Here is a 51,663-nt window from a genome sequence, read left to right as displayed (position 1 = left end):
GTCGGCGACGAGGCAGTGCTTCTCGTGTGAATGGTTGTACATGCAATGGTCGCCGCGCTCCCAGACCACCAGCGACTTATCAGTACTGGCAGCCAGATCGTGAACCTTCCTGGCGTTCTCAAGGAGGAAGACCTGGTCGGGAACGCTGTGCAGCTGCAGCAGCGGACTGGTGAGACGATCGAGTCGATTGGAGAGATCGAACCGGCGCACGATCGCGGCCGCGGCCGCTGGGTCACTGGCGCCGGTCAGCGCTTCGATCTTCTCGGAAAAGCGCGGGAAGCGCTCCACGAGCTCGATGGGAGACACTGTGCCACCGTTCACGCACGCGGCGGCGATGCGCTCGTCGTGAATGGCCGCCATGGCGGCGACGCAGCCGCCCATGCTGTTGCCCCAAACGCCGTATGTCGGCTGTAGGGCTGGAATGCCATGGAGGCGGTCGATGATGGCGCTCACCGCCTCGTAGGCGCGGTCATCCATGTAGAGGTTGTTGAAGAGGCGCGCTTCGCCCTGCCCTGGAAGATCGACCAGAAAGACAGCCACGCCGCGCTTAACCAGATATTCGGCTCCTAGGTGATATTCTTCGCGCCACCCATCGAACCCGCCGAACTGGATGACGACCGGAGCGGCCTCATTCCCTGCCGGCGCCATCAGCCAGCCGCTGAGTTTGGCGCTCCCCCACTCGACCTCTATCTTGCTGATAGGTGGCGTGCTGAGCGCGGCGCCCTCCGCAAAGGCCTCGACCATTCGACGGTAGAGCGCGCGTTTGTTCGGCGTGTCGGTTGGAATAGCGACCTGTGCAAAGCGAAGGCAGGCGCTGCCAAAGAAGAAATAGCTGCGCGCCGTGTCGAGCCTGCCGGCTGCCTTCGCCTCGCGCGCCAGAGCAAGGTTGCGTTCTGCGAGCCAGACACCAGCCTCGATCCAAGATACGCCAGATTGCGCAAGTTCGTGGAGGCGCAGCGCGTCGGCATACTCCATGCCGTTGCCGAGCAGGCGCGACAGCGGCATCGCTCGACGATAGCTATCGAGTTCCTTCTGCCAGACTTCGGTCGCGGCGTGTGGCGGTTCGGGTGGAGCTAGGCCGATATCATCGAGCGGGGGTAGCGTTTCGGTCATTGCGATCCACCGATCTGGCGCAGAACGATCACGCTGCAACAGCGGTGCGGCCGACACTACGGCCCGACCGAATAGCGTGCTCGAACTCTCCGACGAGTGCGCCAGCATCGGCGGGATTTACGGCGCTGCCCCAGACGAACAAATCGGGACGGACAAGCGCCGAGGTACAACCCGTTGACTCCAGCCATTTAACGAAGACGCCGTCGAGGTCCTCAACCTCGGCGCCGCTGCCTTCCGCACCGACACAAACCGAAAATCCGCCGACTTCGTTCAGGAACGCCTTCTGCGCCGGTGTTAGCTCAGGTTCTTGGCGGCTGATGAGAACCCAGCCACGCCCGACAACATCGTCGAAGAGTCCCTCCTTGCCATTGTACCGTACGCGCCCCTGACGCCCCGGGCCCCCAGCGGTCGGGTCCTCTGCGCGCGAGAAGGCGGTGGGGCCCGGCGGGATAGTGAGCGGAGGAGCGACGGACGGGTCCTTCAGCGCGGCGCGCAAGGCCGCGTCGCGATGCTCGGCAATCGCAGGGTCGGTGATGACGCAGCCGGCGCCGATCTCGCGCGACAGGTCCATCCAGCCGGTGAAGTTCGGCTTGCGGTCGTCCATATAGGACTCGAGCAGCACAGGCGCCGCAATCTGCTTCATCACGAGGTCGAGCCGCCAGGTCAGCGCCGAAACGTCGCGAATGCCGTTGCACATGCCCTCACCGGTAAAGGGCCACAGCCGGTGAGCCGCATCTCCGGCGAGGAAGATTCGGCCACGCTGCCATTCATGCGCGATGCGCTCGCGGAAACGGTAGACGGGCCGCCTCAACAGCTCGACATCGTCCGGAGTGACCCAGGGCTTGAGAAGCTCCCAAACCCGAGCCTCATCAAAGTCCTCGGGTTTCTCGCCAGGCAGCAATGTGAACTCCCAGCGCCGGTGCCGCTTTCCGAGCTGAAAGAGGCAGCCTGGGCGCGTTGGGTCGGCAAACTGGCCATTATCAAACTCGAAGCTCAGTTCGCGTTTTTGCCGCGTGTCGATAACCAACTGATCGACGTCTTCACGGCCGGCCCATTCTTCGATGCCCAAGGTTTGTCGCACGAAGCTGTTGGCGCCATCGGCTCCAATCAGATACCGTCCTCGGACCGTGAACTCCCCGCCCCCATCGCGAAGCGTAACGTCCACGCCTTCTTCATCCTGACTGATCGCGATCGCTTCGCAGCCCATCCTGGTGGTGACCATGCCGGTCGCGTTCACTTGCCGGCTGATCGCATTCTCGAGCTCATTCTGGTAAAAGCGCCAGTGCGAACTCCATCCGTGGGGCCCGATTGTGCTCCAATCCAGATGGAGCAGCAATTCGCCGCCGAAGGCTGCGCTCCGCATGTCGTAATGCTTCCAGGCTACGGCATCTTCAAGAAAGTCGTCCACCGCGCCGATACGCTGCAACGTGCGGACAATCTCGTCATCGACATGGCCCGCGCGAGACAGACCATATAGTTGAGGGAATTTTTCGAAGGCCGCGACCTTGTAGCCAGCCTGACCTAATTGCGCGCACGCCATCTGGCCGACGGGGCCGTTACCGATCACGATAACGTCGTAAGTCTCACCGTGCCTGGACATCGTTCTCTCCTGAACCTGTACTTATTTGCGAGCTTTCAGCGCGCTTCGGCTAATCCGAGGCTGCCGGGGCCGAGGGCTCGCCGTCGTAAATCGCTTCGCGGGATGCCTGATAGGAAAGTGCAAAGCCGATAGGGCGCTCAAGTTCTTCAGCTAGATGAGCAATGAGGCCACCCGTGCGCGCCAAAATCGGGACGCCCTTCAACGCCGAAATCGGGAAGTCGACGCCTAACAACACCGCCGGTATCGCGGCCGAGACGTTCAATCGCAGTTCCTTGCCGACAACCGTCGGAATTATCCGCTCGACCGCCTCCGCGATTTCGACGAAGCGCATATTGGCGCCGCTCTCGCTGGCGACCGAGAACAGCGCGGCCACGCGAGGATCTCGCTCCTTGTGCAAGGGATGGCCGTAGCCGGGGATCGCCTTGCGCGCATCCCGCAATCCTTGAATGAGGTCGCGCGCGGCGCTCTCTATGTCGCCGCCTGGGGCGGTTGCACGCTCATCAATTTCCTTGAAGAGACGCCCCGCGGTCTCCGACGCCCCAAGGATCACCGAGCCACATCCCAATATCCCCGCCGCGACCGCACCTTGAAGGGCATCCGGCGCGGCCGATAGAGTCATGCGACTGGCCTGAACGCTTGGAACGAGACCATGCTCGGCAATGGCGACCAGCGTGGCGTCCAGCACCGTCAGCGCTGCTGCATCGGGCCGCCGCCCGGTGAGCAGCAGAAAGAAGTAATCCGAGAAGGAAATCTTCCCGATCAGTTCCGCGGCCAAGTTGTACCCACGGACGGTGATGCTATCTTCGTCCGAAGTACTTATTGCGGTCTTCGGTATCGTTTCCTTGCCAATTTTCATATTGGTAGTCCTGGAATATATGGATTTCAGGATAAAGAGAGCGCCTCTAGATTTGGCGTTAGACGTCGATCCTTTGAGATAACTTGCGCCGCACCGGCGCAACGATGTCGTCATTGGCTTCATTAAGCACCGGCGGCGGGGTTACCGTCAGCGAGCGCTCGCCATCGAAGCTGACCGGCGAGCGCACTGTTCTCCACAGGCCCATCGTCGGGTGTGGCGCTTCGATGGTAAGCTGAAGATGCTTTGCCTGCGGGTCTTCCAGCGCCTCGCTCGTGTCATACATTGGCGCATAGGGAACATCTCTCGCTTCGAGGCGAGAGCACCATTCAGCTCGTGTGCGGGTCTTGAACGCCGCGCCAAGGATGTCGATCAGTTCGTCCTGATGAGCGATGCGCCCCTCGCGATTGCAAAAGCGAGGGTCTTTGAAGAGGTCCGGAGCCTCGATCGCGTCCGCTAGTCCCTCCCAGAATTTTTCCGGCGAGGACATGTGCAGCGCGATCCACTTCCCGTCGTTGCACTCCAGCACATAGGATTGCGACACGCGGGGACGGCTGAATGGGCCCATCACCTCGCCTTCCGAGAAGTAGTGGGTGAAGGCGTCGAGGTTGAAATGACTCATCGCCTCGAGCATCGACACTTCGACGAGTCGGCCGACGCCCGTCCCTCCCCGCTCGATCAGCGCGCCCATGATGCCGTAGGCCGCGTAGAATCCGGTGAGCGAGTCCGCCAGCGCCGGGCCCACGACCCGCGGATTGGCCGGGTTCACCAACAGGTTCAGATAGCCGCTCGCGGCCTGCGCGACAGTGTCGTAGGCCGGTCGACCAGCCGCTGGCCCGGTTTGGCCGAACCCGCTGATCGCGGCATAGACGAGGCGCGGATTGAGGGCATGCAGCCGGTTCCAACCCACGCCCAGCCGTTCGGCTGCGCCGGGGCGAAAGTTCTGAATATAGACGTCTGCCGACGCCACTAACTCGTCGAAGACAGCAAGATCTTCGGGCAGCTTTGTGTTGAGCGTAATACTGCGCTTGTTGCGGTTATAGGTTTGAAAGTGAGGGCTATACAGCCCACCTCTAAAAGCCCTGAAGGGATCACCCGTTTTCGGCTGCTCGATCTTGATAACGGTAGCGCCGAGGTCAGCTAACAGCATACCGGCCGCCGGACCGGTGATGAACGTCCCCTGTTCGAGGACAGTAATCCCCTCTAACACTCTAACCATTTCGACATGTCCTTGATTGCCGGTGGTTCGCCAGGCATGGGCGCCGGAGGATCCTCGACCGGCCTAGCCACTCTTTTGGTTCCGCCAACGTCTTGGCTCGCTCCCTTTCACCCCGCACGTCATGGCCGGTCATGGGATCGGGCGTGCTTCACTTCCACATAGTGACGGCTAGGTTGCGGCGAAAATGATGATTGCGCATCGTCACGATCGCTGACATCGATGATTGCCGGAGAACGCGCTTGGAACTCAGACATATTCGCTATTTCGTGGCCGTTGCAGAGTCGCTGAACTTCACCCGCGCCGCAGAGCGCGTTCACGTCACGCAATCGACGCTTTCGCACCAAATCAGCGCTCTGGAGCTGGAACTCGGAAAGACCCTTTTCGATCGTTCCAGTAAAAAGGTGTCGCTCACCGCCGCAGGCGAAGAGTTTCTCACTTACGCCGTTAGAGCACTCCAAGCGCTTGATCAGGGGGTCGGCGCATTAAAGGAGAGGGAGGGCGAACTGTCGGGTACGGTTCGGGTCGGCACCACTCACACCTTCAATCTCAATTTCATACCCGCCTGCGCGGCCGAGTTCATGCTGCGCAACCCCACCGTCAAAATGGTCGTGCGTGAGTTGTCCGCAGACGCGATCGACACTGGCATCGCCAATGGAGAGATAGATCTTGGCATTGCGTATCAGCCCGTCGTTTCAGACGATCTAATCTTTGAAGCCCTGTACAGCGAAGAGATGGTGCTGGCCGTAAGCGACACTCATGCACTTGCTAAACGCAAACGCGTCAGGATGGCGGAGCTTCATCATCAAAGGCTGGCATTGCTGCCTGGTGAATTCTCAACGCGGACCATGCTCGACGAATGCTTCAAGATAAGCGGTGCGGAACCTATAATCGTGGCCGAGATGAATACCGTTGCGCCTATGCTGGGGCTGGCGAGCCGCACCGAGATTGGAACGATCGTGGCCCGTGACGTCGTTCCGGAAAATGCAGGTCTAACCGCCATACCGCTAGAAGCACCAACACCCATACGCACGCCGGGCATCCTATGGAGCCAGGTTGGAAAGCAAACACCTCAGGTACGCTCGTTCGCATCCATCGTCAGGCAGCTTGCCAGTCGACGAAACACCGGGATGATACCCGCTTAGGTTGGCGTAGGGACTATAACGGACAGCGCCCCCACAGCACGATCAGCGACAAGTGTTCGATCGAGTTCATGAACGGCGTCGAGCCATATGGCCCGCCCGGCGCCTAACCGGCGAGAAATCCCCGCCCGACCTGGTCCAAGGTCGGCGGAGGCCCCATGCGAACTCAGCCCTCCGCCCGACATATTAGCAAGTCCGAACGCTCGGCGCGGTCCACGCCTGGCCGATCCGGCGTTCGCGCCAAGTCCGTCAAGCCCCGGACTCTCCGCTACAACCTCAACCGCCCGCATACGGCGTCGTGGGTCTCACACCCTGGTGGTGTGTGAACGGCCCCTAGAAACGGTGGCGAGCGGCATGATCCGGACCGCTAACCAAGATCCATCATCTATCGACATCATCGATTGTTACCATGTGCAATCATCATTTCCGCCCGTCCTTCAATTGCGACATTACCAATGTTGAGGTGTCCAGAGCTTTAGGGGCTGGCTTGGCGAAATGCACATTTCGCGCCGGCAATCCCTGAGAGCGACGGATCGCAAGACGCCCAAAGAGGCGTCCAAGAGGCCGGTCTAAGTAGCCTCAAGAGGGTGACTTTAGGGAGGATCAATAATGATTGCTAATACTGTCGATCGGCCAAAGATCCGTGGACATTACTTGCTTCTAGGCGCCAGCGGTCTGGCTATGATGTTGTTGTCCTCTCCGGCGCTGTCGCAAACCGCGACAGGGGCGTCCCCGACGCCGTCGGGCCTCCAGGCGCCTGCCGCATCCGCAGCGCCGCAAGCGTCGAACCCGGGAGGCGCAGTTGCAGCCCAAGCGCCAGAGACAACTGGACTTCAGGAGATCGTCGTCACGGCGCAACGGCGCTCGGAGTCGCTTCAGCGCGCGGCTGTTGCTGTGAATGTGCTCTCCAGCGCGGCGATCACCAATGCGGGCGTGACCAAGGCGGCTGATCTCCAGAACATCGTGCCGGCGCTACAGGTCTCCAACAATGGCGGCTCCAACAGCAGCTTCTTTCTGCGCGGCGTCGGCACCTACTCGAACAATTCCTATTCCGACCCGGCGATCGCTTTCAACTATGACGGCGTCTATGTGGGGCGCCCGGCCGCCACATCCGGCGTCTTTTACGACCTTGAGCGGGTCGAAGTCCTAAAAGGCCCGCAAGGCACGCTGTATGGCCGAAACGCGACGGGCGGCGCCGTGAACGTCATTGTCACGAAGCCCAAGCTCGCTGAGAACTCGGGCTATATCGACGCGGGCTACGGAAACTATGACGCGTTCACCGCGCAAGGCGCGGTCAATATCGCGACGTCAGAAAACTCCGCGTTGCGCATTTCCGGCATCGGGATTTCGCGCAAAGGCTATTTGTCCGACGGCACGAGCGACGACAAAGGTTTCGCCTTCCGTGGACAATTTCTTGCCGATGTCACGCCGGATCTCACCATCCGGCTGAGCGCCGACTACTACCATCAGAGCGGTCGCGGCGGGGGCGCCAACTTCACCGAGAGGACGGTCTATACTTCACCAACGCGGACCTATGTTCTCCAGCCGTCCGGCCTTGGCCCGGAAGTGGGGCTACTCGATCCGCGTAGCGGACTGTTCAAGTCACAGACATTCGCGGACCTCTCCGGCAGCTTTCAGCTCCCACTCCAGGCTCGCCCCTACGTCGACAACACGTCCTGGGGCGTGATGTCGGAGATCAACTGGACGACGGCGCTTGGCACCCTGACGATCCAGCCGGCCTACCGGCAGTTCGACCAGAACAACCTGTCGGACGCCCTCGCGGTGCTAGTGGGCAACAAGGAGACCGACAAACAAGCCAGCGTCGAAGCGCGCTTCAGCAGCGACACGACCGGTCGCCTAACGTGGATGGTCGGCGGCTACTTCTATCACGAGAGCGTGGATTCAGACTTCAAGGTCCAGCAGGAGGTCCTCGACTCGTTCCAGAATTACACACAAAAGACGCGCTCTTTGGCAGGCTTCGGCCGTGCAACATACAAAATCACCGACACGCTGCGCTTCGTTGCGGGCGGTCGGTACACCAGCGATCACAAGACCTTCAACGGTGTAGCGGACGTCCTGCAGGACATCTGCACCTATGCCGGCGGGCGCCCGTGCATCGGCGCGCCGGTGCTGGCCTATGGCGCGAGCTCGCAAGACATCATACGGCAGATGGGGCTCATTAGTGTCGCGCCCGGCGTCTATATTTCGCCGACGCCGGCTGCCGCCCGGACAGTTTATGTGAACGGCAATGTCCCGCTCGATCAAGCGAGAACCGACAACCAGTTCACCTACCACCTCGGCGCGGAATGGGACGCTGGTCCGAGGTCGCTCGTCTACGCAACCTTTGAAACAGGGTTCCGCTCAGGTGGCTTTGCTTTCTCGTTGAACCGCCCAACCTTCGGGCCTGAGAAGATCGACGCCTTCACGCTGGGAACCAAGAACAGGTTCTTCGATAATAAGCTCCAGCTGAACGCCGAGGCGTTCTACTGGCGCTATCAGGATCAACAGGTTTCCCACCTGGGTCAGGACCCCAATGTCGGTCTAGCCTACTTCACGGAAAATGTCGGCAAATCGATAAATAAGGGTATGGAGGTGGAGTTCATCTATCTCCCGGTACAGAACACTCGCCTCTCTGCCGATGTTCAGTATCTCGACGCGAAGTACAAGGACTTCGTCTATACCCAACCCACGATGGCTGCAGGCGCACCCACCAACTTCCCGTTGGTCGGCTGCCCCGTTACGACGCCCGCGGCTATTACCCCGACATCTAACTATACGATCGACTGCTCGGGTCAGAGGGCGCAGCAGTCGCCGGAATGGACCATCAACCTTGGCGTTGAACAAACGGTGTCGGTGGGTGACTTCAATTTGGTCGGCGACCTCAATGGTCGATATCAATCAAGAACTGTGACAGGTTTTGAATATGTCGGGTCGCAGATTGTTGGCGGATACTGGATCGCAAACGCCAACCTCACTTTGAAGAAGCCGGATAGTCGTTGGTCTTTGACTGGATTTATCAACAATATTGGCGATAAGCGCGCCGGCACGTTCACTTTCCTATCAAGCATTACCAATCTCATGGCGCAGGTAACAACGGCGCCCAGGACTTATGGCCTGCGCGCAAGCGTGAAATTCTGATGACAAACAGCTAACGCGCACGAGGGCGGCATGTCATTCGCTACGGAAGAGAACATTACGGATATAGCGACGGCGCGCTGGGCGACCTGTCACGACCCGCGCCTGCGCGAACTGATGACGACTCTCGTCAAGCACGCGCATGCCTTCATACGCGAGGTTGAGCCGACGCACGAGGAGTGGCTGGCCGCGACGGAATATCTGGCGGCCGTCGGCCAGATCAGCGACGAGAAGCGCAAGGAGTTCATCCTTCTCTCGGATGTCCTTGGCATCAGCATGCTCGTGGTTATGCAGAACGGCCGCAAGCCCAGCGGTGCGACGCCCGACACCGTGTTGGGGCCGTTCCACATCGAGGAGTCGCCCATCCTCGAGCAGGGCGCCGACATGGCCGGCGAACTGCCGGGGGAACCCGTCTATTTGAGCGGAACCGTCCGCGATCACGACGGCAACCCTGTCGCCGGCGCCGAGCTCGACATCTGGCAAGCGGACCAGGAGGGCGCCTATGAGGCCCAGATCCCCGACTGCGGGCCACGGTTGCGCGCGCTCCAATATACGGACAGCGAAGGCCGCTACGGCTTCTGGACGATCGCGCCTAAAGGCTATGCCATCCCGATGGATGGCCCTGTCGGCGCGCTGATCTCGCAAACCGACATCTCCTATTTCAGGCCGGCCCATATCCACTTCCTGCTCACCGCGCCTGGCTTCCAGCCGGTGGTGACGCACCTCTTCAGGGAAGGCGCCGAGTATATCGACAACGACGTCGTGTTTGGAGCCAAGCGGGAGTTGGTCGTGCCGTTCCGCGCGCAGCCTGCCGGCACTGTCATCAGCGGGCAGAAGATCGAGAGGGACTTCCTGACGGTCGACTATGACTTCGTGCTGGTGAGAGCGCAAAATCTGGTCGAAGAGTCGCTGCCGGCCGATGTAGCTGGCTGATTGATGGCGTCCGGGCCCAACAGTCTGTTCGATAAGCTATGGGACGCGCACGTCGTGCGCCCTGAAGCGGGCGATGCGCCGGCGATCGTCTACATAGATCTGCATCTCCTCAATGAAGTGACGTCGCCGCAGGCCTTCACCGCGATCGAAGAACGCGGCCTGCCCGTACTGCGTCCGGAACGGACGCTTGCGACGATCGATCATTCGACACCCACTCGCTTTCCCGACGACGCAGGACGCCGCGCCTATGTCAGCCGGGCTGCGGCGGATCAGGTCGCCGCACTTGCAGAGAATGCGCAGCATCATGGCATCCGATTTTTTGGCTGGGATGACCCCCGCCGCGGCATTGTCCATGTCGTCGCACCGGAGCTGGGCGCCACGCAGCCGGGCATGACCATCGTTTGTGGGGACAGCCATACCTCCACCCATGGAGCGTTTGGCGCGCTGGCGTTCGGGATCGGCACATCGGAGGTGACGGCCGTGCTCGCGACGCAGTGCCTGTTGCAGCGCAAGCCGCGGTCGCTGCGCGTGTCGGTCGATGGGGCGCTCTCCGTCGGCGTGTCCGCCAAGGACGTCGCGCTCGCCATCGTCAGACGGCTCGGCGTCGGGGGCGGCAGCGGCTACGCCGTGGAATATGCCGGCCAGACCATTCGCGCGCTGTCGATGGAAGAGCGCATGACGGTGTGCAACATGTCCATTGAGGCGGGGGCCCGCGCAGGCATGATCGCGCCCGACGAGACGACCTTGAAATGGATTGCGGGACGCCCTTTGGCGCCGTCCGACACGGAATGGGACCGTGCCGCAGAGGCATGGAACGCCCTCGCAAGCGAGCGTGATGCGGCGTTCGACCAAGAGGTCTCGATCGATGCGTCGACGATCGCGCCCACCGTTACGTGGGGGGTGACCCCAGATACGGGTATTCCGGTGGACGGCATCGTCCCGGCCCCTTCATCGGCAGAGGCGGCTCGCGCGCTCGCTTATATGGGTTTCGAGCCCGGACGGCCGATCATGGGGCATCCCATCGATATGGTGTTCCTGGGGAGTTGCACGAACGCGCGGCTCCCCGATCTCAGGGTCGCGGCGGAAATCCTTAAAGGCCGCCACATTGCCAAGGGCGTGAGAATGCTCGTCGTGCCGGGATCGGAGCAGGTGCGGCGCGAGGCCGAGGCAGAAGGGCTCGACAGGGTTTTTGTTGAAGCAGGGGCCGAGTGGCGCATGGCGGGTTGCTCGATGTGTCTGGGGATGAACGGCGACAACCCGGCTCCAGGCAAACTCGTTGTCTCGACATCCAACCGTAACTTCATCGGTCGGCAGGGTCCTGGCGTGCGTTCGGTTCTGGCGAGCCCCGCGACTGCGGCGGCCTGCGCGATCGCCGGCGCGATCGCCGATCCGCGTCGCCCGCGGGAGACGGCGCTTGGCTGAAACCGACTTCGAACCCTTTCGGGTGCTTCGGTCTCGCACCGTTGCGATTGCGCAGGACGATATCGACACCGACCAAATCCTTCCCGCGCGGTTTATGGAAACAAGGAGCAAGGCGGGCCTCGGTCGATCGCTTTTCTACGATTGGCGCCACTTCTCCAGCGGTGACATCAATCCCGATCACCTCCTCAACCGGATCCACCCATCATCCCATCGCATTCTGGTCGTCGGCCGAAATTTTGGCTCCGGCTCGTCGCGGGAGCACGCCCCCTGGGCGCTTGTCGACTTCGGCTTCCAAGCGCTCATCGGCCTGTCGTTCGCCGACATCTTCGCCAACAATGCGGTGCAGAACGGGCTGCTGACGATCGTCGTCCCGAAAGGTCTTCATCAGCACATCGTCGATGCTGGCGAGCTTTCGATCACCATCGATCTTGAGGCGCAGACGATCACTTTGCCGGGAGAGGGCGCTGGTCATCCCTTTAAGGTCGAACCCTTTGCTCGGCGCTGCCTACTGGAGGGACTAAGTTCAACGAGCTGGCTTGTGCGCCATATGGATGCGATCGAGCGTTTTGAGAATCAGAGAACACATGACGCGCGTGGTGACTAAGGGCGGCCTTGCCGCCCCAGAATAACGACCGGTGGGGAGGTTCACGCGGCTGCGCGGATAAAAGTCGGAGTGATCGTCGGGATCGGCGAGCAGGGTCAGGCGCTTGAGGCGGTGGGAGGCGCAGGGCCATGTGGATCGCGAAATCTGGAGGAAGGCCGGAGCGGCGGGCCTGCTGTGCGTGGCCATTCCCGAGGCTTTCGGCGGCCTGGGGGCGGACTTGTAGTCCGGGGTGGCCAGCTGGAGTTGACGGTCTAACGCTAAAAGGTCTCCGCATCCTTGGCCGTGAGGGCTAAGAGCGGTGGAGACCGATGTGACGCCCATATCCTTGGCGTCGTATCGGGCCGCCATGGAGGCGCTCGGCCTAAGGCAACGCCATCGGCCAGGCGGCATGCGCGAGAACAACCGGGCTGAGAACTCGCATCTCTCCATCCGACGGCGAGAGCGAAAACAACAGAAGTTCAAGTTCCAGGGCTCAGCCCAGCGCTTCCTCTCCCGTCATGGACCGATCTACAACACCTTCAATCCGCGGCCTCATCCGATCTCCCGGCCCGGGCTCCGAACGCTCCGGGCCAAGGCCAAGCTCGCCTGGGCGGCCGCAACGATCGCGGCTAATCGCCCTCGCCTAGCGCCTTCCAACGGCTCGAAGCGGTTAAGTTGTCGGTTCCGCTGCGGCGGCGGGACCGGGAGATCAAGAACGACCTCAACGCCAAGAGCTTCCTCGAAGCTCGGGACGTCACCGCCTGAAAGCTTGGCGCCGTCTTCTGGGGCGGCGCCGGACACTGCCGGCATATCGCCTGACAACGGACGGCGACCGACTCTTGAAGATGGCCCGCTTCAATCCGGTGCGCGCTGACATCGTCATCGTGCAGCCGGGACTGACGAAGGCCGGGCGGACGAACGCACAGTCGCCCGTCCTTTGGTCGGGGCGGACTCTAGTTATTTCTGGAGGAGTTTCAGGGGGGCACGTCAAAACCAGACAGGGCCTAGGCTCACGGCCGATAGCTTTGGCGGAGCGCGCCGAGGGCGTTGCCTCGGCGTCGCTTTTTTCTCTCGCGATCAATCCTCATCGGGCTGCGCCCACCGATATGGTCGCGCTCGGCACGCCAATTTCGCCTGATGTCCCGGCCGAGCAACGATGACGCCCTGCCCTTCCGGTCCTTCGAGGAGCCTTTGCTGGTCGCCGAGACCCCGAGGAATATGATCGAGCACGCCAGATGACTACGTTCGGTCGGCGGCCCGCCTCCAGCTTTTGAGGCGCTGGCTAAGCTGCATTGCCCCGGATAGGCCCGCGCGGCGCGAGCCGGCTAACATGCCATGAACACCGCAGTTGGTTTTAGTACCGGCTTCGTGGCTCGGCCCGTTGTAGCTTGGCCGACTCGAACGCCCGCGCCCTCGGACGGATGCCGAGGACGTACGGGATCGAGCTTAGGCGACAGCCGCCCTGTCTTCGGCTAAAGCGCGTCGCGTGACTCCATCGGCGCTTCATCGCTGGCCCTTGATGCGCGCTGCGTTCCTTGCGTTGGCGTTGATGGCTGTCGCTTTGAAGGTGCTGGTGCCGGCCGGCTTCATGACAGCGCCGCGAGCGACGAACGGCCTGCCGTTCGCCGTGGTCATTTGCACGGGGCAAGGCGCAATGGTCGTCGAACCCGGCGCCCTAATGAGCCACGACAAAAAGGCCCCGTCTGAAAAGCCGTCTCACAACCCGCCCTGCCCATTCGCGGGACATGGCGCGGCCACGGTCGCGCCGAGCATGGTCGCGGTCCAGGCGATCACGTTCGCCCTCTACGTCGAGCCGGTGGCCCGTCCCTTGCTGGGCCTGGCGCCGGGGCGTGGACTTTCCGCGCCGCCGCTTCCCGCCCGAGGTCCTCCGAGCCTGCTGATCTGACGCCCTGGCGCCCTGGCCCCGGGCGCAAGGCCCTGCGCGCCGCGCCGGGTCTGTCTTGCCGATCAGTTCAGCTCACGGCGCCGATGCGCGCCGAAGGATCTCACATGAAGTCTCTCCTGCTCGCCACGAGCGCCCTCGTCGGCGCCGTACTTCCCGTCATCGCGCGCGCCGACGTCGTCCTCGACGCGGACCAGAACAAGGTCGAAGGCGTCGTCGTTACCGGCCGCCAGTTCAACCTCCAGACCCAAATCGCCGGCCGTCTTGGCCTCTCCGAACGCGAAACCCCCGCCGCCATCGAAGTGCTGACCCAACAGGATATCCAGACCCAGGGCCTGCGTAACGCCATCGAGGCCCTTAACGCCGCGCCTGGCGTCGTGTCGGGCAATCTGCCGGGCTCGGTCGGCTCGGTCTCGATGCGCGGCTTCCAGCGCGCGGTGAACTATCTCTATGACGGCGTGCGCATGCCCAACTCCGACGCGGGCGTGCGCAACTGGGACGCCTGGGCCTTCGAGCGCATCGAGGTGATCAAGGGGCCGGCTTCCGTCACATCCGGTGAAGGCGCCCTGGCCGGCGCGATCAACTTCGTACCGCGCCGGCCGGTGCTTGGCCAACGCTCCGGCGAAGCCTTCGCTAGCGCCGGCAGCCGCGACAGCTATCGCCTGGCCGCCGACCTCAACGCTCCGATCGGCGACAAGGCCGCCGTGCGCGGCGATGTGGCCTGGTCGCGCTCGGGCGGCTGGATCGACGACACCGATAGCCGCACCTTCGCCGCCAATCTCGCGGTTACGCTGGCTCCCACCGATCATCTCTCGGTGACGCTGTCGGCGGACTACTATGAGGATCGCTTCTCAACCGCCTACTATGGCACGCCGATGGCGCCGGCCGCTGCGGCTCGCGATCCCTCCGACATCGTCTCGGGCTCGGCCGGCCTGGTCCTCGATAAGGCGCTGCGCCGCAAGAACTATGACACCACCGATGGCCTGATGGACTCCCAGTCGGTGTGGCTGCGGGCCCGCGCCGCGTACAAGCTGAGCGATGCGTGGACGCTGGTCAGCGACACCAGCTGGTACGACGCCGATCGGCTGTGGCGCGACAGCGACGACTACAGCTTCAACAGCGCCAGCGGCCGCTTCGACCGCGCCACGACCAAGATCAGTCACGACCACCAGTTCTGGAGCCAGCGCCTACACGCGGCCTATGACGGCCAGCTGGCGGGCCGGCGAAACCGCTTCACCGTGGGCGCGGAGCTGGGCGGCACCGACTTCTTCACGGTCCGCAGGTTCGGAACGACGACCTCGGTCGACCCTTACGCGCCGGTCCGGGGCCTGTTCCCCGCCGACACGCCCGCCAATTTCTCGACCCGTCAGAACGTCTGGGCCGATGTCGACTCCAAGGCGCTGTTCGTCGAGGACGCCTACAATCTGACACCGGACCTCTTGCTGGTCGGCGGCGCGCGGCTCGATAAGTTCTCGCTCGATCGCAAGATCCTCAACGCCACCACCGGCGCGGTGACCCGCTATGGCCAGGACTACAGCCCCGTCTCCTGGCGTCTGGGCGCGGTCTACAGCGTCCTGCCCAAGACCCAGGTCTATGGCCAGTACACGCGCGCGGCGACGCCGGTCAGCGGCGTCCTGTTCCTCAGCGCCACCAATGCGACCTTCAAGGTCAGCATGGGCGACTCCTACGAGATCGGGATCAAGGGGCTGACCTTTGACGACCGGCTGCAGATCACCGCCTCGGCCTACCACATCCGTCAGGACGACATCCTGACCCGCAGCCCCACCAACCCGGCCGTGACGGTGCAGGGCGGCAGCCAGACCTCGAAGGGCGTCGAAGTGTCGGCCGAATGGGCGGTCAGCGACGAATTGAAGGCCAAGCTTTCGGCGACCGTGCTCGACGCCGAGTTCGACACGCTGATCGAGGCCGGCGGGGCCAACCGCGCGGGCAACCGGCCGGCCAACGTTCCCGAAAAGCTCGCCGATCTCCTGGTGACCTACGCTCCGCGCGCCCTGCCGCTGACCTTCACCGGCGCGGTGCGCTACAGCGGCGACTTCTTCACCTCCAACGCGAACACGGTGAAGGTCGACGCCCACACGCTGCTGGACGCCTCGGTCAGCTGGGCCGCGCCGTTCGGCACGCTCAGCCTGCGCGGCCGCAACCTGACCAACAAGCTCTACGCCGACTGGTCGGGCTACTCGTCCTATCTCGTCTTTCTGGGCGAGCCGCGCAGCGTCGAGCTGTCGCTCCTGCGCAAGTTCTAAGCCGAACCACCCGCCGGTCCTTCAAGGGCCGGCGGGTCTTCCCAGGCTGTCAGCGTCAGGACCCGCAACACCGTGACCCTTCACGCCCGATCCCTGCTTCGTCGGATCCATCTTTGGCTAGGCCTTGTCCTAGGCCTGCCTTTCGCCGTGCTGGCCGTGACCGGCTCGGCGCTCGTGTTCTACATCGAGCTGGACGCCTGGCTGCATCCGGGCATTCGCGTCGAGACCAGCGCGCTCGCGCCAGACTGGACCTCGCCCGTGTGGGACCAGGCGCTCGCCACCGCCCAGGCACGGTGGCCGGACGCGACGGGCAAGTGGTCGTTCGAGGTCACCGGCAAGCCCGGCGCCATTCCGGCCCGCTACTACGCGCCGACCGAGGGACACGCAGCAGGGCACGGCCACGCCGATCCGCTGATGGTCTGGTTCACGCCCGATGGTCGTCAGGTCCTACGCCAGGCGCGCTGGGGCGACTACCTGATGACCTTCTTCTACGATGTGCACCGCAACGTCCTCGCCGGCGATCTAGGCAACGTCATCGTCGGCTGGACCGGCGTGGCGACCCTGTTCCTGCTGGCCACGGGCCTTTTCACATGGTGGCCGCGGGGCAGCTGGCGAAAGGCCCTGGCCTATAAGCGCGCGGCCTCGCCGACGCGCAGGCTCTACGATCTCCACAAGCTGGTCGGCCTAGCCAGTCTAGTGCTTTTGCTGATCCTTTCGACCACCGGCGCGCTTCTGGCGTTGCCGGCCGAGAAAAATTGGCTGCTGTCCAAGCTTGTCGCTCCCGTGGTCGCGGTCCCCGCGCCCGTCTCCACGGTCAGCGCCGGGCGCCAGGTCTCAATCGCTCAGGCTCTGGCGGCGGCCCATCGGGCGCTGCCTGATGGTCGCATCGCCTGGATCGATGTTCCGGGGCCCGGCGATGGCGTGTTCCGGTTCCGAGCTCAGGTCCGGGGCGATCAGACCCGCCGCTTTCCCTACAGCTTTGTCTTCGTCGATCAGTACTCCGGCGCGGTCCTGGCGGTCCACGACGCTCGCCAGGGCACGGCCTCCACTACCGTCAACACTTGGATCCGGCCGCTGCACGACGGCTCGGTCGCGGGTCTTTCGACCCGTGTCCTGGCCGTGATCGCCGGTCTAACGCCCCTCGCCCTATTCATCACCGGCCTTCTTCGCTGGCTTCGGCGCCGGCCCGCCAAATGCCGTCCAGCCTGACGCCTCGCCATCAGCGCTCATTTCCGGAAAATCCCATGCCCGTCTTGATCAACCGTCGCGCCGCGCTCCTGGCCGCAACGTCAATCTCCTTGATCGCCGCCGCCAACGCCGCTCGAGCCGACGAACCGTCCAGGCCAGCAGACGCCTCGGCCCCCAGTACGACCACGAGCGGCCAAAGCTGGGTCAGCGAGGTCCTGGTCACCGGCGCTCCGCAGGGCTACGCCGCGCCCACGGCCGCATCGGCCACCCGCACCGACACGCCGCTGATCCAGGTCCCGCAATCGGTACAGGTGCTGACCCGCACCCTCATACAGGAGCAGGACCGCCGCACCCTGGCCGACGCCCTGGTCAACGTCTCGGGCGTCACGCCCACCAAGTCCGAGGAGATCCTGTTCACCTCGCCGCTGGTGCGGGGCTTCGCTTCGGAAATCTATGTCGACGGCCTGCCGCTCTTTGGCCAGACCCAGGCGGCCAATGATCCCGACAGCCTGGTTGGCGTCGAGCGGATCGAGGTCCTCAAGGGACCAAGCTCGACGCTTTATGGCGGTGGACTGGGCTCGCCGCTCGGCGGGCTGATCAACATCGCGTCCACCCGGCCAACAGACACCTTCGGCGGCTACGTCGCCCTGCGCGGCGGCAGCTTCTCGACCTTCAACCCCTATGGCGAGGTGAACCTGCCGCTGGCGAGCGGCGTCAACGCCCGGATCGCGGCCGAGTACCAGAGCAACGAGAGCTGGGTGGACCAGCTGAAGGGCAAGCGATGGTCGGTGCAGCCGAGCCTCTCCATCGCCCTCGATCCCAGGACAGACCTCTTCCTGCAACTGCAGGCCAGCCATCGCGACCAGCTGGAGTATTCCGGCTTGCCGGCTGTCCAGGCCCTGGCGGGCGGACTCGACCGCAACGCATTTCCCGGCGCGCCGGTCGGCCAGCCCCGCACGGCGATCGACAAGCGTCTGGCCACCGTCGAGCTGCGTCACGCCTTCAGCGATGACCTGCGCCTGACGCTCAGCGGGCGTTACTACAAGAGTCACAATCCCGAATACGGGACCTTCGTCTATCCGGACCTTGGCGGACCCGATCCGGCCACACCCACCGTCTATCCGATCTTCGCCCTCAACATGCTGAGCAAGGCGGCCGAAGGCGCGCTCGACGCCAACCTGATGGCCAAGGCCGACCTGTTGGGCGGGCGCCACACACTCCTTTTCGGCGCCAGCTACGACCACACCGACTTCTATTCCAACATGGGCTTTGCCGGCGTGCCTCTCGGTGCGATCGACCTAGCCGACCCGCGCTACACGCTGGCGTTCGGCGGCGAGGTCCCCGCCAGCCTGACCCAGACCGACACCTACGAGACGATCGCGGGCTATGTTCAGGACCAGGCCGACTATGGGCGGCTGCACCTGACCGGGTCGCTTCGCTACACCCGGCTGGAGTTCCACGAACGCGAACAGACGACCGACGCGTCCTATAACCACGTCTCGCCCCGGATCGGCGCGACCTTCGACCTCGCGCCGGGCGTGGCGCTCTATGCCGGCTACGCGACGGCCTTCAAGGCGCCGTTCGGCTTCATCGGCATGAAGACGCCCAAGCCCGAGACCTCGACCAACTACGAGGGCGGAGTGAAGTTCGCCCTCAAGGACATTGGCCTGTCGGGCACGCTCGCCGCCTTCCAGCAGACACGCAACAACGTCGCCACGGCCGATCCGGAGAATCTCTTCATGTCGGTGCAGACCGGCCAGCAAAGGGCGCGCGGCGTCGAGGCCGACTTCGTCTGGGAGCCCATACCGGCCTTCTCGCTGCTGGCCAACTACGCCCACACGCAGGCCAAGGTGACCCGGGACAACACCATTCCGGTCGGTGACGTCTTGCCCCGCGTCCCCAAGAATAGCGGCCGGATCGCCGCCCGCTACCGGGTGCTGGACGGCCGCGCCCAGGGCCTGTCGTTTGGCGCGGGCGTGACCGCGTTCGGCGCCCGCCAGACGACCCTGCCCAACGCTGTCTGGGTTCCCGGCTATGCGGCGATCGACGCCCAGGCGGCCTACGACATCGGCAGGTTCACGATCCAGGTCTCTACCGTGAACCTGGGCGGGCGCAAGGCCTACGACACCTTCCAGTACTTCTCGTTCCCGGTCGTGATGCCCCCCCAGCCACGCTCGGCCAACGTCACCCTGAAAGCCCGCTTCTAGAGGAGGCCACCATGACCGATATCGATCGTCGCGCCGCCCTGTTGACGCTCCTGTCTCCGCTGATGGTGGGCGCCGCCCAAGCCCAAACGGCGTCCTCTTCGCCAAAGGCGCCCGACATGGGCCATGACATGGACATGACGGGCTGCGACCCGAACATCCAGTGGATGGGCGACGAAGAAATCGCCATGCTGATGTATCCCGGCATGACCGTAATGGACCTGATCGGGCCGCAATCCTGGTTCGGCGCCCTGATGGGCGCCAAGGTCCACCTCATCGCCAAGACGCTCGATCCGGTGACCAGCGATGTGGGGGTGACGATCGTTCCGAACGCTACCTTCGAGACCTGCCCAAAGGACCTCACTGTCCTGTTCGCGCCGGGCGGCTCGGACGGCATGCTGGCGGCGGCCGCCGACCCCGCGACGCTGGCTTTCATGGCCGACCGAGGCTTTGCGGCAGGTCCACCCGACAGGCGCGCGCGACAATCTCATGCCGGCGGCGGAATTCCTTGCGCCCTGGTCGCGGCCGAAGATGCGCTTGGAGCGAAAGGCCCGCTGCGCTGGGGTGCAACGGGCCGATTGATCAGACCTTGCAGAGGTCCTTCTTGGCCATCCGGCCCTTGGCGTCGCGGCACTTGCCCTTGGCGTCGACCTTGTAGCCGCTCGGCGCCGTCGCGGCCGGGGCTGGAGTCGCGGCCGGCGGGGTCTTGGCCGTCACGGCCGCGGGCTTGACCGCCGGGGTCGAGGAAGCGCCCTTGCAGACTTCCGCCTTGGCGAAGCGCCCCTTGGCGTCGTGACAGCGGCCATTGGCGTCGAGCTTTTGGGCGTTGGCGGCCGGCGCGGCGATGGCCAGCAGGGCCAAGGCGGCGATCATCATGGTTGCGTGACGCATGGTTTCTCTCCCTTAGGGAGAGGCAGCTTCGCCCGAGAATGTGACAGAGGCAAGATCGCCGGTCAGCCGCCGAACGCGCGGTTGAGCTCCAGCGCCAGACGAACACCAGCCCGCTTGAGCTGGAGCCCCGCCGTCGCGGCCGCCTTGTCCCCATAGCCCGCCGGCAGGCTGACCGGCGCGGTGTCGTTGGCGCAGCCGGGTTTTGACCCGACGGCGTAGGCGACTGTCCTGGCCAGTTCGAAGCTCTCCATCGCCCAGGCCCTGGCGTCGCCCCTCTCCCACGCCCGCCGATCGGCAGGCGTGATCTGGGCGCTGAGTGTGGCGGCGATGGTCTTGGCGTCGGGGCCCAAGGCGTCGACAACAACACCATCCCAGTAGCCATGCAGGTTCACGGTGCGCGGGCCGCCCAGCGCCAGCGGCACGCAATTGCCGCCCTTGTCCTGGTTGTCGGCCGCATGCAGCGGCTGATGCAGATCGCCCACGAAATGGAGAACGAACTTGAAGGCCAAAAGCCGCTCGGCTGGATCGGTCTTGGGATCGGCGAGTTCGCGCTCGAAGGCCTCCAGCCGGCCGACCACGCAGTCCTTGGCCGGCCCCGCGCTGGCCGGCGTAGCGCTGGGAGGAAAACCAAAGCACGCCTGGGCGAGATCGGGATGGTCAAGCTCGACATCGACGAAGTGCCACTGGCTGGTCTCGCGGTGATCGCGCCTCCAAGCGTCGGCCCACGAGGCGCGCGCGCCAAGATCCTTGTCGGTGAGCGCGTCGGGATCGCTGGCCAAAAGCGCATCGACGGCGGCCGCGGCCTTGGGCGTTAGATAGTTCCGAGCGATCTCGGCGACCACGGCGTGACCGGTCCGGCCCCAAGCCAGGGCTGGAGCCGGCGCCGCCAGGGTCAAGATCGCCAAAAGGACGGGGCTTGGACGCATAACCAAACAGCTCCAGAGTTCCGGAGCGGTATAGACGCATCATGGGTCCAGAGCGACGCCATTCGCTAGAGCCCCTCCGCATTGCCGGTCGAGCGGCCGAATAACTTCCTGTCAGCACAGCCGAATCCCGCGTTGACACAACCATAAAGCGTTATACGATGAATATCGCGCCACCGGGGTGCGCGCCTTCCAGTCGCCAAGCTTTCTGTGCCCGTTCGAGTCCGGCATCGCACCCGTGCGCCGACGCCAAGAGGGGGAAGAAGTTTGACCGATCCAGCCACGAAGGCCTCGCCGCCGGCGCAGGCCCCTTGGATTTTGCCAGGCGCGCCACTGCTCCTGGCCGCGATCGTCCTGATCGCCGCGCCGCACCTCCAGCCCAGAGCGGCGGGTTATGTATTTTTGCTCATCGCGGCGTTGCTCGCCGCCAGCCTTGGCCTGGTCGGCTGGCTCGTCAACGGACGACCGATCGGCGCCTTTATCGATAACCGCAACCGTCTTAGCCTTTCCAAGCTGCAGGCCGGCGCCTGGACCGTCATCGTCATCGCCGCCTTCGCCACGGCCGCGGCCTACAACGCCGCCGCCACGACGGATCACCAGTCGGTCTCGGCGCTCAACATCATCATTCCCGGCGAACTCCTGCTGGCCATGGGCATTTCGGCGACCTCGCTGGTCGCCGCTCCGGCCCTCCTCAGCCTCAAGTCGAAGGAAACCGCCACGGCCCAGACGGTCGACGCCCTACCGCCTGGCTCCAAGGCCAACGGCAAGGTCGTCACCCACGACGACGCATCCGAGGCCTCTTGGTCCAATCTGGTCACCGGCGACGAGGTCGGCAACGCCCAGAGCCCGGACCTGGGCAAGATCCAGCAGGTGCTCATCACCCTGGTCTTGCTGGGCTGCTATGCGGCCTATGTGGCAACCAGCTTCAACGAGAGCCACGGCGTCATCGCCAGACTGCCGGTGATCGACAAGTCCTTCGTCTGGCTGCTGGGCCTTAGCCACGCGTCCTATCTGGCCTATAAGGCCGCGCCTCATACCGCGACGGGCGACCAATGAGCCCGGCCAAGCCTCCCGCCAAGCCGCCTCGCGCGCCAGGACGCGCCGAGCCGTCGACGCCCAAACCCGCTCCGACCGCCGCGACAAAGGCGATCCACACCGCCTGGCCCCTCGCCGTGATCGGCGCCCTGGCCATGGCCTCGGGCAATCCGCTGACGCCGACGACGGCCGGCGGCGACACGACCCTGGCAAGTCCGCCGCCAGCCCGCGAAGCCGCGGCCATGCCCGCGGCGACCTTGTCGTCCGACCGGGTTTCCGCCCACTTCATCGATGTCGACCAGGCCTCCTCGGCCCTTCTCGAATTCCCTTGCGGGGCCGTGCTGATTGACGCCGGCGCGCGCGACCAGACGTCCGTCGACCATCTCGTCGGCTATCTGGACGCCTTCTTCGCGCGGCGACCCGACCTTCACCGGCGGATCAATACGGTTTTCGTCACCCACACCCATGTCGACCACAATCGCGGCCTGGAGGCGGTCGCCGAGCGCTTCGACATCGGCGGATATGTCTATAACGGCCACCTGACGGGGTCGGGCCGTGTGGGCGCCAAATGGATGGCCGACCACGCGCGCCAGACGAAGATCCCGACCGATAGTCTGAGCGAATCCCAGATTTCGTCGAGCCAGGGCTACACCGACGGCGTCGTCGACGCCGTGGCCTGCCCCAGGGTCGACCCGACCATCAATGTCCTGTCGGCCGCCTATCCCGAAAATCCGGGATGGGATGAAGGCGAATACGACAACGAGAACAATCAGAGCCTGGTCGTGAGGGTGGCTTACGGCAAGACCTCGTTCCTTTTCACAGGCGATCTTGAAGAGCCGGCCATCGACACCCTGGTCGAGAAGTATCGCGCTTCGGGCGCCTTGCGCTCGAGCGTCTATGTCGTGGGCCACCACGGCTCCGCGAACGGCACGACACGGGGGCTGCTAGACGCGGTGCGGCCGGACATCGCCGTGATGTCCATGGGACGACCAGACGTTCATGTGCCGTGGACGGCGTGGGCCTACGGCCATCCCCGTCGCGATGTCGTGGAGTTGCTGGACCAGTCGATCACGCGCCCCCGCGATCGCATCGAGGATGTCCAGGTCGCCGACGGTGTCAAACGCTTCAGTCCCTACACCATTCGGCATGCGGTCTACGCTACCGGGTGGGACGGGCCGATCACCATCGCCGGCGATGCTTCGGGGGTCCTGAAGGTGGAACGGGAACCTGGCGGCTGACACGCCGTGACGCCAGAACCGCCTTCGATAACCTGCCGCCAACCTCCGCCTCCCGCCTTGGAGAGTCCGCAATGAAAACCTTGAGCCAGCGCATCGCAACCATGATGGCGGCGGCCAGCGTCGTCCTGGCGACCTTGATCGTCGCGCCTGTCGCCAAAGCCGAAACCCTGACGACCGCTCAGGCCTGCCCCGCCTATCTGTCGATCAAGAAGAAGACCGGTGAGGTCATGCTGGCGCAGGGCGAGACCTATCAGGTGGTGGCGCACAACAAGGAGCCGCCGACCTGGCTGCAGGTTGAGGTCGCAACGGCCGCGCCAAAGGGCCGTTGGGTGGCCGTCGGCTGCGCCCAGGCCAGCCAGCCCGGCCGACCTGACGCGCCGGCGCCTTCAGGACCGGCCCAACCCCATCCGCCGGGCGGCAAGGCCAGCCATCTTCTGTCGCTGAGCTGGGAGCCGACCTTTTGTGAGGCGCATGGCGATAAGACCGAGTGCGCGGGCGAAACCTCGGCGAGCCCGGACGCAAGGCAGCTTAGCCTGCACGGGCTTTGGCCCCAGCCCAAGGGCTTCTACTACTGCATCGCCGACGCGGCCGAAAAGAAGCGCATCCGGGACCTGGACGACGCCCACCAATGGGACAAGTTGCCAGAGCCCGGCCTGTCCGGCGGGGTCCACGACCGACTGGCGGTCGCCATGCCCGGCGTTCAATCGCTTCTGGAACGCCACGAATGGGCCAAGCATGGCACCTGCTTTGGCGCGACGCCTGACGCCTATTTTGGCCGGGCGGTCGATCTGGTCGACCAGATCAACGCGTCGGCCGTGGGTCAGCTGATTGCGGCCAATGTCGGCAAGACCGTAACCACGGCCCAGATCCGCGCGGCGTTCGACGACGCCTTCGGCGCGGGTTCGGCCGATGCGGTGGCGGTCAAGTGCGCCGGCGCCGCGATCACGGAAATCGAAGTCTACCTCGCGGGACCGGTCAACGGGACCGATCCAGTGGGCAAGCTTCTTCATCACGCCGACGAGGCTTCAACCTGTCAGAAGGGGCAGCTTTCCAGGCCCAATAGCTAGCGCGGGACGGGCGGTTCCGCCGCACGCGCGCTCGGCGCCAGGAACGGCCCCTCAGAGCCACGCGCGTGGCAAGCCAACCGATGAAATCCGGCACTAGGGAAACACATTCACCGCTATCGACAACGGGAGGTTACGCGAGGAACCACCCACTCGCACCTGACGGAGCCCTCGCGGTTCGCGCCAGGCCTTGGCCTGGGGAGACCAGTAGGACAGCGTGCGCCGTTCGATCTTCAGGTGGACCTGGCGGCTCTCGCCGGCGCGCAAGGTTACACGCTGGAAGCCGGCGAGGATGCGAGGGGCGAAGGTCAGGCCTTCGGGACGCCCGGCGGGACCGTCGACATAGACCTGAGCGACCTCGGCGCCGTCCATCCTGCCGACGTTGCGGAGGGTGAAGGCCACGTCCAGGCCGTCGGCTGTCGGGGTGATTTTCAAGTCGCGGTACTCGAACCGCGTATACGAAAGGCCGTGGCCGAACGGGAATAGCGGGCGCTCACCCTGAGCGTCGTACCAGCGGTAGCCGACCAGCACGCCTTCGGAATAAGTCTGGCGGCCGTCAACACCGGGGAAGCGCTCGGGCCGGGCGACGGCGGTCTGGCTGTCGCGTATCGGGAAGGTGACCGGCAGGCGGCCCGACGGATTGGCCCTACCGGTCAGCAGGTTAGCGGTCGCCTCCCCGCCCCGCTGACCGGGATACCACATTTGCAGCACCGCCTTGACCCGATCGAGCCACGGCATCAGCACCGGCGCGCCGGTGTTGAGCACAACTACGGTGTTGGGATTGGCGCGGGCCACCGCCTCGATCAGCTCGTCCTGGCGATAGGGTAAGGCCAGCGAACGGTTGTCCTCTCCTTCAGTGCCCTCGACGTGGGCGAAGACGACGGCGACCGGCGCGGCCTTGGCCGCCGCCGCCGCGTCGTCCAGCAACCGCCGACGCAAGGCGGGTGTGGTCCAGGCTAGGCGCAGGCGCAGCGGCTCGACGGCCGAGGCCTTGACCGTCAGCTTCAGCCGGTGGCGCGCACCGGCCTCCAGGCGGACGACCTGGCCCTGGTTGAGCAGGCCGTCGGGTGTCTTGATCAGGCGCGAACCGCCGAACAGTCGACCGCCTTCGATGACCCGCTTGCCGTCCAGCTCGACGTCGGCCATGCCGCGGTCAGCCTCAGCCAAGGCCAGCCCTCCGACCGGAGTGAACTGCAGCATCAGCTCGTAGTCGCCGGTTTCGGGGACCGTGATCCAGCCTTCCCAACTGGCCGACTGGCTCTTGTCTACGCTAGCCGCGCCGGTGAACGGACCCGAGGCGCCCGCCAGACCGGGACCGGAGTCTGAGCCCAAGGCCGTCGCAGGAATAGGTTCGCCCTCCAGGCGCAAGCCCTCGGCGAAGACCAGCGGCGCGCCGGCCTGAGCGCCCAGAGCCTCGTACGGATTGTCTAGCGCGGTTGGCTTGACCTCGGCGCTGCCGCCGCCGCCGTAGAGGGCGCGCTTGGCGGTCGGGCCGATAACGGCGGCCTTTTTCAGCGTCGCCGCGTTCAATGGCAGGGCGCCGCCGTCGTTCTTCAGCAACACCGCGCCCTCAAGGGCGATCTCCAGCGCCAGGTCGGAGTGGGCCTTGCGCTGGGCGTCACTCTCGGGCGGACGCTGAGTGGTCTCGCCCAGTATGCCGATCCGGTCCATCTGGGTAAGGATCCGGCGCACCGAGCGGTCGATATCGGCCTCGCTCAGCTCACCCTTGCCCAACGCGTCCTTCAGCGCTTCGCCCAGGAACTTGCCGCGCGGCATTTCCATGTCGAGGCCCGCCTTCACCGAAGGCGCGGCGCTGTGCGTGGCGCCCCAGTCGGACATTACGAAACCCGCATAGCCCCACTCCTGGCGCAGGACCTTATCGAGCAGGAACGGGTTCTCGCAGGCCGCCAGGCCACCGACCTTGTTGTAGGCGCACATCACCGCCCCGACGCCGGCGTCGACCGCGGCCTGGAACGGCGGGAACTCGATCTCGCGCAAGGTTCGCTCGTCGACCTGGACGTCGATGGTTTTACGGTCGGTCTCCTGGTTGTTGGCCGCGAAGTGCTTGACCGTGGCGATCACCCCGCCGTCCTGCAGCCCCTTCACGCTGGCCGCCACAAGCCGTGAGGCCAACAACGGATCCTCGCCGAAGGTCTCGAAGTTACGCCCCGCCGTGGGTACGCGGACAGTGTTGGTCATCGGGGCCAGCAGCACATGCTGGTCGCGCGCCAGGGCCTCGCTGGCCACCGCCGCGCCCCAGGCCTTGGCCAGGTCCGGCGAAAAGGTCGCCGTCAGCGCCACGGGCGCGGGGAACGCGGTCGCCGTTCGCCAGGTCCGCACGCCGGCCGGTCCATCCGCCAGGCGTAGCGGCGGAATATTCAGCCGTGCGACGCCAGGAATATAGCCGCCGCCGGCCAGATGCTCCGGATCGTCCTGCCCGTGCAGGAAGCCGATCTTTTCGTCCAAAGTCATGCGGCCGATCAGGGCCTCGACCTTAGCGCTATCGGCCAGCGCCGCCGTCGCCAAGCTCCAAGCGATCACCGCCATGCTGGCGGTCTTGGTCGGGAAACGCGAACGAGAAGGCATGCGGATTAGTCTCCCGTCGAACAAAAAGTCGCCCGGGCCGACCGGCGGCCCAGGCGTAGGGGGGAGGTGTTGGGGTCGATCAGAACTTAGCGTCGAGACGCACCCCGGCGTACCGCCGAGCATCGCGGCCATACCAGCCGGCCAGAGCCGCCTTGTTGCCCCAGCGACCGCCGACATCGGAGATGTTCGACAGGTAGAGCTTGTCGCCGACATTGTTGACGAAGGCGGTGACCGACCAGCTCTGGTCCGGACGGCCCACCGAGGCCGACAGATTGACGATGGCGTAGCCGTCCTGAGTGGCCAGCGGGTTCCTATTCGGATCGAAGTTGATCTTGCTCTGGTAATTGACGACGCCGCCCAGGGTTAGCTCCAGGTCGCTGGACAGGTCGAAGCGCTGCTCGGCCCCGGCGTTGAACTTCCAGCGCGGCGAATTGGACAGGCGCGCGCCCGACAGGTTCTGGAAGCTGGCCCCGCTCACCGTGGTGCAGCCGTCGGCGGCGGTCTGGCCGGAATAGCAGGTCGCGCCGACGAACTTGTCGTACTTGGCGTCGACATAGGCTAGCGAGCCGTTCAGCGTCAGGCTGTGCGTCGGACGGACGGTGGTGTCCAGCTCGACGCCGCGGGTGCTGGCCTTGCCGGCGTTGGTCAGCTGGAAGGTCGGCACGGTCGTGGTCGGATCGACCGCCTGAACCTGGAAGTTCTTGTAGGTGGTGTAGAAGGTCGCCAGGCTGAGGCTGACGCGGCGATCGAAATAGTCGCCCTTCAGGCCGCCTTCGAAGTTGTCGACCTGCTCCTTGTTGACCGGGTTGAAGGTGTTGGTCGCCGTGACCGTGGCGTCGAGATTGTAGACCTTGGGCTTATAGCCGCGCGAATAGGTCACATAGACGTTCGCCCGCGCGCCGATATCCTGCTTCAGGGTGACGTCGCCCACCACCGTGTTGAAGCTGTCCGAGCCCTTGCGGGTGAATGGCGTCGTGTTGCTGGCCGGGGTGGTGTTGTACTGTAGGTTATAGACGTAGCCGATCTTGTCGTGGTTGTAGCGCAGCCCGGTGATCAGAGTCGTGCTGTCGGTCAGCTTAAAGTCCGCGCGGACATAGGCCGCGTAGCTCTTGTTATTGGCCTCGCGATAGGCGCCCAGGGGAATGGGCGTGCCGAAGGCCGGGCGGTCGAACTGGAAGCCGGTCTTGCTGTGGTCGTAATAGAGACCGGCCAGCACGCGCCCGAAGCTAAGGTCGTGGGACGCGACGCGGAACTCCTGGCTGAAGCCGTCGAGCTGGAGCTGTGAGCGCTGGATATTGTTCCAGGAATAGGTCCCGCCTGACAGGCGCGAGGCCCAGTCGATCTTCTGGCCGTAGACGTCATAGCGAAGGTCGCGATCCTCGTGCGACTTGGCGGTGATCGAGCTGAAGGTGAAGTCGCCCACCTCGTAATTAACCACGGCGCTATAGAGCTGGTCCTTGGTGTGCTGGCCCGGCGTGGTGATGGTGTTGTAGTCGGTGTTGCTGCGGCTGGGCGTGACGCCAACCAGGGCCTCGCTCTGAGCGAAGGAGCCGCGGAAGCGGGCCGTCGGGTCGATCTGCACGAAGGCCTGGAACTGGCCGATATCGCGGGCGTCGACATAGTTGGCCGACAGGGTGACGTCCAAGCCGTCCTTGGGCTTGAACAACAGCTTGCCGCGAACGCCGGCCGCCTTGGAGACGTCGTTGTCGCCTGTGGCCAGGTTGCGGGTCACGAACTCGGTGCGATTGCGGAAACCCGACAGCGAAAAGCCGACATTGTCGCTGATCGGCCCGGCCACGAAGGCCTGAGCGCGCACTTCGCTATCGGTCGTGGCGCTGATCGAGGCGCGGCCCTCGAACACGTTGGACGGCTTGCGAGTGACGATGTTGATCACGCCGATCGAGGCCGTGCGACCGCCCAGGGTCGATTGCGGGCCACGCAGCACTTCGGCGCTGGCGATGTCGGTCAGCTGGCGGGCGGCCAGGGATTCCGGGGCCAGGGTCACGCCGTCCAGCATCACGGCCACGCCGCTGGGCGAGCCGACGGTGATCACGTTCGTGCTGACGCCGCGTAGGGTGTAGAATGGCCGCAGCGTCGTGGTCGCCGGCGAGGCCACAAGCGAAGGCACCGCCTTGCCCAGATCGTCCAGTGTCGCCACGCCCGCGGCTTCCAGCTGCTTGGGGGCCACGACGGCCACGGACACGGGCGTGTCACGCAGATTTTCCGTCCGCTTCTGGGCCGTGACCACGACCTCGCCGATCTGGTTGTCTGGCGCGGCCTGAGGCGCCGCCGCCTGTTGGGCCTGGGCGCCGCTGGCGGCGAGACCGACGATCAGCGCTTGAAGGCCGGCGACCGAACACAAGACGGTTCTGCGCTTCATGGTTCCTCTCCTGGGTAGTGCTCTTATGGTGATGGCGCGGGCTGGCCGACTGGCCGGCGGGTGCTAGGGACGGACGTTCACCAGGACCCGGCGGTAGCGCGTGATCGCGGGCGCGCCGGAGTCGCGGACTTCAAGAATGACCTGGTAGGTGGTGGGCTCGACGACGGTCGGGATCACGAAGCGGGCCTGAGGCTGGTCGGCGTCGAGCACATCCAGCTTCGGCGGCGAAAGACCGGGCCGACCGCTGACCTCGGCGTACTGCCACCAGCGATAGGTCAGGGCGTCGCCGTCAGGATCCTTGGACCCCAGCGCGCTCAGCTTGATCGTCTCGCCCGCCTTAGCGTCGAGTACGGCCGGGGCGTCGCCAGGGACGCCGTTCAGCACCAACTGGGGCGCATGATTGGCCTTGGTCCGATCCGGCGTCAGCGTCCAGCCGATCCGGGCGGCGAAGTCGTTCTGGAACGCCTCGCGCCAGCGGAACACGGTCGCCTGGTTGCTGGTCCAGGTCGCGCCGCCCTCGCCCGTCACCGTGTCCTGAGCGTCGCCAAACTGGACCCCGCCTTCATAGGTTGGGACATAGCGACCGCCCCACCCGCCGTATTCGGGATGCTCAGGGGCGTTCAGACCGTTGGGGATTAGCCACAGGAAGGCCGGGGTGTCGCCCTCCATAATGAACATAGGCGGCGGATAGAGCGCGCCCAGCGGACCGCGACGGATGTTCGTCTCCAACCAGGCGTTAGTGACCATCTCGGCCGCCGGCCATTTGGCGGGCCGACGCACATCGCCGGAAATGCCTGTCCAGGCGGCCATGCCGTACTGACCCCAGCCGTGGACGCTGGCGACCCAGACCAGATCGGGGAACTGTCGGCGCAGCCAGGGGCCCGCATCGTCCTGGTCCGAGATGGAATAGACCCGCAGCTTGGCGACGAAGGCCTTCAGCTGCTCGGGGGTGCGGGTGGCCCGGACCGTCGACAGAGCCTGGGCCAGGTCCAGCGCCCCGCCCCACACCGAGATATAGACCGGGCGCGGATCGGGGCGGTCGACAACCTCGATGATCAGGCGCGAGCCGTCCGTGTCGAGGCCCTCGCCGACCCCACGCATGCCGTAGGCGCTGCTGCCGGAACGGACCAGCGCATCGAGCTTGGCGGCGTCGGGATAGCCTTCGGCGTGCTGGCGCAGATTGGGCAGAACCTGGCCGTAGGCGGCGATCCGCGCATGCATCAGCTGCGGCTGGACCTTCTCGCGTTGCCAGGTCGAGGTCGTGGCGACCAGGCCCTCGATATCCAGGTCGTTGGCGTAGAGCAGCAGGCGAACGAGGGATTCGGAGTCGTCAGGCTCGTTGCCGATGTCGGACAGGACGATGACCCGCGGCTTCTCGGCGGCCAGGGCCGGACCGGCCGAGCCGACGGCCAAGGCGCCTAGCACCGCCAACGCGGCCTGCCAGAGTCGAGCTTGACGCTTCATCGGCCTCCCCTTTCCCCAACCCGGCTCGATCACCGGAATTTTTCTTTCGCTTTCGAATTTCTTCGAATTCGACAGAAGACCTAGCCACGCTTCGAAACCCTGTCAACCAACCAAAGCGAGCCGGGCGGACAGCGAAGCGTGAATTTGGAACTTTCTGTTCGAAGTTATGCGGTTAGCAGCGGCGCAGGCGGAATGAACCTCCCTCCGAACCGCCTGCGGGGAAGTTCCGAAATTCGAAGGTTTTCAATAGCTAGAGCTATATGTCGTTCGAGCGCCGAATTGCACGAACGCCGGTCCATGCCCTTCCCGAATATTCTATCATGAGAAATGAATTTGACTATGAGCAATGAGCCGATCAACCTTGGCCGGCGCATGATCCCCCGCCGACGCGACGCAGATCGGACGCCTTGATGGCCGGCGGGCCCTTTCCACGCGCGGAGGAGACGACATGGCAGGCATGCAATCGGGACCCGACAGCGGGATCGATCCCGTCCGGTTCGGACCTTTCCAGGCCGGCATAGCCGCCCTCTGCGCCCTGGTCGCCATGCTGGATGGCTTTGACACCCAGTCGATCGCCTACGTGGCGCCGCGCATCGCCGAGGACTGGCGCCTGGCCCCGTCGGCCTTCGGCCCGATCTTCGGCGCGGGCCTGGTGGGCCTGACGATCGGCGCTTTCCTGCTGAGCTCGGCCGCCGACCGGTTCGGTCGCAAGATCATCATCCTGCTATCGGTCGCGATCTTCGGGATCTTCGCCCTGATGACCTCCCGCGCGCGGACGATGGACGAGCTTTTAGCCCTGCGCGTCCTGACCGGGATCGGTCTCGGCGGCGCCATGCCAAACATCATCGCCCTGACCAACGAGTACGCGCCGGCACGCTACAAGGCGACGCTGGTGACGGTGATGTTCTGCGGCTTCCCGCTGGGCTCGACTATCGGCGGCCTGGTGACGGCTCCCTTGATCGCCGACCACGGCTGGACCTGGGTGTTCCTGCTCGGCGGCGCGATGCCTCTGGCGCTGCTGCCCGTGTTGACATGGCTGCTGCCGGAGTCGGCGCGTTTCCTGGCCCTGCGCCCCGAACAGGAGCCCCGCGTCGCGGCCATCCTGCGCAAGGCCTCACCCGAGCTGCCGGTCGAGGCCTTCGTCGCCTCGGTGCGAGCAGAGAACCAGGACAGCCAGGACGCCCGCCGCTTCCCGGTCGCGGCCTTGTTCGCAGACGGTCGCGCCGGCCGCACCGCCCTGGTCTGGACGGCGTTCTTCATGAACCTTCTTGTCATGTACTTCCTGGTCAACTGGCTGCCGTCGCTGCTGAAGAGCCTGGGCCTGCCGCTCAAGACCGCGATCCTGTCGACCGCCCTGCTAAACCTGGGCGGCGTCGTCGGCGGCGTCGTGCTGGGCCGACTGATCGACCGCCGCGACCCCTATATGATCCTCGGCGCGGCCTATTTCGTCGCGGCGCTGTTCATCGCCGTCATCGCCCTGGCCGGACCCAACACCGCCTTGCTGCTGGCGGCGGCCACGGTCTGCGGATTCGGGGTCTCGGGCGCGCAGATCGGCCTGAATGCTGTGACCGCCAACGCCTATCCAACGGCGATCCGCTCGACGGGCATCGGCTGGGCGCTAGGCGTGGGGCGCATTGGATCGATCCTGGGCCCGACCATCGGCGGCGGCCTGCTGGCCCTGGGCTGGACGCCGCAGAACCTGCTGCTGACCGCCATCGCGCCAGCCCTAGTCGCGGCGCTAGCGGTGTTCGCGCTGCGCCGAACCTGAGAGCCCTATTCGAAGTCGGGCTGCTGCTCCGGCGCGGCCCGACGGAAGGCGTCCAGCGCCAAACAGGCTTCCTCGATCGCCAGCAGACGCGGCCAGCGCAGCTCGACGCCGAAGCGCCGGGCATTGACCAGCTGTGGAACTAGGCAAAGGTCGGCCAAGGTCACCTGGTCGCCGAAGCAATACGGACCTTCGTCCGACACCAGCCGAGCGCAAGCCTCCAGCCCCTCGTCGATCACCTGCGCCGCCCAGTTCGTGACCAAAGGCTCGGCCACGCCCAGCGCCCGCAGGCGCGCCAGAACGCGCAGGTTCTGCACCGGGTGAATATCGCAGGCGATGACCTGGGAGAAGGCGCGAACCTTGGCCCGCGCCAGGGGATCGGCCGGCAGCAGCGGCGGATCCGGATAGCGCTCGTCCAGATACTCGCAGATCGCCAGGCTCTGGGTCAGCACCGTCCCATCAATGTCCAGGGCGGGCACCAGCCCCTGCGGATTGACCGCCAGGAATGCCGGCGCGCGCTGCTCGCCCTTGCGCAGATGGTGAAAGGCGTCGGCATAGGCCATGCCCTTCAGGTTCAGCGCGATGCGAACGCGATACGACGCCGTCGAGCGAAAATAGCCGTGCAGCGTCACCGGATTAGTCACGAAGCGGCGGCCCGATCGTGATCGCGCAGTCGGAAAGGCCGGCGATAGAGACGACCACCGTGTCGCCTTCGACCACAGCCCCAACGCCCGCCGGCGTGCCGGTATAGATCAGGTCGCCCGGCTCCAGACGATAGAAGCGCGAGACATAGGCGATCACGTCGGCGACCGGCCAGATCAGCTCAGCCAGGTCGGCGTCCTGTCGGACCGCGCCGTTTACGGTCAGGGCGATGCGGCCAGCCTCCGGATGGCCGACCTCGTCGACCGGATGGATCAGACCCAGGGGCGAGGATTGCTCGACGTTCTTTCCGGTATCCCAGGGACGCCCCTTCTCGCGGGCTTCCAGCTGCAGGTCGCGTCGGGTCATGTCCAGACCGGTGGCGTAGCCGTAGACGTGGTCCAGGGCCTGGCTCGCGGCGATGTCGCGCCCGCCCTTGCCGATCGCCACGACCAGCTCGGCCTCGTAGTGGAAGTTGGCCGTCTCAGACGGATAGGGAACCGTCGCGCCAGTCGGCACGACCGTCTCAGCCCACTTGGTGAAGAAGAACGGGGCTTCGCGTTCGGGGTCGCGCCCCATCTCGCGGGCATGAGCGGCGTAGTTGCGGCCGATGCAGAAAACCCGGCGAACCGGGAAGGCCTCGCCGTTGCTGGCCGCGGCGATCGTGGGCGCTTGAGGTTTGAACACCAGGGTCACGCGCATTGTTCCTTGTACAGATGGAGCTTTTCCTGCGCCGCCTTGTCGGAATAGCCGAACAGCACCAGGTCGTCGGCCGCGCCCAAGCGCAGCTCATGCCAGGACGGCACAACCAGGATGTCGCGCGGCTTTAGCGCGATCTCGCGACCCTCGACCAGGGCCCAGCCGCTCCCCTCGACCACGACGAACACCGTGCCGTCGGTCGCGCGGCGCGCGCGGGTCTCGAAGCCCGCCGGCAGCAGGCGCACATGGGCGGCGATGGTCGGCATAACCGAACCACCGTCGGCCGGGTTCAGGAACTCCAGGGCGTGGCCCAGGTGCGGATCGATGTCCGGGCCGGCCGCCAGAGCCGCGAGCGCGGGGCGCCAGTCGGCATAGGGATAGTGGAACAGCGGCTGGTGAGCAGGCCGCCGGTCGGCCGTCGTCCCCCGCACGGGCCGCAGGTTGCGCCCGTAGCGGGCCAAGGTGTCGCCGGGCGGCGCGGTCTCCGGATGGGCCTTTTCGCGATAGCCCTCGGCAAAGCCGGCGTCAAAGTGACGGACGGTGGGGATGTCCAGGCCATCCAGCCAGATCATCGGCTTGTCGGTCGGATTGCCGTGGTCGTGCCATTGCCAGCCCGGCGTCAGCACCAGGTCGAACGGCCGCATGATCGCCTTCTCGCCGTCCAGGGCGGTGAAGGCTCCCTCGCCTTCCAGCACGAAGCGCAGCGCGCACTGGGCGTGGCGGTGGGCCGGTGCGACCTCGCCCGGCAGGATCAGCTGCAGCCCGGCATAGAGGCTGGGAATGATCGACGACTGCCCTCGCAGGCCAGGGTTCTCCAGGATCAACACCCGCCGCTCGGCCTGCTCGGCGCTGATCAGATCGCCAGCCCGCATCAGATAGTCGCGCGCCTGATCATAGGACCACAGATGAACCTTCGCCGGCGACCGGGGCTGCTTGGGCACCAGCTGGGCCAGCGACTCCCACAGCGGCGTCAGGTTCTCCGGCGCCATCTCGGCATACAGCGCCTCCAGCTGGGCGCGCTGGTCGTTGGGCAGGGTCATCACGCATCCTTAATCGCCCACGTCGTGAGACATGGCGCGGATCCGCTTTTGACACTACGAAATCACTTACGCAATGCGGAATTACCTCAGGCAAACCAACCCAGCTGCGCGCTGATCTCGCGACACAGCCCTTGCAGCTCGGTCAGCGCCGCGTCGTGGCGGCCGTCGGCGAATGCCTCGGGCGACAGCGCCGTCGCGGTCAGCACGGCCCGCCCCTGCAGATCGAAGATCGGATAGGCGGTGGCGCGCAGACCCGGCACCATCGTGCCCTCGACGTGGGCGTAGCCCTGCGCGCGCACGGCCTTGCGCAGCGCCTCGGCCTGGGCGCGGGTTATGGGACCGGTTTCGAGCTCGCGTTCCAGCAGGTGCTCGGTCTCGATCGGCGGCGTGAACGCCAGGAACGCCTGCCCCGTCGCCGAATAGAGCAGCGGCAGCACCGACCCGACATTGAACGAGGTCATCACCGCCGGCCGACCCATGTTCCAGCGGACGATGGTCGGCCCCAATGGCCCCAGCGCGGCGATCTGCACCGTCTGCCCGGTCCGCTGGGTGAAGTCGCCGATCGCCGCGTCGACCAGCCGGAAGGCGTCGATCCGCGACAGCGCCGCCATGCCCAGCTTCAGCGCCTTGGGGCCCAGGTCGTAACGGCCGGTGGCCGGATCCTGATGGGCCATGCCGGCGATGATCAGGCTCTGGAGATAGCGGTGCGCCTGCGGCGGGGCCATGCCGCTGGCCTGCGCGATCGCGCTCAGCGTCGAGGCCTGACCCAGCCCGGCCAGAGCCTCCAGGATGCCCAGCCCGATTTCGACGGACTGGATGCCTCGGCGCCGCGCGGGGGACTCGGCGTCGGCCTCGTCGGTCATGGTCTTCTCCGGAAATGGCTCGGGCGGCGAACCCGCGAGCCGCCCCCCCTTTTTAAGAGCGGCGGCGACTCGCGGACTTCGCGTTCAACTCAAACCATAGCCTAGAGAAGCCTTAGGCGCCGCCGAACAGGGCCGCGCGGGCGATATCCAGCGCCGCCACCGCGTCCTGACGCGCCTGGGCCGCCTTCAGCCCCTCGACGTCCAGGTGATCCAGCGCCGCCTCGATGCGCTTCAGGAAGCGGATCGCGCTATTGGCGGCGGCCACGCAGTCTTCGCGGAACGGGAACTGATCCAGCTGCCAGACGCCCTCCCAGCCGTTCTTACGTAGGGTCCAGAAGAACTCGAACAGCTCGATCGGGTGCACCGAGCCGGCGATCAAATCGTCGTCCCAGCCGCGCATATTGTCGTTGACGTCCATGCCGAACAGGCGGCCGTGGTCGATGGCCAGCTGGGCCGCGTCGGCGGGCGACTCCCCGCCGTACAGCGAGTGGCCGAAGTCCAGCAGGATGCCGACGTTGGGAACGCCCATGCGCTCGATCGCCAGCAGGGTGCGGGACACCGAGTCGTAGCTCATATGCACCCGCGGCTCGCGCGGCTTGTACTCGATGACGAACTTCAGGTCGGGATTCTGGGCGGCCAGCTCGGCCACGCCCTCGACCGAGGCGGTCCACAACGCCTTGTGGTCGACCTGGAACGGATAGTCCCAACCGTCCTGGCCGGGCCAGAGCTTGACGTAGTCGGCGCCGAAGCGACGAACCATCTTGGCCGCCTCGTTGCACATCTCGTTGGCCAAGCGGCGCACGCCCGGATCGGGATTGGTGAAGGCGCCCTTGGCGAAGCGGCGGGTATAGATCTCAGGCGTAATGCCGATCACGCCGAGGCCGTTGCGGCCCAGCGCCTGCTCGATCGCCGTCAGCGAGACATCCTTGCCGACGAAGGGAAAATTGATGTCGACCACCGACAGGTCCTCGACCTGACCGGCCAGGTCGATCATCTCCAGGAGGTCGCGCTGAGGGCCGTAGCCGTCGGTGGCGTAGCGGTCGACATAGGTCGCGAAATGCCAGATGCCGGCGCCGTATCGTTGCTTGGCGGTCATGGGGACGCTCTCGATTTTGAAGGCTTGAAAAGGCTAGCGCTGGGCCAGCGCGAAATTGTTCAGGCGCGGGGCGTTAGCGCGGTCGACCAGGAAACAGTCCATCAGCAGCTTCTCGCGCTCGCCGGTCTTGCCAGTCTTCAGATAGCGGTCGGCCAGCTCGACGGCGTACTGGGCCTGGCGCAGCGCCGGCTGCAGCACCGTCGCGCGCATCTTGCCCGCCGCGACGGCGTCGCGAGCGTCATTGGAGCCGTCGAAACCGACCACCACCACATCCCGCCGCCCGGCGCTCTCGAGCGCGGCGACCGCCCCCAGAGCCATGGTGTCGTTGCCGGCGATCACGCCTTTGAGGTTCGGACGGGCCTGCAGGATCGACTGCATCACCGAGAAGGCCTGGGCCTGATCCCAGTTGGCGCTTTGACGCGAGACCATCTTCAGGTCGGGATACTGGTCGAGCACGTCGTGGAAGCCGCGCGAACGGATCGAGGCGTTGGTGTCGGACTCCTTGCCGACCAGCTCGGCGTAGTCGCCCTTCTCGCCCAGCGCCTCGGCGAAGGCCTGAGCGCCCAGAGCCGCGCCCTGGTAGTTGTTGGAGACGATCTGCACCGCCGCCGCGCCACGGCTGGAGACCTCGCGGTCGATCAGGAACACCGGCACGCCGGCCGACTTGGCCCGCAGCACCGCCGCGACACTGGCGTCGGCCCCGGCGTTGTCCAGGATGATCGCCGCGGCTCCCCGGGCGATCGCGGTATCGATCAGCTGGCTCTGCTTGAAGGCGTCATCGTCGTGCGAGAACTTCAGGGTGCGATAGCCCAGAGCCTTGGCGCGCGCCTCGGCGCCGATGGCCTCCTGGCCGAAGAACGGATTGTCGAGCGAGGGCGTGATGACCACGATCAGGCTGGAGCGGCCGGCGCGGGGGGCCAGCAGGACGACCGCCGCCGCCGCGACGACGATCAACGCCAGAGCGGCGAGCCAGAGACGTGGACGCCCGAGCTTCATGCGATGATGACCTCTATGCCGGAGTCGAGGAACGCACGGTGGTCCTCGTCGCGAATGCCGCTGTCGGTGATCAGGCAATGGATGTTCTCGATGCCGCCCAGAGACGAGAAGGAGGTCTTGCCGATCTTGGTGGAGTCCGCCGCCAGGTAGATCTTCGACGCCGACTTGATCATCGCGCGCTTGACGGCGATGTCGGCGATGGCGGGGAAGGTCAGGCCGGCCTCGAACGAGACTGCGGCCGTGGCCAGGAACAGTTTCTGGGCGAACAGCCCCTCGAAATAGTCAGCCGAGCGCTCGCCCGACAGCGACAGGGTCGGCGCCTTGAACTGCCCGCCTGGCATGTGGACCGTGTAGGTCGGGATCGCGCCCAGGATCAGGGCGATGTTCAGGGCGTTGGTGATGACGTTGAGACCTTCGCGGTCGCCCAGATTCATGGCGATCTCGGTGATGGTCGAGCCGGCGTCCATGATGATGGTTTCATGGTCCCCGACCAGGGCGGCGGCGGCCTGGCCGATCCGCTTCTTGGCCTCCATGTTGACCTGGTGGTGCAGCGCCATGGCGCGCACCTGCTGGGGAGCCGACTTCAGATAGGCCCCGCCGTGCTCGCGCACGATGTGGCCGTCGGCCTCGAGACGCTCGAGGTCCTGGCGGACGGTCACTTCGGACACCGCGAAGGCTTCGGCCAGATCGCGCACGCGGGCGCTGCCGACTTCCTGGAACCAGGCCAGCATCTTCATGCGGCGCGGCTCGCCCAGCAGCGAGCTGGCCCCGACCGCGATCCCGCCGAGCTTGGACTTGGCGCGCGGCGGCTTGGGGGCCGCGATCGCCTTGCCGCGTCCAGTCTTGGTGTCGCTTTTGGTGGAGGTGCCCTTGGCCATGTCCGCTCTCAGTCTCGCGCGCCGATGATCCGGCCCTGCAACTGATCGAGTACAACGGCCGTGACGATTACCGTACCCTTGATCACCATTTGCCAGAACTCACTGACGCCGATCATGACCATCCCATCACCCAGGACGCCGATCACGCAGGCGCCGATGATGGTTCCGCCGATCGTGCCGCGACCGCCGCTTAGCGATGCGCCGCCCAGGACGACCGCGGCGATGGCGCTCAGCTCGAAGGTCTCGCCCGACGCCGGGTGGGCCGCGACCAGGTCCGAGGCGACAATCAGGCCGACCAGAGCCGCGCACATGCCCGAGATCACGTAGACCATCGTCTTGATCCGCCCGACTCGGACACCCGACAGCAGCGCCGCGCGCTCGCTGCCGCCGACCGCATAGACTCGGCGACCGAAGGGGGTGTTTGCGGCGACCCAGGCCGCGACCGCGGCCAGGGCGACCATGATCAGCACGGGGACCGGAATCCCCGCCAGCTTCCCCGCGCCCAGTAATGGGAAGCCCTCGTTGCCGTAGTCGGCGCTGCCCGTCAGGTTCGGAAAGGTCGCACCGTTGGAACACAGCAGGGCCGCGCCGCGCGCAACGTAGAGAACGCCCAAGGTGGCGATGAACGGCGCGACGCCGAAGCGCGTGATCAGCGTGCCGTTCAGCAAGCCGATCAGCCCGCCGATCGCCACCACGATACCGATCACGGCCAGGGTCGATGGATAGATCACGACACCCAGGGGGCCCGCCGTCACGCCATTCAGGATCAAGGCGCCGCCGATCATGCCCGACAGACCCGCGATCGAGCCTACGGACAGGTCGATGCCGCCGGTCAGGATCACATAGGTCATGCCGACGCCCAGGATGGCGATCGTGGCGATGTGCTTGGCGGTGATCAGGAAGCTGGCCACCGACAGGAAGTTCGGAGCCATGACGGCGAAGAAGGCGGTGACCAGCGCCAGCGCGATCAGGGCGCGCGACTTGAACAATAGAGACAGCCAGGCGGGCGCTGGTGGCTTGGCCGGCGTCGTGACGGGAGTAGAAGCCAGAGACGTCATGCGGACCTTCAGTGCGCGAGCGCGGCGCGTTGGGCGCGCCGAGCGGATGGAGAAGCGGCCACGCCATTGGCGGCGCGGACCAGCAGTCCCTCGTCGGCCTGCGCCGCAGGCAGATCGGCGGTCAGCCGGCCCTTCGACATCACCAGGATCCGATCGGCGATCGACAGCGCTTCGAGCATGTCCGAGGTGGTGAACACCACGGCCAGCCCCTCGGCGGCCAGGGCGCGCATGGCGGCGAACACCTCGGCGCGGGCGCCGATGTCGATCCCGCGAGTCGGCTCGTCCAGCAGCAAGGCGACCGGGTCGCGCAGCAGGCAACGACCAATAACGACCTTCTGCTGGTTGCCGCCCGACAGCGCGCCGATCGGGGTCTTAGCCGATTGGGTCTTCACGCCCAGTCGCGCGATCATCGCGCCGACCGACCGGTCTTCCACGGCCTTGGCGATGAAACCCAGTCGCGCGAAGCGAGCCAAGTTGGAGAGGCCCAGATTGCCGCCGACGGACAGGTTCGGGAACAGGCCCTCGCGCTGGCGGTCCTCCGGGACCATCAGCAGGCGCCGCGCCACGCGGTCGGCCGCCGGCAGGCGCTCGATCGACTCGCCTTTCAGCCGCACACCGCCCTCGCCGCGCCGCAGGCCGAAGGCGTATTCGAAGAGCTCGGTCCGCCCCGCGCCCAAAAGGCCGTAGATCGCCACGACCTCGCCAGCCCGGAAGTCCGCCGACACCGTGTCGACCAGGCGCGCCCCGTCGCCACGGCGGACGACGACATCCCGCAACGCCAGCACTACCTCACCGCCTTCGCGCGGCGCGGCGCCCACGGGCGCGGCGACGGCCTCGCCCAGCATGGTCTCGACGATCCAGGGCACTGAAGCCTGGCCGATCGGCACGGACGCCACGACGGCGCCGTCGCGCATCACCGTAATGAAATCGCCGATCCGCATCAGCTCTTCCAGCCGATGGGAAATGTAGACGATCCCGACGCCATGGCGCTTCAGCTCGCCGATCACCGCGAACAGGTGGGCGACCTCTTCCTCGCTGAGGGCCGAGGTCGGCTCGTCCAGGATCAGCACGCGAACATCCTCGACCAGCACCCGAGCGATCTCGACGATCTGCTGCTGGCCGATGCTGAGCGCCGAGACGGGGGTGTCGGCGGTGAAGGTGGCGCCCAGCCGGGCTAGCGCTTCATCGGCGCGTCGGCGCTCGGCGGCGTGGTCGATCGTCCCGACAAGTCCGAGATTGCGACCCAGGAAGATGTTCTCGACCACCGTCAGGTTCGGACAGAGGTTCAGTTCCTGAAAGACGATGCCCACGCCCTGGCGTGCGGCGTCGCGCACCGAACGCAGATTGATGGGCGCGCCGTCCAGCAGGATCTCGCCGCTATCGGGCGGCTCCACGCCGGCCAGCACGCGCATCAGGGTCGACTTGCCGGCTCCGTTCTCGCCGATCAGGACATTGACCGCCCCGCCGCGCACATCGAAGTCGACGCCGCGCAGGGCCGCCGTCGCGCCGTACGACTTGGCGATGGTCCGGGCGCTGAGAAGGACCGGCTGGACGATCACGACGCAGCCTTGCCGATCGAGACAGGGGTCACGAAAACAGGCTGCCCCGCCGCCGGGAGATTGAAGGCCCCGACGAACCGAACCCGATCGCCCGGGCGCACGCCGTCCAGCGCCGGCTTCACGCGCGCCAGTGAGGTCGCGGTCAGGGCGCGCCCGACGTCGGCGAAGGCCAACTGGTCGGCAAAGTCGTCGAAGGCGATGAAGGGCAAGGCGTCGCGCAGAGCCGTGCCGACCACCACGGGCCCGGTCTCAAGCCGTATAGCGCGAGAGCCGACCTCGACCTCCATCGTACGGCGACGCGAGCTATCGTCGACCGCACGCACGACGCCCTCGCCCGAGACCACGAATGTCCAGGCGCCGCCCTCGCTGGCGCGGCGGCCCAGCCGCGCGCCGGCCTCGTCGGGATTGGCGTCGATGGCTTGGAAGAGATCCTTGGCCGGGACGGCGCGGCGCTGAAGCTCGGGAAGCGCCTGGGCGTCCCAAATCTTGGCGACATAGGCGTCGGCGCTGAAGTTAAGACCGCGCTTGGCGCGGATTGCCTGGTCCTGCGCAATCGTCACGACCTTGCAGCCGCTCAGCGCCACCGCACCGGCCAGCAGGACGGCCTGGAGAGCGACCCTCACGCCGCGCTGTCGCAAACCGATCCTCCTCACGCCTCCCCCCTGCTCGACGGCTTCGTCGAATGATTTTCGTTTATTTTCTTTTCGACGCGCAACATGCCCAGCCGACTCGGCGCTGTCAAACCGTCTCGACGACTTTCCCTGAAAACACGGCACAAACCCCGCGATCAAGTGATAACATTCGCAGATAATCGAAAGTTTCTCTTGTCTGGTCACGACGCCCCGGATACTCCACCCTTCATGTTAGGGAGAGCGGATTGGTGAGAGCCCTGGACGCTAGGCGAGGCGACGAACGCGTCGAGCGCGTTCGCGAGCGCGCGAATTGGATGCGCAGACGCAGCCTCCAGATGATCTTCGAAGCCGGCCAGGGTCATCCCGGCGGCGACCTCTCGGCGACCGACATCCTGGCGGCGCTGTACTTCGGCGTGCTGCGCTACGATCCAGCCAAGCCAAGCGCCCCCGACCGCGACCGGTTCGTGATGAGCAAGGGCCACTGCACCGGCGCGCTCTACACGGCCTTGGCCGGCGCCGGCTTCTTTCCCGAGGCCGAGTTATCGACCTACCTGCAGCCCAATTCGCGCCTGAACGGCCACCCCAACCGCACCTACCTGCCCGGCGTCGAGACCAACACCGGTCCGCTGGGGCATGGCCTGCCCGTGGCCGTCGGCATCGCCATCGCCGGCCAGGTCGACAACGCCCCCTACCGCACCTTCGCGCTGACCGGCGATGGTGAACTGCAGGAAGGCAGCATGTGGGAGGCGGCCATGCTGGCCGGCCATCGCAAGCTAGGGAACCTGACCGCCATCATCGACCGCAATCGCCTGCAACAGGGCGCGCGCACCGAGGACACCAACGCCCTGGAGCCCCTGGCCGACAAGTGGCGCGCGTTCGGCTGGGAAGTCGTCGGCGTCGATGGCCACGACCATGCCCAGCTGCTCTCGACCCTGGACGCGCCGGCCAGGCCGCGCGAGCGGCCGCTGTGCGTGATCGCCGACACGATCAAGGGCTATGGCGTCTCCTACATGCAGGACAAGGCCGGCTGGCACCATGGCGTCCCCAACCCCGAACAATACGCCCAGGCCCTGGCCGAGCTGACCGATAGCGAGGATCAAGCATGAGCGCCGCGGCTCCTTCCGCCCCCGGTCTGTTCGACTGCCGGGACGCCTACGCGCGGACCCTGGAAGCCCTCGCCGCCGAGAACCCTCGCGTCGTCGCCGTGGTCAATGACAGCGTCGGCTCCAGCAAGCTCGGCAAGTTCCGCGATCGTTTCCCCGAGCGCCTGATCAATGTCGGCATCGCCGAGCAGAACATGGTCGGGGTGGGCGCGGGCCTAGCCAACGGCGGCAAGATCCCGTTCGTCAGCGGCGCGGCCTGCTTCCTGACCGCCCGCGCCCTCGAGCAGATCAAGGCCGACATCGCCTATTCGGCCGCCAATGTGAAGCTGTGCGGCATATCGAGCGGCGTGGCCTATGGCGAGCTAGGCGCGACCCACCACTCGATCGAGGACCTAGCCTGGCTGCGGCCGATGCGCGGCCTAACCGTGATCGTGCCGTCCGACCCCTGGGAGACCGCCGAGGCCGTCAAGGCCGCCGCCGCCAGCGACCAGCCGATCTTCATCCGCATCAGCCGGATGCCCGTGCCCGAGCTGGAACACCGCACGCCCTTCGCGATCGGCAAGGCCGAGATGCTGCGCGATGGCGCCGACGTGGCGATCATCGCCGCCGGCACCTTGGTCCATCGCGCGCTGGCGGCCGCCAACGCCCTAGCCGCCGAGGGGATCGAGGCGCGGGTGATCAACATGGCCACCATCTCTCCCCTCGATGAAGCCGCGATCCTCGCCGCCGCCAATGACTGCGGCGCGATCGTCACCGCCGAGGAGCACGTCGTTCGCGGTGGCCTGGGCGGCGCCGTGGCCGAGGTGCTGGCCACCCAGCGCCCAACACCGATGCGCATCCTCGGCTTTGACGGCTTCCAGCCCACTGGCTCGGCCGATTGGCTGATGGAGCGCGCCGGCCTGACCGCCGACGGCGTCGCCGCCGCTGCGCGCGATCTCGTCTCGCGAAAGCGCGGCTGATGGCCGGCGACGTGATCCTGGCCATCGACCAGGGCACCACCAACACCAAAGCGCTGCTGGTCGGCGCCCAGGCTAAGATCGTCGCGCGCGCCAGCCGGCCCATGACCCTGGCCCATCCGCGTCCCGGCTGGACCGAACAGAACGCAGAGCACATCTGGGCCAGCGTCGCGGCGGTGATCGAGGATTTGGTCGCCGCCGCGCCCGGCCACCGCATCGCCGCCGTCGCCATCAGCAATCAGCGCGAGACCGTCGTCGCCTGGGACGCCCGCACCGGACGCCCGGTCGCCCCCGCCATCAGCTGGCAGTGTCGGCGCTCCTCAGAACGATGCGCCCGCTTGCGCGCCGAGGGCCTGGAGGCCTTCGTGAACGAGCGCAGCGGCCTGGGCCTGGATCCGCTGTTCCCGGCCACCAAACTAGCTTGGTTGCTGGAGGCGATCCCAGAGGCCGCGGCCCTGGCGACCAGCGGCGATCTGCGGGTCGGGACGATCGACAGCTGGCTGCTGTGGAACCTGACCGGCGGCAAGGTCCACGCGACCGACCTCAGCAACGCCTCGCGCACCCAGCTCCTGAACCTGCGCGCCCGCGATTGGGATCCAGACCTGGCGGCGCTGTTCGGCGTGCCGTTGGCCGCCCTGCCCCGCCTCCAGGACTCCGACTCCGAGTTCGGCCGCGTCGCCGCCGGTGTCAGCGCCCTGCCCGCCGACATTCCCGTGCGAGCGATCATGGGCGACTCCCATGCCGCCCTGTTCGGACACGTCCAGGCCGCGCCCGACGCTGTGAAGGCCACGATCGGCACCGGCTCCTCGATCATGGCCGCGACCGGCAGCCTGGTGCGCTCCACCCATGGCCTGTCCTCGACCATCGCCTGGAGCCAGGGCGGCGAGGCGGTCTATGCGCTGGAGGGCAACATCACTGTCTCCGGCCAGGCCGCCGCCTTCGCGACCCAGCTGCTGGGCGTGGCGGACGAACAGGCCCTGACCGACCTGGCGACCTCGGTCGAGACCAGCGACGGCGTCGTCTTCGTGCCCGCCCTGGCGGGCCTGGGCGCGCCACACTGGGATGACCGGGCTCGTGGCCTGTTCGCCGGCATGACGCTCGGCACGCGCCCCGCCCACGTGGCGCGCGCGACCTTCGAGGCCATGGCCTTGCAGATCGTCGACGTGATCGAGGCCATGCAGGCCGATCTGGCCCACCCGCTGCGCGAGATCCGAGTTGATGGCGGCGCCACGCGCAACGCCTTCCTGCTGCAGCTGCTTTCGGACCTCCTGCGCCGCGACGTCGTGCGCCAGGATAGCCCCGAGGCCAGCGCCATGGGTGTCGCTCGTATGGCCAGCCAAGCCCTGGGCGCGCCGATGCAAGTTGGAGAGGCCCCGCTGCTTCGCTTCACGCCCGGCATGGCCGATGCGCGTCGGGCGCAGATCCAGCAAAGCTGGCGCACGGCCATCGCCCGCGCGCTCGAACACCTAGATCCACAAAACACGCCGTAGATTTAGCAACGCTCGCGGGGCGTGCGCACAATAGCGCATGTCTCGGGGTTGAGTCCGGCTGAGTTCACAGCAAAAAAGAAGCTCGCAGAGGGAGCAGGACAAGATCCCCCGGCGAGCAGTTCGGGGCGGCCTCTAGAACTTCGTGCGGACACCCACCGACACCAGCCGGCCCAGGGTCGAGCCATTGGCGTAGCGGCCATAGCCTGATGGCGATCGTCATCGCCATCAGGCTGGCGGACAGCATGCCCGCACGAGCCCTTCGAAAATATTCGCTGACACGCCCCCTCTCCTCTCCCTACGCCGAGGGCTCGTCTCGGCCCTTCGGTCAATTTGGACGCTGAATTCGTAACCGATGAATTTACGAATGATAATTGACTACTTTCGAATCCCTTCGTATCCCGGATTCAATTCAAAAAGAAACGCGCACGCACGTATCGCGCCAGCCCGTGGCCACCACAGGCCAGCCAAAGGGAGAGGAAGAACCCATGACCAAGAAGGCCAGGCTTTCCCGGCGGGAATGGATGACGTCCGCAGCGGTCGCCAGCGGCGCGCTGATCATGTCAGGCCGGGCCCTGGCGGCCGGGACCGATGGGGCCGCCCCTATCGTCCAGACGAACCATGGCCCGGTGCGCGGTCGCACCGAGGACGGCGTGCATGCTTTCCGAGGCGTCCGCTATGGCGCGCCGCCGGTCGGCGCCCTGCGCTTTCGCCCGCCGCAACCGCCGAACCCCTGGACCCAGGTTCAGGACGCCGGCGCGTTCGGATCCGCCGCCATGCAGTCGCCCGGCCCCGACGCGCCGAAGACCGAAGTCCACAGCGAAGACTGCCTCTTCCTGAACGTCTGGACCGCCGGCCTGGACGCCAAGAAACGCCCGGTCATGGTCTGGCTGCACGGCGGCGCCTTCGCCGAGGGCGCGGCGGGCCGTCCGACCTATTACGGCGACCACTTCGCCCGCGACGGCGTGGTGCTGGTCTCGGTCAACCACCGCCTGAACGTCTTCGGTTTCACCCAGCTCCCCGACAGCTGGGGCCCGGCCTACAAGTCGTCGGGTCTGGCCGGCATGCTGGACATCGTCCTGGCCCTGCAATGGGTGAAGGCAAATATCGCCCGCTTCGGCGGCGATCCGAACAATGTGACGATCTTCGGCGAGAGCGGCGGCGGGGCCAAGGTGTCGCTGCTGCTGGGCATGGCCCCGGCCAAGGGCCTATTTCATCGCGCCATTATCCAGAGTGGCGCGGGTCTGGACGCCGCCCCGCGCGCCTACGCCCAAACCTTGGGCGGCGCCCTGACCGAAACCCTGAACGTCAAGCCGGGTGATGTCGCCGCCCTGGCCGCGGTCGACGCCAAGACCATCTTCGACAGCCAAAAGGCGGCGATCGACAAGGCCAAGGGCGCGGCCAGCAAAGGCTTCCTGATCGACGGCTTCGTGCCCAGCATCGACGGCCAGGCCCTGCCGCGCGGCCCTTTCACGCCGGGAGCCCAGCCTTGGATCAGCGACGTGCCGCTGCTGATCGGCACCAACCGGGACGAGATGACCCTGTTCCTGGCCGCCTCGCCCGACATCGCCAATCAGACCAACGAGGGCTTCGAGAAGAGCGCCCGCGAGGCCTATCCGACCAAGGCCGATCAGGTCGCCGCCGCCCTGCGCGCGGCCCATCCGGGCGCCTCGCCCGGCGAGCTGACCATCGCCCTGCAGACGGCCAAGACCTTCTGGATCGACTCCGTCACCCTGGCCGAGCGAAAGCTGAAGCAGCCCGCGCCGGTGTGGATGTATCGCATGGACTGGGACCAGTCTCCGGCCCTCGGCGGCAAGCTGAAGGCCGCCCACGCCATGGAGCTGTCGTTCGTGTTCGGCACCCAGGAAAACATCCGCTACTTCGTCGGCCCCGGCGATGGACCAACCCGGATGGCCGCCCAAATGCACCCGGCCTGGGTCGCCTTCGCCAAGACCGGCAATCCCCAGACCGCCACCCTGCCGACCTGGCCGCGCTATGACCTGGCCAAGCGCCAGACCATGATCTTTAACTTGGACAGCAGGGTTGAGAGCGACCCGCAGGGCGATCTGCGTCGCGCAATCGGCGGCTAGTCCGAAGACTTCCTCGAAACGGGCGGGAGACGGGCGACGCCGCCTCCCGGCTCACTCGTTTGGCGATCGTCACGACGATGTCGGGCGTACCGGATCAAGGCCGGCGCGCCATCGTCGATCGCCTCGGCCACGATGTGGAGGGTGTCGCCAGGCTTGGCATCGTCCGGCACGACCAGTTTGGTCGAGAGACCTTCGGATGCGCTCAGCGCTCCATCGCCTGCATAGGTCCCGGCCTCGGGCCAAGTCCGCCAGCGCACCGCCACCTTGTCATGGTCCGGATCGCTCACGTTCGCCGCCAGCACGACCGTCTGGCCGGGCTTTGCCGAGATCAGGCGCGAGCCCTTGATGGCGATCCTGGGCGCATGGTTGGCGTCAACATAGCGCGGCGGGGTCGCCCAGATGAACCGCGCGGCGAAGTCGCGCTGCGACTGGGCCAGGAACGGGTGGGTCGGCTGGCGCTTCGAGCGTCTTCGATCTCTAAGCCGAGATACCGGACGGTATTCTCTGATTTCAGACGCCGCATTGTAGAACGCCACCCTGTTTCTGGTGGAGTTCCTCTTCCGGGCTATGGCGACAACGCCAAGGCGGTCGTCGCCGAGCAGCTCAAGAAGACCTGCGTGCGCCTGGCCCTGGCGCTCGTCGCGCGCCTTGGGCTGCCCCCCGCCCAAGGCGCGCGACGAGCCCACTAGATCGGCTTGGCGCCGGGCGTCCCGCACTTGGCGAACTTGCCCTTGGCGTCCTTGCACTTGGTCGGCTTGGCCGGGGCGCTGGCGGCCGGACACTTGATGAACTTGCCCTTGGCGTCGCGACAGGGGGCGGCGACGGACGGGGTGGAGACGGCCAGGGTCAACAAGGCCGCGGCGGCCAGGACGAGCGTACGGTTCATCGATCATTCTCCGGTCGGGACATCCGACGCCGCAGGCTCGCGCCGCGCGCGGCCGCCTTCAAGGCGCTCTCACCCAAGACGGGTGTTTTTCATATTGCACGCGCCAAGATCGAGCCTAGCGTGACCCCCACACCCTGGCTGCGGAGCCAGGCAGTCAGGGAACGGAGACCAACATGAAGATGCTCATCACGGCCACGGCCATCGCTCTGCTCGCCGCGCCGCTCGCTCAGGCGCATGCGCGATCCCATCGCCCCTATTACGGCGGCGGCCACCACACCAGCAGCCATGGCGGCCACTATAGCGGCGCCCATGGCGGCTCCTCCCACAAGGGCGGCCACTACCGAAACGCCCGCACCGGCGACCACTACGGCCGGCATCGCTGACCCGCCCGCCAAGGCGGATCAGCGAACGGGCCGGATCACAAGGACACGGCCCGCGCGGTTCTCACCCAAGGCTCAGTATTCGCTGGCCAGCATCAGGGTCAGCACCCGGCGGGTGACCGCCGGATCGGCCGGGTTCGGCGAGGCGTACGCCAGGCCGAGGTCGTAATAGTCGATCTTCCAGAACAGCCGCCGCCCCTGGATACGGACCGCCCCGAAGTCGCGCTCCCCGTAAGGATCGTTGTCGCCGTCAAAATCGTCATAGGCCGCGACGGCGGCCACCGCCTCGGCGACAAAAGCCTCACCCAGGGCGCGGACCCCGGCCGTCAGGGTCCAGCCGGGCCCCGGCTGGCGACGCCAAGCATCGTTGAGGGCCGCGACGGCGGAAGCATTGGTGTTGGGGATAGCGGGCATGGCTTGCGCTCCTGGCGGGCGCGCCCCCGCGGCGCGCCGGACAAGCGCGGTCCAGCCGACAAAGCCGCGCCGGCTAGGCCGGGCCAAGGGCCCGCCGCGCAGCGGGGCGCGCTGCACGCCGCGAAGCGGAGGAAGCAAGCCGCCTTGCCGAAGCGGCGCCGTCGGCTAGGAACGAGCGTCCGGCGTGTCCCGGGACGCAGGCCATAAGGACACGCCGACCATCGCTCGCCGCCCATTCGCGCCGTCCAGAACGGCCGCATCGCCCGCCTCCAGACCGCGAACCATGCCGCGGCGGCGCGCCAACTTGGTCGAGCCGGCGCGACGTCGCCGCAAAATCGCGTCCCGCGCTACCCGCATCCGCCCGGTCATTCGTCGTTCGGACGACACCCAATCGGAGCGCGAACCTTGGCCAAGCCCACGCCTCACCCCGTCGACCTCCATGTCGGCGCGCGGATCCGCCTGCGCCGCAAGATGGTCGGCGCCAGCCAGAGCCAGTTGGGCCAGGCGCTGGGCCTGAGCTTCCAGCAGCTGCAGAAGTACGAGCGGGGAACCAACCGGATCAGCGCCTCGCGCCTGCACGACCTGGCGACTTACCTGGACACGCCGGTGGCCTGGTTCTTCGAAGGTCTGGCCGAACCGGGCGCCGACCAGGAAGGCGTCGAGCGCCTGGCGCGGGTCGAAGCCTTCCTCTCCAGTCCCGATGGCGCTGATCTGGCGACCGCCCTGCCAAAACTGCCCGCCCGCCAGCGCCGCCAGATCCTGGCGCTGGTCCGGAGCCTGGCCGGCGAGGAACGCCCGGCGCTTAGCGCCTAGGTCTCAGCGACCGCGCGTCTTGCGCCCGCGGGTGAAGCCCCGATCGGTCTCCATGAACCGGGTGAGCATCGGCCCGATCAGCTTGACCGGCTCGGCGACCTTGCCGCCGGTCTCGGCGGCCAGCGCCTTGCCGTAGTCGACGAGATCGCGGTGCAGGGCCGCCGGCAGGTCCAGAGTGACCTTGACCGGCGTGTCGTCCTCGATCGGACCCAGCTTCAACTTGCTCATGGCATGTTCCTTTCGACATAGGGTTCGAGCACCAGATCGCGGGTCACCAACACCCGCAGCGGCGCGCCCGGCCGAATGGTCAGGGTCGGACGTCGCGCCAGGGCCGCCCCGACCGCCTGGCGTCCGACCTCCCCCACCGACGAGGCCGCGCCGCGTCGCACGGCGCGGGCCAGGTCGCTCTCGTCGCTGTCGCCAGCCTCCGCGCCGATGGCCAAAAGGGTGCTGAGTCCGGCGGCCGTCAGCACGGCGCGGCCATGCCGATCGACGTCGTCCCGCAACCCCGCCATGCCCGCCGCGTCGGCGCCGGGCAGATCGTCCAGCACGATGGAGCGGCCCGACGGCAGGATGAGCCGCGTCCAGGTCACCGACAGGCGCGTCTGGCCGGCCGCCACGGCGGTGTCGTAGGCGCCGATCAACCGCGCGCCGGCCGGGATCAGCAGATGCCCGCCGCCCAGGGTGTCATGGACGTCCCGCGTGACCTGGGCGATGGCCAGGCCCTTGAGGTCCGACCGCAGGCCCGTGACCAGGGCCGCCGGGATGACCGCGCCGGCCTGCAGAACATAGGGCGAGGCCGGGGCCTGCAAGCGCTCGGGACTGACCAGACGCGGATCGGCGACCGGCTCGGTAGCCGCGCTGATCACCGGCGTCCCAGGCGGCGCCCCAGACGACGTCGCCGGCCGATCGCGAGGCTCGGCGACGAAGAGGCCGCTAGTCCGCGCCGCCTGCCGGATCCGCACCGCCGGGTTCACACGCGCATCCGGCGCGACCAGCGGCGCGCCAGGCGGAGCATCCTCGATCGTCTCCGCCCGGCCCACGGCGCCGCTGGCGACCATGGGCCGCCCCAGGTCGCCAGGCAGCGGCGGGCCCAGAACCGGCGCGCCCGATCGCCCAACATAGTCCCGGGGCAGAGCCGACACCGGCTCGGGCGGCGACGTGACGGGCGT

At 66.3% G+C, this 51,663-nt stretch carries 44 protein-coding genes and 1 pseudogene; 21 read left to right on the top strand and 24 right to left on the bottom strand.

Features of this window, described 5'->3' with window-relative positions; translation table 11 throughout:
- The 4 genes from FCU40_RS10925 to FCU40_RS10910 all read right to left on the bottom strand — a co-directional run.
- Positions 1-1,113: alpha/beta fold hydrolase (locus FCU40_RS10925; protein WP_168074857.1), on the bottom strand; the 1,113-nt coding region annotated here is incomplete at its 3' end.
- Between the two features lie 28 nt (positions 1,114-1,141).
- Positions 1,142-2,713: a bifunctional 3-(3-hydroxy-phenyl)propionate/3-hydroxycinnamic acid hydroxylase gene (locus tag FCU40_RS10920; RefSeq protein WP_168074855.1), complete on the bottom strand. Its 1,572-nt coding sequence runs from the start codon at positions 2,711-2,713 to the stop codon at positions 1,142-1,144.
- Positions 2,714-2,762: 49 nt separating this feature from the next.
- Entirely contained in the window at positions 2,763-3,569 is an 807-nt protein-coding gene (locus tag FCU40_RS10915) for a citryl-CoA lyase (RefSeq protein ID WP_168074853.1), read from the bottom strand.
- A gap of 58 nt (positions 3,570-3,627) precedes the next feature.
- Positions 3,628-4,785, bottom strand: coding sequence for a CaiB/BaiF CoA-transferase family protein (locus tag FCU40_RS10910; RefSeq protein ID WP_168074851.1), 1,158 nt, complete (start codon positions 4,783-4,785; stop codon positions 3,628-3,630).
- Between the two features lie 191 nt (positions 4,786-4,976).
- On the opposite strand from FCU40_RS10910, the gene FCU40_RS10905 reads away from it, so the two are divergent.
- The 11 genes and pseudogenes from FCU40_RS10905 to FCU40_RS10860 all read left to right on the top strand — a co-directional run bounded on the left by FCU40_RS10905 (position 4,977) and on the right by FCU40_RS10860 (position 19,559).
- Positions 4,977-5,927, top strand: coding sequence for a LysR substrate-binding domain-containing protein (locus FCU40_RS10905; RefSeq protein WP_206677332.1), 951 nt, complete (start codon positions 4,977-4,979; stop codon positions 5,925-5,927).
- A gap of 678 nt (positions 5,928-6,605) precedes the next feature.
- The gene (locus FCU40_RS10900) at positions 6,606-9,062 is read left to right on the top strand and encodes a TonB-dependent receptor (protein ID WP_168074849.1); all 2,457 of its coding nucleotides are present in this window, start codon (positions 6,606-6,608) and stop codon (positions 9,060-9,062) included.
- Positions 9,063-9,092: 30 nt separating this feature from the next.
- A complete protein-coding gene (locus FCU40_RS10895) occupies positions 9,093-9,992 on the top strand; it encodes a dioxygenase (RefSeq protein ID WP_168074847.1) in 900 nt (299 codons plus the stop codon).
- Positions 9,993-9,995: 3 nt separating this feature from the next.
- Positions 9,996-11,414, top strand: a complete 1,419-nt coding sequence (leuC, locus tag FCU40_RS10890; protein WP_168074846.1) for a 3-isopropylmalate dehydratase large subunit — start codon at positions 9,996-9,998, stop codon at positions 11,412-11,414.
- On the top strand, positions 11,407-12,018 hold the full coding sequence (gene leuD, locus FCU40_RS10885) for a 3-isopropylmalate dehydratase small subunit (protein WP_168074845.1): 612 nt from the start codon (positions 11,407-11,409) through the stop codon (positions 12,016-12,018). The genes leuC and leuD overlap by 8 nt, the downstream gene beginning before the upstream one ends.
- 103 nt (positions 12,019-12,121) lie before the next feature.
- Positions 12,122-12,241 (top strand): acyl-CoA dehydrogenase family protein, encoded by a 120-nt coding sequence (locus tag FCU40_RS10880; protein ID WP_168074844.1) that lies wholly within the window; start codon positions 12,122-12,124, stop codon positions 12,239-12,241.
- Between the two features lie 168 nt (positions 12,242-12,409).
- Positions 12,410-12,511 (top strand): annotated as a pseudogene (locus tag FCU40_RS23310) (IS6 family transposase); the annotation flags it as partial.
- 1,035 nt (positions 12,512-13,546) lie between these two features.
- Positions 13,547-13,903: a DUF2946 family protein gene (locus FCU40_RS10875; RefSeq protein ID WP_241693590.1), complete on the top strand. Its 357-nt coding sequence runs from the start codon at positions 13,547-13,549 to the stop codon at positions 13,901-13,903.
- A gap of 104 nt (positions 13,904-14,007) precedes the next feature.
- A complete protein-coding gene (locus tag FCU40_RS10870; RefSeq protein WP_206677330.1) occupies positions 14,008-16,164 on the top strand; it encodes a TonB-dependent siderophore receptor in 2,157 nt (718 codons plus the stop codon).
- A gap of 72 nt (positions 16,165-16,236) precedes the next feature.
- The gene (locus FCU40_RS10865; protein WP_168074841.1) at positions 16,237-17,373 is read left to right on the top strand and encodes a PepSY-associated TM helix domain-containing protein; all 1,137 of its coding nucleotides are present in this window, start codon (positions 16,237-16,239) and stop codon (positions 17,371-17,373) included.
- A 35-nt stretch (positions 17,374-17,408) separates the two neighbouring features.
- Positions 17,409-19,559 (top strand): TonB-dependent siderophore receptor, encoded by a 2,151-nt coding sequence (locus FCU40_RS10860; protein WP_168074840.1) that lies wholly within the window; start codon positions 17,409-17,411, stop codon positions 19,557-19,559.
- A 579-nt stretch (positions 19,560-20,138) separates the two neighbouring features.
- Here FCU40_RS10860 and FCU40_RS10855 read toward each other — a convergent pair.
- Both FCU40_RS10855 and FCU40_RS10850 read right to left on the bottom strand, forming a co-directional pair.
- Positions 20,139-20,447 (bottom strand): hypothetical protein, encoded by a 309-nt coding sequence (locus tag FCU40_RS10855; protein WP_168074798.1) that lies wholly within the window; start codon positions 20,445-20,447, stop codon positions 20,139-20,141.
- A 62-nt stretch (positions 20,448-20,509) separates the two neighbouring features.
- Positions 20,510-21,373, bottom strand: a complete 864-nt coding sequence (locus FCU40_RS10850; RefSeq protein ID WP_168074838.1) for a S1/P1 nuclease — start codon at positions 21,371-21,373, stop codon at positions 20,510-20,512.
- A 264-nt stretch (positions 21,374-21,637) separates the two neighbouring features.
- Here FCU40_RS10850 and FCU40_RS10845 point away from each other — a divergent pair, with 264 nt between their 5' ends.
- The 3 genes from FCU40_RS10845 to FCU40_RS10835 all read left to right on the top strand — a co-directional run bounded on the left by FCU40_RS10845 (position 21,638) and on the right by FCU40_RS10835 (position 24,710).
- Positions 21,638-22,426 carry a hypothetical protein gene (locus FCU40_RS10845; protein ID WP_168074836.1) on the top strand — a complete coding sequence of 263 codons (789 nt, stop codon included), beginning with the start codon at positions 21,638-21,640 and terminating at the stop codon, positions 22,424-22,426.
- The gene (locus FCU40_RS10840; RefSeq protein WP_168074834.1) at positions 22,423-23,643 is read left to right on the top strand and encodes an MBL fold metallo-hydrolase; all 1,221 of its coding nucleotides are present in this window, start codon (positions 22,423-22,425) and stop codon (positions 23,641-23,643) included. Before FCU40_RS10845 ends, FCU40_RS10840 begins: the two co-directional genes overlap by 4 nt.
- 71 nt (positions 23,644-23,714) lie before the next feature.
- Entirely contained in the window at positions 23,715-24,710 is a 996-nt protein-coding gene (locus FCU40_RS10835; RefSeq protein WP_168074832.1) for a ribonuclease, read from the top strand.
- A gap of 93 nt (positions 24,711-24,803) precedes the next feature.
- On the opposite strand, the gene FCU40_RS10830 is transcribed toward FCU40_RS10835, so the two are convergent.
- From FCU40_RS10830 to FCU40_RS10820, 3 genes are all read right to left on the bottom strand, one after another.
- Positions 24,804-27,293, bottom strand: coding sequence for a beta-glucosidase (locus tag FCU40_RS10830; RefSeq protein WP_206677329.1), 2,490 nt, complete (start codon positions 27,291-27,293; stop codon positions 24,804-24,806).
- 79 nt (positions 27,294-27,372) lie between these two features.
- Positions 27,373-29,673 carry a TonB-dependent receptor gene (locus FCU40_RS10825; RefSeq protein ID WP_168074830.1) on the bottom strand — a complete coding sequence of 767 codons (2,301 nt, stop codon included), beginning with the start codon at positions 29,671-29,673 and terminating at the stop codon, positions 27,373-27,375.
- Positions 29,674-29,736: 63 nt separating this feature from the next.
- Entirely contained in the window at positions 29,737-31,137 is a 1,401-nt protein-coding gene (locus FCU40_RS10820) for a DUF1593 domain-containing protein (RefSeq protein WP_168074828.1), read from the bottom strand.
- 457 nt (positions 31,138-31,594) lie between these two features.
- Between FCU40_RS10820 and FCU40_RS10815 the strand changes: the two genes are divergently transcribed.
- Complete coding sequence (locus tag FCU40_RS10815) at positions 31,595-32,905, top strand: MFS transporter (RefSeq protein WP_206677328.1); 1,311 nt, start codon at positions 31,595-31,597, stop codon at positions 32,903-32,905.
- Positions 32,906-32,910: 5 nt separating this feature from the next.
- Here the strand turns inward: FCU40_RS10815 and maiA are convergent, their stop codons facing one another.
- The 10 genes from maiA to FCU40_RS10765 form a co-directional block, all read right to left on the bottom strand.
- Entirely contained in the window at positions 32,911-33,546 is a 636-nt protein-coding gene (gene maiA, locus FCU40_RS10810; RefSeq protein ID WP_241693589.1) for a maleylacetoacetate isomerase, read from the bottom strand.
- Positions 33,539-34,237 carry a fumarylacetoacetate hydrolase family protein gene (locus tag FCU40_RS10805; protein WP_194246538.1) on the bottom strand — a complete coding sequence of 233 codons (699 nt, stop codon included), beginning with the start codon at positions 34,235-34,237 and terminating at the stop codon, positions 33,539-33,541. Before FCU40_RS10805 ends, maiA begins: the two co-directional genes overlap by 8 nt.
- Positions 34,234-35,280, bottom strand: a complete 1,047-nt coding sequence (gene gtdA, locus FCU40_RS10800) for a gentisate 1,2-dioxygenase (protein ID WP_168074824.1) — start codon at positions 35,278-35,280, stop codon at positions 34,234-34,236. Before gtdA ends, FCU40_RS10805 begins: the two co-directional genes overlap by 4 nt.
- A gap of 86 nt (positions 35,281-35,366) precedes the next feature.
- A complete protein-coding gene (locus FCU40_RS10795) occupies positions 35,367-36,143 on the bottom strand; it encodes an IclR family transcriptional regulator (protein WP_168074823.1) in 777 nt (258 codons plus the stop codon).
- 112 nt (positions 36,144-36,255) lie between these two features.
- Positions 36,256-37,239 (bottom strand): TIM barrel protein, encoded by a 984-nt coding sequence (locus tag FCU40_RS10790; protein ID WP_168074822.1) that lies wholly within the window; start codon positions 37,237-37,239, stop codon positions 36,256-36,258.
- A 33-nt stretch (positions 37,240-37,272) separates the two neighbouring features.
- On the bottom strand, positions 37,273-38,235 hold the full coding sequence (locus FCU40_RS10785; RefSeq protein WP_168074821.1) for a D-ribose ABC transporter substrate-binding protein: 963 nt from the start codon (positions 38,233-38,235) through the stop codon (positions 37,273-37,275).
- A complete protein-coding gene (locus FCU40_RS10780; RefSeq protein WP_175582072.1) occupies positions 38,232-39,113 on the bottom strand; it encodes a DeoR/GlpR family DNA-binding transcription regulator in 882 nt (293 codons plus the stop codon). Before FCU40_RS10780 ends, FCU40_RS10785 begins: the two co-directional genes overlap by 4 nt.
- An 8-nt stretch (positions 39,114-39,121) precedes the next feature.
- Positions 39,122-40,171, bottom strand: a complete 1,050-nt coding sequence (locus FCU40_RS10775; RefSeq protein ID WP_168074820.1) for an ABC transporter permease — start codon at positions 40,169-40,171, stop codon at positions 39,122-39,124.
- 8 nt (positions 40,172-40,179) lie between these two features.
- Positions 40,180-41,730 carry a sugar ABC transporter ATP-binding protein gene (locus FCU40_RS10770; protein ID WP_206677327.1) on the bottom strand — a complete coding sequence of 517 codons (1,551 nt, stop codon included), beginning with the start codon at positions 41,728-41,730 and terminating at the stop codon, positions 40,180-40,182.
- Positions 41,727-42,353: a DUF2291 domain-containing protein gene (locus FCU40_RS10765; protein WP_168074819.1), complete on the bottom strand. Its 627-nt coding sequence runs from the start codon at positions 42,351-42,353 to the stop codon at positions 41,727-41,729. The genes FCU40_RS10770 and FCU40_RS10765 overlap by 4 nt, the downstream gene beginning before the upstream one ends.
- A gap of 323 nt (positions 42,354-42,676) precedes the next feature.
- On the opposite strand from FCU40_RS10765, the gene FCU40_RS10760 reads away from it, so the two are divergent.
- The 4 genes from FCU40_RS10760 to FCU40_RS10745 all read left to right on the top strand — a co-directional run bounded on the left by FCU40_RS10760 (position 42,677) and on the right by FCU40_RS10745 (position 47,998).
- Complete coding sequence (locus tag FCU40_RS10760) at positions 42,677-43,468, top strand: transketolase (protein ID WP_168074818.1); 792 nt, start codon at positions 42,677-42,679, stop codon at positions 43,466-43,468.
- Positions 43,465-44,424 carry a transketolase C-terminal domain-containing protein gene (locus tag FCU40_RS10755; protein WP_168074816.1) on the top strand — a complete coding sequence of 320 codons (960 nt, stop codon included), beginning with the start codon at positions 43,465-43,467 and terminating at the stop codon, positions 44,422-44,424. The genes FCU40_RS10760 and FCU40_RS10755 overlap by 4 nt, the downstream gene beginning before the upstream one ends.
- A complete protein-coding gene (locus FCU40_RS10750; protein ID WP_168074814.1) occupies positions 44,424-45,911 on the top strand; it encodes an FGGY family carbohydrate kinase in 1,488 nt (495 codons plus the stop codon). Before FCU40_RS10755 ends, FCU40_RS10750 begins: the two co-directional genes overlap by 1 nt.
- 485 nt (positions 45,912-46,396) lie before the next feature.
- On the top strand, positions 46,397-47,998 hold the full coding sequence (locus FCU40_RS10745; RefSeq protein WP_168074812.1) for a carboxylesterase family protein: 1,602 nt from the start codon (positions 46,397-46,399) through the stop codon (positions 47,996-47,998).
- Here the strand turns inward: FCU40_RS10745 and FCU40_RS10740 are convergent.
- A complete protein-coding gene (locus FCU40_RS10740) occupies positions 47,995-48,684 on the bottom strand; it encodes a hypothetical protein (RefSeq protein WP_168074810.1) in 690 nt (229 codons plus the stop codon). The two genes, FCU40_RS10745 and FCU40_RS10740, sit on opposite strands and share 4 nt — an antisense overlap.
- The gene (locus FCU40_RS10735; RefSeq protein ID WP_168074808.1) at positions 48,684-48,884 is read right to left on the bottom strand and encodes a hypothetical protein; all 201 of its coding nucleotides are present in this window, start codon (positions 48,882-48,884) and stop codon (positions 48,684-48,686) included. Before FCU40_RS10735 ends, FCU40_RS10740 begins: the two co-directional genes overlap by 1 nt.
- 173 nt (positions 48,885-49,057) lie before the next feature.
- Between FCU40_RS10735 and FCU40_RS10730 the strand changes: the two genes are divergently transcribed.
- The gene (locus FCU40_RS10730) at positions 49,058-49,267 is read left to right on the top strand and encodes a hypothetical protein (protein ID WP_206677326.1); all 210 of its coding nucleotides are present in this window, start codon (positions 49,058-49,060) and stop codon (positions 49,265-49,267) included.
- Between the two features lie 72 nt (positions 49,268-49,339).
- Here FCU40_RS10730 and FCU40_RS10725 read toward each other — a convergent pair whose 3' ends face one another.
- Entirely contained in the window at positions 49,340-49,678 is a 339-nt protein-coding gene (locus tag FCU40_RS10725) for a DUF3768 domain-containing protein (RefSeq protein ID WP_168074806.1), read from the bottom strand.
- A 405-nt stretch (positions 49,679-50,083) separates the two neighbouring features.
- On the opposite strand from FCU40_RS10725, the gene FCU40_RS10720 reads away from it, so the two are divergent.
- A complete protein-coding gene (locus FCU40_RS10720) occupies positions 50,084-50,491 on the top strand; it encodes a helix-turn-helix domain-containing protein (protein ID WP_168074804.1) in 408 nt (135 codons plus the stop codon).
- Between the two features lie 3 nt (positions 50,492-50,494).
- Here the strand turns inward: FCU40_RS10720 and FCU40_RS10715 are convergent, their stop codons facing one another.
- Both FCU40_RS10715 and FCU40_RS10710 read right to left on the bottom strand, forming a co-directional pair.
- Positions 50,495-50,719: a DUF2274 domain-containing protein gene (locus tag FCU40_RS10715; protein ID WP_168074802.1), complete on the bottom strand. Its 225-nt coding sequence runs from the start codon at positions 50,717-50,719 to the stop codon at positions 50,495-50,497.
- A partial coding sequence (locus FCU40_RS10710) for a TrbI/VirB10 family protein (protein ID WP_168074800.1) occupies positions 50,716-51,663 on the bottom strand: 948 nt, incomplete at its 5' end. The genes FCU40_RS10710 and FCU40_RS10715, both read right to left, overlap by 4 nt.

Origin of the sequence: Caulobacter sp. SSI4214, assembly GCF_012184455.1 — a bacterium.
Classification (GTDB): Bacteria; Pseudomonadota; Alphaproteobacteria; order Caulobacterales; family Caulobacteraceae; genus Caulobacter; species Caulobacter vibrioides_E.
This window is presented reverse-complemented; position numbering and strand designations above follow the sequence as displayed.

Coding starts and splice junctions, on each gene's coding strand:
- FCU40_RS10835 (WP_168074832.1), top strand. CDS start 23,715: ATGAAAACCTTGAGCCAGCGCATCGCAACCATGATGGCGGCGGCCAGC.
- FCU40_RS10860 (WP_168074840.1), top strand. CDS start 17,409: ATGCCCGTCTTGATCAACCGTCGCGCCGCGCTCCTGGCCGCAACGTCA.
- FCU40_RS10840 (WP_168074834.1), top strand. CDS start 22,423: ATGAGCCCGGCCAAGCCTCCCGCCAAGCCGCCTCGCGCGCCAGGACGC.
- FCU40_RS10760 (WP_168074818.1), top strand. CDS start 42,677: ATGCGCAGACGCAGCCTCCAGATGATCTTCGAAGCCGGCCAGGGTCAT.
- FCU40_RS10915 (WP_168074853.1), bottom strand. CDS start 3,569: ATGAAAATTGGCAAGGAAACGATACCGAAGACCGCAATAAGTACTTCG.
- FCU40_RS10730 (WP_206677326.1), top strand. CDS start 49,058: ATGAAGATGCTCATCACGGCCACGGCCATCGCTCTGCTCGCCGCGCCG.
- FCU40_RS10790 (WP_168074822.1), bottom strand. CDS start 37,239: ATGACCGCCAAGCAACGATACGGCGCCGGCATCTGGCATTTCGCGACC.
- FCU40_RS10855 (WP_168074798.1), bottom strand. CDS start 20,447: ATGCGTCACGCAACCATGATGATCGCCGCCTTGGCCCTGCTGGCCATC.
- FCU40_RS10735 (WP_168074808.1), bottom strand. CDS start 48,884: ATGAACCGTACGCTCGTCCTGGCCGCCGCGGCCTTGTTGACCCTGGCC.
- FCU40_RS10745 (WP_168074812.1), top strand. CDS start 46,397: ATGACCAAGAAGGCCAGGCTTTCCCGGCGGGAATGGATGACGTCCGCA.
- FCU40_RS10850 (WP_168074838.1), bottom strand. CDS start 21,373: ATGCGTCCAAGCCCCGTCCTTTTGGCGATCTTGACCCTGGCGGCGCCG.
- FCU40_RS10910 (WP_168074851.1), bottom strand. CDS start 4,785: ATGGTTAGAGTGTTAGAGGGGATTACTGTCCTCGAACAGGGGACGTTC.
- FCU40_RS10775 (WP_168074820.1), bottom strand. CDS start 40,171: ATGACGTCTCTGGCTTCTACTCCCGTCACGACGCCGGCCAAGCCACCA.
- FCU40_RS10715 (WP_168074802.1), bottom strand. CDS start 50,719: ATGAGCAAGTTGAAGCTGGGTCCGATCGAGGACGACACGCCGGTCAAG.
- FCU40_RS10820 (WP_168074828.1), bottom strand. CDS start 31,137: ATGAAGCGTCAAGCTCGACTCTGGCAGGCCGCGTTGGCGGTGCTAGGC.
- gtdA (WP_168074824.1), bottom strand. CDS start 35,280: ATGACCCTGCCCAACGACCAGCGCGCCCAGCTGGAGGCGCTGTATGCC.
- FCU40_RS10815 (WP_206677328.1), top strand. CDS start 31,595: ATGCAATCGGGACCCGACAGCGGGATCGATCCCGTCCGGTTCGGACCT.
- FCU40_RS10830 (WP_206677329.1), bottom strand. CDS start 27,293: ATGCCTTCTCGTTCGCGTTTCCCGACCAAGACCGCCAGCATGGCGGTG.
- FCU40_RS10795 (WP_168074823.1), bottom strand. CDS start 36,143: ATGACCGACGAGGCCGACGCCGAGTCCCCCGCGCGGCGCCGAGGCATC.
- FCU40_RS10900 (WP_168074849.1), top strand. CDS start 6,606: ATGATGTTGTTGTCCTCTCCGGCGCTGTCGCAAACCGCGACAGGGGCG.
- FCU40_RS10895 (WP_168074847.1), top strand. CDS start 9,093: ATGTCATTCGCTACGGAAGAGAACATTACGGATATAGCGACGGCGCGC.
- FCU40_RS10870 (WP_206677330.1), top strand. CDS start 14,008: ATGAAGTCTCTCCTGCTCGCCACGAGCGCCCTCGTCGGCGCCGTACTT.
- FCU40_RS10785 (WP_168074821.1), bottom strand. CDS start 38,235: ATGAAGCTCGGGCGTCCACGTCTCTGGCTCGCCGCTCTGGCGTTGATC.
- leuC (WP_168074846.1), top strand. CDS start 9,996: ATGGCGTCCGGGCCCAACAGTCTGTTCGATAAGCTATGGGACGCGCAC.
- FCU40_RS10780 (WP_175582072.1), bottom strand. CDS start 39,113: ATGGCCAAGGGCACCTCCACCAAAAGCGACACCAAGACTGGACGCGGC.
- FCU40_RS10755 (WP_168074816.1), top strand. CDS start 43,465: ATGAGCGCCGCGGCTCCTTCCGCCCCCGGTCTGTTCGACTGCCGGGAC.
- FCU40_RS10825 (WP_168074830.1), bottom strand. CDS start 29,673: ATGAAGCGCAGAACCGTCTTGTGTTCGGTCGCCGGCCTTCAAGCGCTG.
- FCU40_RS10875 (WP_241693590.1), top strand. CDS start 13,547: ATGGCTGTCGCTTTGAAGGTGCTGGTGCCGGCCGGCTTCATGACAGCG.
- FCU40_RS10750 (WP_168074814.1), top strand. CDS start 44,424: ATGGCCGGCGACGTGATCCTGGCCATCGACCAGGGCACCACCAACACC.
- FCU40_RS10920 (WP_168074855.1), bottom strand. CDS start 2,713: ATGTCCAGGCACGGTGAGACTTACGACGTTATCGTGATCGGTAACGGC.
- FCU40_RS10725 (WP_168074806.1), bottom strand. CDS start 49,678: ATGCCCGCTATCCCCAACACCAATGCTTCCGCCGTCGCGGCCCTCAAC.